Source organism: Streptomyces sp. NPDC096105 (assembly GCF_044763335.1).
Lineage (GTDB): Bacteria > Actinomycetota > Actinomycetes > Streptomycetales > Streptomycetaceae > Streptomyces.
Genome location: NZ_JBIWGC010000004.1, coordinates 412,966 through 465,369, shown reverse-complemented (window position 1 = coordinate 465,369; position 52,404 = coordinate 412,966). Strand labels below are relative to the sequence as shown.

Annotated in this window: 45 protein-coding genes (1 of these 45 only partly in view); 20 read left to right on the top strand and 25 right to left on the bottom strand. The window is 73.6% G+C overall.

The annotated features are described in order from the left end of the window. Positions 1–128: 128 nt before the first annotated feature. The 3 genes from ACIQ8B_RS09965 to ACIQ8B_RS09955 form a co-directional block, all read right to left on the bottom strand. A complete protein-coding gene (locus ACIQ8B_RS09965; RefSeq protein ID WP_290000878.1) occupies positions 129–1,493 on the bottom strand; it encodes a phosphomannomutase/phosphoglucomutase in 1,365 nt (454 codons plus the stop codon). A gap of 109 nt (positions 1,494–1,602) precedes the next feature. After that, positions 1,603–1,782 carry a hypothetical protein gene (locus tag ACIQ8B_RS09960; protein WP_403546382.1) on the bottom strand — a complete coding sequence of 60 codons (180 nt, stop codon included), beginning with the start codon at positions 1,780–1,782 and terminating at the stop codon, positions 1,603–1,605. Between the two features lie 115 nt (positions 1,783–1,897). Next, complete coding sequence (locus ACIQ8B_RS09955) at positions 1,898–2,320, bottom strand: DUF3499 domain-containing protein (RefSeq protein WP_006134663.1); 423 nt, start codon at positions 2,318–2,320, stop codon at positions 1,898–1,900. A 352-nt stretch (positions 2,321–2,672) separates the two neighbouring features. On the opposite strand from ACIQ8B_RS09955, the gene ACIQ8B_RS09950 reads away from it, so the two are divergent. Further along, positions 2,673–3,053 (top strand): metallopeptidase family protein, encoded by a 381-nt coding sequence (locus ACIQ8B_RS09950; RefSeq protein WP_006134665.1) that lies wholly within the window; start codon positions 2,673–2,675, stop codon positions 3,051–3,053. 19 nt (positions 3,054–3,072) lie between these two features. On the opposite strand, the gene ACIQ8B_RS09945 is transcribed toward ACIQ8B_RS09950, so the two are convergent. The 3 genes from ACIQ8B_RS09945 to ACIQ8B_RS09935 all read right to left on the bottom strand — a co-directional run bounded on the left by ACIQ8B_RS09945 (position 3,073) and on the right by ACIQ8B_RS09935 (position 8,828). Beyond that, on the bottom strand, positions 3,073–4,647 hold the full coding sequence (locus ACIQ8B_RS09945; protein ID WP_403546381.1) for a DUF5719 family protein: 1,575 nt from the start codon (positions 4,645–4,647) through the stop codon (positions 3,073–3,075). Beyond that, positions 4,644–8,354, bottom strand: a complete 3,711-nt coding sequence (locus ACIQ8B_RS09940) for a glycosyltransferase (RefSeq protein ID WP_403546380.1) — start codon at positions 8,352–8,354, stop codon at positions 4,644–4,646. The genes ACIQ8B_RS09945 and ACIQ8B_RS09940 overlap by 4 nt, the downstream gene beginning before the upstream one ends. Before the next feature lie 210 nt (positions 8,355–8,564). Next, complete coding sequence (locus ACIQ8B_RS09935) at positions 8,565–8,828, bottom strand: WhiB family transcriptional regulator (RefSeq protein WP_006134669.1); 264 nt, start codon at positions 8,826–8,828, stop codon at positions 8,565–8,567. A 724-nt stretch (positions 8,829–9,552) separates the two neighbouring features. Between ACIQ8B_RS09935 and ACIQ8B_RS09930 the strand changes: the two genes are divergently transcribed. The 4 genes from ACIQ8B_RS09930 to ACIQ8B_RS09915 are packed head-to-tail and all read left to right on the top strand — an operon-like array spanning position 9,553 to position 13,474. Next, complete coding sequence (locus ACIQ8B_RS09930) at positions 9,553–10,116, top strand: cysteine dioxygenase family protein (protein ID WP_290000907.1); 564 nt, start codon at positions 9,553–9,555, stop codon at positions 10,114–10,116. 41 nt (positions 10,117–10,157) lie between these two features. Further along, complete coding sequence (gene cofD / locus ACIQ8B_RS09925; RefSeq protein ID WP_403546379.1) at positions 10,158–11,117, top strand: 2-phospho-L-lactate transferase; 960 nt, start codon at positions 10,158–10,160, stop codon at positions 11,115–11,117. Beyond that, complete coding sequence (locus tag ACIQ8B_RS09920; protein WP_403546378.1) at positions 11,114–12,421, top strand: coenzyme F420-0:L-glutamate ligase; 1,308 nt, start codon at positions 11,114–11,116, stop codon at positions 12,419–12,421. Before cofD ends, ACIQ8B_RS09920 begins: the two co-directional genes overlap by 4 nt. Positions 12,422–12,472: 51 nt before the next feature. Continuing rightward, positions 12,473–13,474 (top strand): DNA-3-methyladenine glycosylase family protein, encoded by a 1,002-nt coding sequence (locus ACIQ8B_RS09915; RefSeq protein WP_403546377.1) that lies wholly within the window; start codon positions 12,473–12,475, stop codon positions 13,472–13,474. Between the two features lie 575 nt (positions 13,475–14,049). On the opposite strand, the gene ACIQ8B_RS09910 is transcribed toward ACIQ8B_RS09915, so the two are convergent. Together ACIQ8B_RS09910 and ACIQ8B_RS09905 are read right to left on the bottom strand one after the other, a co-directional pair. After that, a complete protein-coding gene (locus ACIQ8B_RS09910; protein WP_106413914.1) occupies positions 14,050–15,132 on the bottom strand; it encodes an NDP-sugar synthase in 1,083 nt (360 codons plus the stop codon). 131 nt (positions 15,133–15,263) lie between these two features. After that, positions 15,264–16,772, bottom strand: coding sequence for a peptidoglycan recognition protein (locus tag ACIQ8B_RS09905; protein ID WP_403546376.1), 1,509 nt, complete (start codon positions 16,770–16,772; stop codon positions 15,264–15,266). A gap of 140 nt (positions 16,773–16,912) precedes the next feature. On the opposite strand from ACIQ8B_RS09905, the gene ACIQ8B_RS09900 reads away from it, so the two are divergent. From ACIQ8B_RS09900 to ACIQ8B_RS09880, 5 genes are all read left to right on the top strand, one after another. Beyond that, positions 16,913–17,674, top strand: a complete 762-nt coding sequence (locus ACIQ8B_RS09900; RefSeq protein WP_290000923.1) for a TIGR03089 family protein — start codon at positions 16,913–16,915, stop codon at positions 17,672–17,674. A 235-nt stretch (positions 17,675–17,909) separates the two neighbouring features. Beyond that, positions 17,910–19,118 (top strand): LCP family protein, encoded by a 1,209-nt coding sequence (locus ACIQ8B_RS09895; RefSeq protein ID WP_403546375.1) that lies wholly within the window; start codon positions 17,910–17,912, stop codon positions 19,116–19,118. Positions 19,119–19,360: 242 nt separating this feature from the next. Then, positions 19,361–21,154, top strand: a complete 1,794-nt coding sequence (locus ACIQ8B_RS09890) for an LCP family protein (RefSeq protein ID WP_403546374.1) — start codon at positions 19,361–19,363, stop codon at positions 21,152–21,154. 219 nt (positions 21,155–21,373) lie between these two features. Further along, positions 21,374–21,628, top strand: a complete 255-nt coding sequence (locus ACIQ8B_RS09885) for a LytR C-terminal domain-containing protein (RefSeq protein WP_403546373.1) — start codon at positions 21,374–21,376, stop codon at positions 21,626–21,628. Positions 21,629–21,772: 144 nt separating this feature from the next. Then, a complete protein-coding gene (locus ACIQ8B_RS09880) occupies positions 21,773–23,347 on the top strand; it encodes an LCP family protein (RefSeq protein ID WP_403546372.1) in 1,575 nt (524 codons plus the stop codon). A 67-nt stretch (positions 23,348–23,414) separates the two neighbouring features. Here the strand turns inward: ACIQ8B_RS09880 and ACIQ8B_RS09875 are convergent, their stop codons facing one another. Beyond that, positions 23,415–24,455: a glycosyltransferase family 2 protein gene (locus ACIQ8B_RS09875; protein WP_403546371.1), complete on the bottom strand. Its 1,041-nt coding sequence runs from the start codon at positions 24,453–24,455 to the stop codon at positions 23,415–23,417. A gap of 242 nt (positions 24,456–24,697) precedes the next feature. Between ACIQ8B_RS09875 and ACIQ8B_RS09870 the strand changes: the two genes are divergently transcribed. Continuing rightward, entirely contained in the window at positions 24,698–26,059 is a 1,362-nt protein-coding gene (locus ACIQ8B_RS09870) for an LCP family protein (RefSeq protein ID WP_403546370.1), read from the top strand. A gap of 45 nt (positions 26,060–26,104) precedes the next feature. On the opposite strand, the gene ACIQ8B_RS09865 is transcribed toward ACIQ8B_RS09870, so the two are convergent. After that, positions 26,105–26,662 carry an acyl-CoA thioesterase gene (locus tag ACIQ8B_RS09865; protein ID WP_290000936.1) on the bottom strand — a complete coding sequence of 186 codons (558 nt, stop codon included), beginning with the start codon at positions 26,660–26,662 and terminating at the stop codon, positions 26,105–26,107. A gap of 118 nt (positions 26,663–26,780) precedes the next feature. On the opposite strand from ACIQ8B_RS09865, the gene ACIQ8B_RS09860 reads away from it, so the two are divergent. Further along, positions 26,781–28,040 carry an LCP family protein gene (locus ACIQ8B_RS09860; RefSeq protein ID WP_403546369.1) on the top strand — a complete coding sequence of 420 codons (1,260 nt, stop codon included), beginning with the start codon at positions 26,781–26,783 and terminating at the stop codon, positions 28,038–28,040. A 67-nt stretch (positions 28,041–28,107) separates the two neighbouring features. On the opposite strand, the gene ACIQ8B_RS09855 is transcribed toward ACIQ8B_RS09860, so the two are convergent. Next, positions 28,108–28,473, bottom strand: coding sequence for a four-helix bundle copper-binding protein (locus ACIQ8B_RS09855; RefSeq protein WP_290000941.1), 366 nt, complete (start codon positions 28,471–28,473; stop codon positions 28,108–28,110). Between the two features lie 180 nt (positions 28,474–28,653). Here ACIQ8B_RS09855 and ACIQ8B_RS09850 point away from each other — a divergent pair, with 180 nt between their 5' ends. After that, positions 28,654–29,817, top strand: coding sequence for a phosphatidylserine/phosphatidylglycerophosphate/cardiolipin synthase family protein (locus ACIQ8B_RS09850; RefSeq protein ID WP_403546368.1), 1,164 nt, complete (start codon positions 28,654–28,656; stop codon positions 29,815–29,817). Between the two features lie 65 nt (positions 29,818–29,882). Then, positions 29,883–30,527, top strand: coding sequence for a dihydrofolate reductase family protein (locus tag ACIQ8B_RS09845; RefSeq protein WP_403546367.1), 645 nt, complete (start codon positions 29,883–29,885; stop codon positions 30,525–30,527). 73 nt (positions 30,528–30,600) lie between these two features. Here the strand turns inward: ACIQ8B_RS09845 and ACIQ8B_RS09840 are convergent, their stop codons facing one another. Continuing rightward, on the bottom strand, positions 30,601–31,758 hold the full coding sequence (locus ACIQ8B_RS09840; RefSeq protein WP_403546366.1) for an acyl-CoA dehydrogenase: 1,158 nt from the start codon (positions 31,756–31,758) through the stop codon (positions 30,601–30,603). Between the two features lie 194 nt (positions 31,759–31,952). Between ACIQ8B_RS09840 and ACIQ8B_RS09835 the strand changes: the two genes are divergently transcribed. Next, positions 31,953–33,296, top strand: coding sequence for a UDP-glucose/GDP-mannose dehydrogenase family protein (locus ACIQ8B_RS09835; protein ID WP_290000951.1), 1,344 nt, complete (start codon positions 31,953–31,955; stop codon positions 33,294–33,296). 111 nt (positions 33,297–33,407) lie between these two features. On the opposite strand, the gene ACIQ8B_RS09830 is transcribed toward ACIQ8B_RS09835, so the two are convergent. Continuing rightward, entirely contained in the window at positions 33,408–33,914 is a 507-nt protein-coding gene (locus ACIQ8B_RS09830) for a CGNR zinc finger domain-containing protein (RefSeq protein ID WP_403546365.1), read from the bottom strand. A 108-nt stretch (positions 33,915–34,022) separates the two neighbouring features. On the opposite strand from ACIQ8B_RS09830, the gene ACIQ8B_RS09825 reads away from it, so the two are divergent. Beyond that, positions 34,023–34,382 carry a VOC family protein gene (locus tag ACIQ8B_RS09825; RefSeq protein ID WP_290000957.1) on the top strand — a complete coding sequence of 120 codons (360 nt, stop codon included), beginning with the start codon at positions 34,023–34,025 and terminating at the stop codon, positions 34,380–34,382. A 15-nt stretch (positions 34,383–34,397) separates the two neighbouring features. Beyond that, complete coding sequence (locus tag ACIQ8B_RS09820; RefSeq protein WP_106413895.1) at positions 34,398–34,790, top strand: VOC family protein; 393 nt, start codon at positions 34,398–34,400, stop codon at positions 34,788–34,790. Positions 34,791–34,844: 54 nt separating this feature from the next. Here the strand turns inward: ACIQ8B_RS09820 and ACIQ8B_RS09815 are convergent, their stop codons facing one another. The 4 genes from ACIQ8B_RS09815 to ACIQ8B_RS09800 form a co-directional block, all read right to left on the bottom strand. Beyond that, positions 34,845–35,972: a dipeptidase gene (locus tag ACIQ8B_RS09815; protein ID WP_290000961.1), complete on the bottom strand. Its 1,128-nt coding sequence runs from the start codon at positions 35,970–35,972 to the stop codon at positions 34,845–34,847. A 121-nt stretch (positions 35,973–36,093) separates the two neighbouring features. Then, on the bottom strand, positions 36,094–37,272 hold the full coding sequence (locus ACIQ8B_RS09810) for a dipeptidase (protein ID WP_290000963.1): 1,179 nt from the start codon (positions 37,270–37,272) through the stop codon (positions 36,094–36,096). Positions 37,273–37,277: 5 nt separating this feature from the next. Then, the gene (gene purE / locus ACIQ8B_RS09805; protein WP_290000965.1) at positions 37,278–37,778 is read right to left on the bottom strand and encodes a 5-(carboxyamino)imidazole ribonucleotide mutase; all 501 of its coding nucleotides are present in this window, start codon (positions 37,776–37,778) and stop codon (positions 37,278–37,280) included. A gap of 77 nt (positions 37,779–37,855) precedes the next feature. Then, positions 37,856–38,998 (bottom strand): 5-(carboxyamino)imidazole ribonucleotide synthase, encoded by a 1,143-nt coding sequence (locus tag ACIQ8B_RS09800; RefSeq protein WP_403546364.1) that lies wholly within the window; start codon positions 38,996–38,998, stop codon positions 37,856–37,858. Positions 38,999–39,162: 164 nt separating this feature from the next. Between ACIQ8B_RS09800 and ACIQ8B_RS09795 the strand changes: the two genes are divergently transcribed. Continuing rightward, entirely contained in the window at positions 39,163–39,654 is a 492-nt protein-coding gene (locus ACIQ8B_RS09795) for a GtrA family protein (RefSeq protein ID WP_403546398.1), read from the top strand. 34 nt (positions 39,655–39,688) lie between these two features. Here ACIQ8B_RS09795 and ACIQ8B_RS09790 read toward each other — a convergent pair whose 3' ends face one another. Together ACIQ8B_RS09790 and ACIQ8B_RS09785 are read right to left on the bottom strand one after the other, a co-directional pair. Further along, positions 39,689–40,963: an ATP-binding protein gene (locus ACIQ8B_RS09790; protein ID WP_290000972.1), complete on the bottom strand. Its 1,275-nt coding sequence runs from the start codon at positions 40,961–40,963 to the stop codon at positions 39,689–39,691. A 43-nt stretch (positions 40,964–41,006) separates the two neighbouring features. After that, positions 41,007–41,684 (bottom strand): response regulator transcription factor, encoded by a 678-nt coding sequence (locus tag ACIQ8B_RS09785; RefSeq protein WP_106413890.1) that lies wholly within the window; start codon positions 41,682–41,684, stop codon positions 41,007–41,009. 517 nt (positions 41,685–42,201) lie between these two features. Between ACIQ8B_RS09785 and ACIQ8B_RS09780 the strand changes: the two genes are divergently transcribed. Next, entirely contained in the window at positions 42,202–43,698 is a 1,497-nt protein-coding gene (locus ACIQ8B_RS09780) for an oligopeptide:H+ symporter (protein WP_290000977.1), read from the top strand. A gap of 792 nt (positions 43,699–44,490) precedes the next feature. On the opposite strand, the gene ACIQ8B_RS09775 is transcribed toward ACIQ8B_RS09780, so the two are convergent. Both ACIQ8B_RS09775 and ACIQ8B_RS09770 read right to left on the bottom strand, forming a co-directional pair. Then, positions 44,491–45,054, bottom strand: a complete 564-nt coding sequence (locus tag ACIQ8B_RS09775; protein WP_403546363.1) for an ATP-binding protein — start codon at positions 45,052–45,054, stop codon at positions 44,491–44,493. Between the two features lie 240 nt (positions 45,055–45,294). Next, positions 45,295–45,672 (bottom strand): STAS domain-containing protein, encoded by a 378-nt coding sequence (locus ACIQ8B_RS09770; protein WP_106413887.1) that lies wholly within the window; start codon positions 45,670–45,672, stop codon positions 45,295–45,297. 249 nt (positions 45,673–45,921) lie between these two features. On the opposite strand from ACIQ8B_RS09770, the gene ACIQ8B_RS09765 reads away from it, so the two are divergent. Then, on the top strand, positions 45,922–46,836 hold the full coding sequence (locus ACIQ8B_RS09765; protein ID WP_290000985.1) for an RNA polymerase sigma factor SigF: 915 nt from the start codon (positions 45,922–45,924) through the stop codon (positions 46,834–46,836). 84 nt (positions 46,837–46,920) lie between these two features. On the opposite strand, the gene hutI is transcribed toward ACIQ8B_RS09765, so the two are convergent. The 4 genes in view from hutI to hutU are tightly spaced (at most 17 nt apart) and all read right to left on the bottom strand, a layout consistent with a single transcriptional unit that may run on beyond the window. Then, complete coding sequence (hutI, locus tag ACIQ8B_RS09760; RefSeq protein WP_403546362.1) at positions 46,921–48,093, bottom strand: imidazolonepropionase; 1,173 nt, start codon at positions 48,091–48,093, stop codon at positions 46,921–46,923. A gap of 17 nt (positions 48,094–48,110) precedes the next feature. Next, the gene (locus ACIQ8B_RS09755) at positions 48,111–49,454 is read right to left on the bottom strand and encodes a formimidoylglutamate deiminase (protein ID WP_403546361.1); all 1,344 of its coding nucleotides are present in this window, start codon (positions 49,452–49,454) and stop codon (positions 48,111–48,113) included. After that, positions 49,451–50,725 (bottom strand): allantoate amidohydrolase, encoded by a 1,275-nt coding sequence (locus ACIQ8B_RS09750; RefSeq protein WP_403546360.1) that lies wholly within the window; start codon positions 50,723–50,725, stop codon positions 49,451–49,453. Before ACIQ8B_RS09750 ends, ACIQ8B_RS09755 begins: the two co-directional genes overlap by 4 nt. Then, positions 50,722–52,404, bottom strand: the 3' portion of a protein-coding gene (gene hutU / locus ACIQ8B_RS09745) for a urocanate hydratase (RefSeq protein ID WP_290000994.1). It continues 36 nt past the right edge of the window; the window shows 1,683 of its 1,719 coding nt (coding positions 37–1,719); the start codon falls outside the window, past its right edge; it ends in the stop codon at positions 50,722–50,724. The genes ACIQ8B_RS09750 and hutU overlap by 4 nt, the downstream gene beginning before the upstream one ends.

Below are 52,404 nucleotides of genomic sequence, written 5' to 3'. Positions count from 1 at the left end.
TCTCCGTGCGCTTGGGGGCCCCGTGGGGGGGTGTTGGGGGGGGCGGGGGCCCCGGGGGGGGGGGGGGGGGGGGGGGGCGGGGGCCCCCCCCCCCGCCCCCGCCGCCCCGGTCGTCGCGGCTCGCTCGGCTACGCCCTGATCAGGGCGAGGGCCTCGTCGCGGATCCGGATCATCGTGGCCTCGTCGCGGGCCTCGGCGTTCAGCCGCAGCAGCGGTTCGGTGTTGCTGGGGCGGACGTTGAACCACCAGTCGGCGCCGGAGACGGTGAGGCCGTCCAGGTCGTCGAGGGTGACGCCGTCGCGGCCCTCGTAGGCGGCCCGGACCGCGGCGAGGCGGGCGGCCTGGTCGTCGACGGTGGAGTTGATCTCGCCGGAGCCGGCGTAGCGGTCGTACTGGGCCACCAGCGCGGACAGCGTGCCCTGCTGTTCGCCGAGCGCGGCGAGGACGTGCAGGGCGGCCAGCATGCCGGTGTCGGCGTTCCAGAAGTCGCGGAAGTAGTAGTGGGCGGAGTGCTCGCCGCCGAAGATGGCGCCGGTCCTGGCCATCTCCGCCTTGATGAAGGAGTGGCCCACGCGGGTGCGCTCGGGGGTGCCGCCGTTCTCCCGGACGACCTCGGGCACCGAGCGGGAGGTGATCAGGTTGTGGATGACGGTGCCCTTGCCGCCGTTGCGGGCGAGTTCGCGGGAGGCGACCAGGGCCGTGACGGCGGAGGGGGAGACCGGTTCGCCGCGCTCGTCGACGACGAAGCAGCGGTCGGCGTCGCCGTCGAAGGCGAGGCCGAGGTCGGCGCCCTCCTCGCGGACCCGCTTCCGCAGGTCGACGAGGTTGGCCGGGTCGAGCGGGTTGGCCTCGTGGTTGGGGAAGGTGCCGTCGAGCTCGAAGTACAGGGGGACGAGGGTGAGCGGCAACCCGGCGAGGACGGTCGGGACGGTATGGCCGCCCATGCCGTTGCCCGCGTCGACGACCGCCTTCAGCGGGCGGATGCCGGTGAGGTCGACGAGCGAGCGCAGGTGGGCCGCGTAGTCGTCGAGGGTGTCGCGGCGGGTGACGGTGCCGGGGGCGGCGGCCGGTTCCGGGGCGCCCGTGGCGCTCCACTCCTCGACGAGGGCGCGGATGTCGGCGAGGCCGGTGTCCTGGCCGACGGGGGCGGCGCCCGCCCGGCACAGCTTGATGCCGTTGTACCGCGCCGGGTTGTGCGAGGCGGTGAACATCGCGCCCGGCAGGTCCAGCGCGCCCGAGGCGTAGTAGAGCTGGTCGGTGGAGCACAGGCCGATCTCGGTGACGTCGGCCCCTTGGCCGGCCGCGCCGCGGGCGAAGGCGGCGGACAGGCCGGGCGACGAGGGGCGCATGTCGTGGCCGGTGACGACGGCGGTCGCGGCGGTCACCCGGACGAAGGCGGCGCCGAAGAGCTCGGCGAGCGACTCGTCCCACTGGTCGGGGACGACCCCGCGCACGTCGTACGCCTTCACGATCTGCGAGAGATCAGCAGCCACGGCCAGCCCTTCCGGAAGTCCTGTCGGTCACCACAAACTACCCGCAGGGGGCGGCGCTCCGGTGGGGCGGCCGGGCGGAGCGCGGCCGGTCCTGCCCGGTCCTGCCCGGTCAGGGCTGCGGCCGGGCGAGCACCGCCGTGCTCTGCCCCACCACGAGGAGGCGCGTCACGAGCGGCAGGCCGAGGCTCCAGGGCGGCGCCTTGCGCGGCAGGCCGCCCGCGCGGCCCGCGAGTCCGGCGGCCGCGCAGGCGATGGCGGGGTTCCGCGGCGGGGTCGTCTTGCCGAGCACGCCGTCGGAGCCGTCGGCGGCGGCGAGCGGGCCGGACTGCTGGGCGGCGGTGACCTGGAGGGCGTCGAGGGGCGCGCGGTGAGGGGATGTGAGGGGACGGCCGGAGTGAGCGGCCTCAGTTGTCCGGGGAGCGCAGAACCCGCAGGTGCCCGCGGCGGGCGACCTCCATCGGGTCGGCGCCGCGCGCGCCGCCGCCGGCTCCGGCCGCCCGCTCCTGGGGGCGGGCCGCCTCACGCACGGCGTTGGCGAGCGCTTCCAGGTCGTCCCCGCTGGGCTGCGCCGGGGCGGATCCGTCGAGCAGGCGGACGACCTCCCAGCCGCGCGGCGCGGTGAGGCGTTCGGAGTGCTCGGCGCACAGGTCGTAGCAGTGGGGTTCGGCGTAGGTGGCGAGCGGGCCGAGGACCGCGGTCGAGTCGGCGTAGACGTACGTGAGCGTCGCGACGGCGGGACGGCCGCAGGCGGTGCGCGAACAGCGACGTACAGGGCTCACGACGTTGGACGGTACCGCACTCTTGAGCGGGCCGCGACGACTCTCCACCAGGTCACTCCCCCGTGTCGGGGTGTGAAACGCCCCACATACCCCAGGAAACACACCTCTGTGACCAGGCGGGACGCCCGACCGGCGGCTTTCGGCCGGTTCTGGCTCCGGTCACCAGTCGGCATAAACACCGTCAAATGCCTTGAGCACATCGGTCCGGGAGAGATGCAGAATCGAGTCCAACCTTGGCTGGAATGGTCAGGTTGTGACATGACGTGCGGGTCGGCCGGAAGCCGCGTGGGCGTACGGCGGCGCGACGGCACGACGACTACCCTTCGCAGTGATGGACAGCCCCGTGACCCCTCGCTCCGCAGGCCCCGGGCCCCGCCACCGTGACCGCCACGGCCGGGGCATGCGCGGCCCGATCGCACCACCCCAGGTGCCGCTGGCCGCCAGCCGCGCGGAGACGTTCGCGGATCTGGTGCAGGACTCGGTGGAGCGGCTGGAGCGGCGCTGGCCGCAGCTCGCCGACATCGATTTCCTGGTGCAGGACGTCCCCCGGCTGGACGGCGCGGCGGGATCCGGCTGGGACGAGACGGTCCCGCTGGGCGGGACGGTGACGGCACGCGACGGACGCCCCGCGCGCGTGGTGATCTACCGGCGCCCGGTCGAGATCCGCTCCAAGGGCCGCGACGAGCGCGCGGCGCTGGTCCACGAGGTCGTGGTCGAACAGGTCGCCGACCTGCTGGGACTGACGCCGGAGACGGTCGACCCCCGGTACGGCGAGGACTGAGGCACCGGGGGTCGTACGGCTACCGCTGCAGGACCGACAGGTCCTCGCCGACGTCCGGCACCGCCACCATGCCCCGGTCGTCCGGGAGCGGCTGGACCGTGAAGAACGGCACGCCGCCCTCCGTCGCGGCAAGGGTGCGCGAGGCGTGGACGGGGCCGCCCGTCCGCAGCTCGACCGTCAGCGCGTAACTGCCCTTCAGACCCGTCGGCACGGGCGCATCGACGTCCTGCGTCGTCCCCCGCTTGATGCTGTACGTCTTCGTCCGGGGCGTGCCGCCCTTGGTGCCCGCCGACGCCGTCACCCGGATCTCGGCGTCGCCCTCGGGCGCGGTCACCGAGAGGGTGGTGCCCTCGGCGGTGTTGTCCAGCACCGTCGCGCGCGTCTCCACCGGCCGGGCCGCCGGGATGAACGCCGACTCCTGCTTGCCCTCCTTGCCGCGCAGCACCCGCACGGCCGCCACCACCGGCACGGAGCGGTCCGGCGCGGTCAGCACCAGGGAGCCCGCCTCGCCGCGCGTGAGGTCGCCCAGGTCGAAGGCCGCGGTCATGCCGCCCTTGACGTGCAGCGTCTCGTTGCCGGCCGGGGTGATCAGGCCGGACGGGGAGGCCAGCTGCACCTTCAGGTCGACGTCGGCGTCCCCGGGCGTGAACGCGACCAGGCGGACGGCGGTGGCGTCCTTCGGGATGCCGGGCAGGACCAGGCTGCCCGACGGGTCGGCCGACGCGGACAGCCAGTCGCCGCCCAGCTCGTCGTCCAGCGCCTGCACGGCCGCGCCGACCCTGCCGCTGCGCACCACCACGTGCACGGTGACGTCGGTCTGCTTCTCCGCGGTGAGCGTGGACAGCAGCACCGGCTCGGCGGAGCGCGGCTTGACCGTGATGCCCTCCCCCACGGTGGTCTCGAGCTCGCCGTCCTTGCCGTAGAGCTCGATGTCCACCACGGCCGCGGCGTCGTCCGGGTTGGTCAGGTGGAGGTAGTCGGTGCGGCTGTCGTCGGTGCTGGCGCCGGGGAACCAGAACTGCGTGTCGGCGGTGGAGCAGGCGACGCCCTGGAGCCCGCGGCCGGTCCCCGCGGTGACCTCGGTGGTCTGCTGCGCGGTCCAGCCGGACGCGAAGCGGCCCTCGGCGATGCCGACGAGGGCGGGGGCGCCGGCCCCGTCGGCCTCGGCGGCCACCGGCCTGCCGGGCTCCCGGAGCTGGAGGACGGGCTTGCCGGCCCCGCTGTCCTTCTCCGCGCCCTTCTCGTCCTTCTCTTCCTTGTCGCCGGACTCGCCGGACTCGCCGTCCTCGGCGGCCTTCTCGTCCTCGCCGTTGTCGTCCTCGTCCGGGGCCGACTGCCGCGCGGCCGCCCGGAGCACGGCCGTGCCCTTGTCGTCCGCGCCCTCCGTGACGGGGGTGAACGAGGTGTACGTCGTCTCGGCCAGGTCGGAGGCGCTGGGCTGCGGGCACAGCAGCCCGGTGCGCTCCACGGGGAGGGTGGCCGCCCCGGTCCGCTGCTCGGCGGGCCCGGTGTCCGGCGTCGAGACCGCGGCGAAACCGGTGACGGCGGCGAGCGCGGTGGCGCCCGCGATCAGGGACAGGGTGGTGCGGTTCACTGCTGGCTCCCGTCGGGACGCTCGTTGCCCGTGCCGTGGGGGTCGTACGGAGTGTCGTAGCCCTGCGTGTAGGTCGTCTGGTCGTAGCCCTGGGGGTACGTCTGGTCGTAACCCTGCTGCGGGGCGCCGTAGCCGTACGGGTCGTACGCGCCGTCCTGCGGCGGGTAGCCGCCCGCCGGGTACTGCCGGCCGCCGTAGCCGTCGGCCGGGTACTGCTGGTACGGGGCGGCCGCGTAGGCGTTCTCGTCGTAGCCGGTGTCCCGGTACTGCCCCTGGTCCCAGTCGCCGTGGCCGGCCTGGTGCGGGACGGGCGCCGGGGGGTGCTCCGGCGGGGCGGGCGCGTCGGCCTCCGCGTCCGCACCGGCCGCGTCCGTGCCGTCCGGGTCGCCGCCGTCCGGGGCGTGGGCGGCCGCCGCGGCGGCCTCCGCCTCGGCCTGGGCGCGCAGCCGGCGGGCGCGGCGGCCCTCGCCGGCCTCCGCCTCGGCCGGGACGGGCGCCTCCTCCGGCAGGTCGTCGTCGACGTCGCGGCGGCGGCCGGGCAGCGCCATGACGACCAGGACCACGGCGAGCAGGCCCTGCGCCCACATCCACAGGGTGTGGGTGAACGGCTTGTCGTAGGTGACGTCCAGGGCGCCGCCGGACGCGGGCAGTTCGAAGCCCTGGGCCCAGCCGTCGACCGTGGTGGGGGTGAGCGGCTTGCCGTCGAGGGTGGCTCTCCAGCCCTCCGCGGCGGAGTCGGCCAGGCGCAGGACGCGGCCCTCCGCGCCGTCCTCGATCTCGGTGTGGATCTCGACCGGTCCCGCGGCCACGGGCTCCGGCTCGCCGCCCTTGCCCTCGGCGGGCACGACGGTGGCGCGGGCGACCTGGCGGTCCACCCGCCACAGCGCGCCGCCCGCCTGCTGGCTGAGCCGGCTCAGGCCGGGCGTGGCGTCCAGCACCCGGGTGACCTCGCGCGGGGCGCCCTGGTGCACCAGGACGTAGCGGACGGCGAAGCCGCCGAGCTGATCGGCCTGGTCGGCGCCGGAGCCGGCGACGAGGTTGGCGACGACCTGGTCGAGCAGCTCGTTCTCGCCGTCCTGGGCGGCGATCTCCGCGTCGCCCATGCGGGCCCCGGATCCGCGCACCAGGACGTAGTCGACGCGGTCGGCGGAGTCGGTGTCGAGGACCAGGGTGCGGGCCTGGTCGCGGGTGGCGCTCTCCTCGGCGACGAACGCCGGCACCTGCACCGGGTCGCGCCGCTCGACGGGTCCGCCGGCGCCGCGGATCATCCAGTTGGCGGCGAGGACCAGCGGGCCGACGGCGCAGGCGAGGGCGATCAGCACGGCGACCGGCTGGCGCCAGCCGAAGCTCTGCTCGGCGACCCGCGAGCGGGCCCCGTCGGCGCCCAGCGTGCCGGCGGCCAGGAGGGCGATGCCGTAGACGAGGGTGGCGGGTCCCGCCCAGGCGGAGCTGTTGGAGAGGACCGCGAAGACCAGGCCCACCAGGGCGGCCGTCCACGCGGTGAGGATGGCCGTGCGGCGCTCGGCGCGCAGCAGGGCGGCCAGCGCGGCGAGGACCAGGCCGATCAGCAGCAGCCCTCCGGTCGTGCCGGGACCGCCGGGGCTCGCGCCGAGCAGGTCGAGCGCGGAGGCGGCCGACGGTCCGTACGGCAGTCCGGCCTCCTGGAAGAAGCCGGACGGCAGCAGGGACAGCGACCAGGGGGCGAGCACCAGCAGCGGGCTGCCGAGCTGCGCCAGGAAGCGCGGGCCGTACGCCGTGAGGTCGGACCGGCGCAGGGCCAGCACGCCGACGCCGAGGACCAGCGCCATCGGCCACACGATCGGGGTGAAGGCGGTGGTGACGGTGAGCAGCAGCGCGTACGCCCAGGTGGCGCGCCAGCTGCCGCGGCCGTCCGGGGCGGTGAGGCCGCTCGCGGCGATGCCGGCGCGGGCGAGAAGGGGCAGCAGCACGGCGAGCACGGCCGTGCCGATACGGCCCGAGGCCAGGGCGCCGGTGACGGCGGGCAGCAGGGCGTAGGCGACGGCCGCCCACGCGCGCAGCAGCCGGGACTCGACCAGCGGGCGGGAGGCGAAGTACGCGGTGAAGCCGGCCAGCGGCACCGAGCAGACCAGCAGGACGGTGACGGCGAGGCCGGTGGAGCCGAGCAGCAGGGTCGCGAGCGCCGCGACGATCGCCAGGTAGGGCGGTGCGGTGCCGGTGCCGCCGGCGCCGACCGCGTGCCAGGCGTCGGTGTAGCGGGCCCACAGGTCGCCCGCGGCGGCGGGCGCGGGCAGCAGGGCGCCCCCGGCCAGTGCGCCGCCGCCGAGGAGCTGACGGCACGCCACCAGCGAGACCAGCAGCAGCATCAGGAAGAGCACCGGTCCCGGACGGCGGGCGATGCGCTTGAGGCGGGCGAACTGCTCGACCTCGATGAAGTCGGCGTCGTCGCCGCCGGGTCCGGACTCCAGGGCGCTGCCGTGCCGTCCGGCACCGGAGACGGCCTCGGGGTCGGAGCGGCCGACGAGGTTGCCCGCGACCTGCTCCACGGTGACGCGGACGGTCGCACCGGGCGGCGGGAACAGCGGCCGCAGCTCGCCCTTGTCGACCTGGGGACTGCCGCGGTCGCGGCGTCCGGCGAGGATGCGCTCGGGGCGCAGCAGGACGCCCATGAGACCGCGGATCTCGTCGACGGCCTGTCCGGGGGCCTTGCCGACCAGGTAGGCGAAGGTGCGCAGCAGCGTGCCGAGGACGACCCGCAGGAGCACCCAGGGCAGGGCTGCGGTGCGGGTGTTGACGAGGAGGGTGTGGACGGCGCCGGCCTTGTCCACCTTGTGCGGGGAGGCGGCGGTGCGGCCCACGCAGTCGACGGTGCGGCGCTCGCGGGAGGCCGCCTCGGCGTGCCGGACGACCGCCTCGGGCGCGACGAGGACCCGGTAGCCGGCCGCGTTGAGCCGCCAGCACAGGTCGACGTCGTCGCGCATGAGGGGCAGATGCCGGTCGAACCCGCCGAGCTGCTCGAAGAGGTCGCGGCGGACGAGCATGCCCGCGGTGGACACGCTCAGCACGGGCCGGACGTGGTCGTGCTGGCCCTGGTCCTGCTCGCGGCGGTCCAGGCCGGTCCAGCGGCGGCCGGAGTTGGCGATGGAGACGCCGACCTCCAGCAGTTGCTTGCGGTCGTACCAGCCGCGGAGCTTGGGGCCGACGACGGCGACGTCCTCACGGCCGAGCTCGTGCTCGTTCTCCACGACGCGCAGCAGCTCGGCCAGCGCGCCGGGCTCGGGGGCGCAGTCGTCGTGCAGCAGCCACAGCCACTCGACCGGCTCGCCGTACGGCAGTTCGGGAAGGTCGTAGGCGTCGTCCCGCCAGCTTCGGGTGACCGGGTCCCAGCCGCTCGGCCGCTTCAGGTAGGGCAGGTCGTCCGGGGTGAGGTGCGGGGCGCCGCGGTGGCACTCCTCGACCGCCTGGCCGAAGCCGGTGCGCCGGGCGAGGTGCAGGACGCGGTCGTCACCGAGGGCCTCGGTGACCAGCCGGGCGGAGTCGTCCGCGCTGCCGGTGTCGGCGGCCATGGCGAACTGGACGGGGCGCTCCTGGCCGAGCAGGCCGGCGAGCGCGTCCGGCAGCCAGCGGGCGCCGTCGTGGGAGACGAGGACCGCGGTCACCACGTGACGCGGGAACTCAGGTGCGGCAGCGGGATCCTGACGGGCTGCCGAGTGGCTGTGCACGGACATCGAGGTACGGGCCCCGGTTCGGTGGACTGTGGGGACGCCCGTGCCCGATGGGGGCGGCGGGGCGTCTCGGACGAGCGACCACACTATCGGCTGCACGACAAGGGAGCCCGCCGCCTGTGGACAACCACCGGCGACGGGCCTTAAGTGATGTTTGTACGAAGAAGCGCGCGTTGCCAGGGAGTGCGGCGGGCGGCGCCGGGGCGACGCGCGTCAGACGGCGGCCTTCTTGAGGCGGCGGCGCTCACGCTCGGACAGGCCGCCCCAGATGCCGAAGCGCTCGTCGTGGGCGAGGGCGTACTCGAGGCACTCGGAGCGGACCTCGCAGGCGAGGCAGACCTTCTTGGCCTCCCGGGTGGAGCCGCCCTTCTCGGGGAAGAAGGACTCGGGGTCGGTCTGGGCGCACAGCGCGCGCTCCTGCCAGCCGAGTTCCTCGTCCGCGTCGTCGACCAGCAGTTGCTGCACCAGCTCGGTCATGTACGCCCCTCGTCCGTCTTTCGCGTCCCCGTGATGTAGCCGTTACCGATTCCGGCTGAACGACACGAGTGAAATTACAAGTGTGCTGCTCCGGGCGAGTCAAGCCGAGATCTGCTATTGAGCCCCTTATTCACTCTGCGGAACCAAGGCCGAGCGGAAAGTGTTCAAATCACCCTAAACCTTGACACAGGTGCGGGACCCGCGAGGGCGTCCGGCCCCGCACAGTGCCTCACGAGGGAGGACGCCCGCAGGATCGATCTCGTTCCGACACCCCTGCCGCGGCGAACCGGATCACAGTCGGATCACGGGATCGCAACGGCGCACGGGGCGCCCGGTCGTGCGCACCTTGTGTCCCGGGAACCGGCTGAGCAAACCTTTCACCTGCCAGATGCACCGGATGAGGTGAACCGGGTCCCACATACCGGGCGTCGAGTTGACTTCAGAGGTGTGAACCGCTCTTCTTGTGGGCATGCTCGCGAATCCGGCACTCACCTCGACCCGCTCCGCCGGGTTCCCCGGTGCTGCCCACGTTCGCTGCAGCTGTCGCTGTACCTGCTGTTGAGCCACCATGCTCCGGCCTCCGCCGCGTCCCTCCAGGACCCGGCCTCCCCCCGCTGAACCCGCCCTCACCCGGGCTCCCCCCCGCCGCCCGCCCGCGACCCGGGCCCACGCGGCGCGACATCCCCACCGTCCCTCCCTCTCCGCGCCGAGGACCTCCGTACCCATGAACAGCGACAGCGACCTCCAGATCGCCGGCGACCTCCTCGAAGTCCCGCACCTGCTCCAGCCCGAGCGTGAACACCCCTCCACGGTGGCCGAGTTCGCCGGCCTGGCCCGCTCCATCGCCGCCGACCGCGCCCAGTGGGAACCCCTCGTGCGCTACGACGCCGCCAGCCGCTGGTACCACCGGCTGCGCACCGGACCCGGCTACGAGGTGTGGCTGCTGTCCTGGGTGCCCGGCCAGGGCAGCGGACCGCACGACCACGGCCGCTCCTCCGGCATGTTCACCGTCCTGGACGGCGCGCTGACCGAGCACACCGACCACGGCACGCGCGTGCTGACCGCCGGCGCCGTGGGGGTCCCCCCGCTCGAGCGGGGGAGGAGCCGGGAGTGGGGAAGGGTCTTCGCGCCCGGCTACACGCACGACGTCGTCAACGACACCCTGGAACCCGCGGTCAGCCTGCACATCTACCACCCGGGCCTGACCGAGATGCCGATGCGCCCCGCGTCCCGGCTCCGCCCGGCCGCCGCCCCGCACTGCGAGGCGCGCCCGGCGCCGCTCCGGTGACTGGCTGACGCGATGTCGTGGCGGCCTGCGAGGATGGCCCCATGCGCATTGTGGTTCTGGCAGGCGGCATCGGCGGTGCCCGGTTCCTGCGCGGTCTGAAGCGGGCCGTGCCGGACGCGGACATCACGGTCATCGGCAACACCGGGGACGACATCCACCTCTTCGGGCTGAAGGTCTGCCCGGACCTCGACACGGTGATGTACACGCTCGGCGGCGGCATCGACGAGGAGCGGGGCTGGGGGCGGAGCGACGAGACCTTCCACCTCAAGGAGGAGCTCGCGGCCTACGGCGTCGGCCCGGAGTGGTTCGGGCTCGGCGACCGCGACTTCGCGACGCACATCGTGCGCACCCAGATGCTCGGCGCCGGTTTTCCGCTCAGCGCGGTCACCGAGGCGCTGTGCGACCGCTGGAAGCCCGGCGTGCGCCTCATCCCCATGACCGACGACCGCGTGGAGACGCACGTGGCGGTCGAACTGGACGGCGAGCGCAAGGCGATCCACTTCCAGGAGTACTGGGTGCGGCTGCGGGCCTCGGTGCCCGCGCAGGCGGTCGTGCCGGTCGGCGCGGAGCAGGCCAAGCCCGCCCCCGGCGTCCTGGAGGCGATCGGCGAGGCCGACGTCATCCTGTTCCCGCCGTCCAACCCCGTGGTGTCCGTCGGCACCATCCTCGCGGTGCCGGGCATCCGCGAGGCCATCGCCGACGCGGGCGTGCCGGTGGTCGGCCTGTCACCGATCGTCGGGGACGCCCCGGTGCGCGGCATGGCCGACAAGGTGCTCGCCGCCGTCGGCGTGGAGTCCACGGCGGCCGCGGTCGCCGAGCACTACGGCTCCGGGCTGCTCGACGGCTGGCTGGTCGACACCGTGGACGCGGCCTGCGTGGAGCGGGTCGAGGCGGCGGGCGTCCGCTGCCGGGCCGTGCCGCTGATGATGACCGACGTGGACGCGGCCGCCGGGATGGCCCGGGAGGCGCTGGCCCTGGCCGAGGAGGTCCGTACGGCATGAGCGAGGCGCACCCGTCCTACCGGGTCTGGGCCGTCCCCGGCCTGCCCGAGGTCCGCCCCGGCGACGACCTGGCCAAGCTGATCGCGGCCACCGCACCCGACCTCGCCGACGGCGACGTCCTGCTGGTCACCTCGAAGATCGTCTCCAAGGCGGAGGGCCGGATCGTCGAGGCCGCCGACCGGGAGGCCGCGATCGACGCGGAGACCGTACGGGTGGTGGCCCGGCGCGGCCCCCTGCGCATCGTCGAGAACCGGCAGGGCCTGGTCATGGCCGCCGCCGGGGTCGACGCCTCCAACACGGCCCCCGGCACGGTCCTCCTGCTGCCCGAGGACCCGGACGCCTCCGCCCGCACGATCCGGGACGGCATCCGCGACGCGCTCGGCGTCGAGGTCGGCGTGATCGTCACCGACACCTTCGGCCGCCCCTGGCGGACGGGCCTGACCGACGTGGCGATCGGCGCGGCGGGCGTGCGCGTGCTGGACGACCTGCGCGGCGGCACCGACGCGCACGGCAACCCGCTCGCCGCCACGGTCGTCGCCACCGCCGACGAGCTGGCCTCCGCCGGCGACCTGGTCAAGGGCAAGGCCGCGGGCCTCCCGGTGGCCGTCGTCCGCGGGCTGGACCGCACGACGGCGTCCGACGACGGAGAAGGCGCCCGCGCCCTGGTCCGCGACGCACGCGACGACATGTTCCGCCTCGGCACGTCCGAGGCGGTGCGCGAGGCGGTCACCCGGCGCCGTACGGTACGGGCCTTCACCGACGAGCCGGTCGACCCCGGGGCGGTGCGCCGCGCGGTGGCCGCCGCCGTCACGGCCCCCGCACCCCACCACACGACCCCCTGGCGCTTCGTCCTCCTCGAGTCCCCCGAGAGCCGCATCCGCCTGCTCGACGCCATGCGCGACGCCTGGATCGCGGACCTGCGCCGGGACGGCAGGTCGGAGGAGTCCATCGCCAAGCGCGTCCGCCGCGGCGACGTCCTGCGCAACGCGCCGTACCTGGTCGTGCCCTGCCTGGTGACGGACGGCTCGCACCACTACGGCGACGCCCGCAGGGACGGCGCGGAGCGGGAGATGTTCGTCGTCGCCGCGGGCGCGGGCGTGCAGAACTTCCTGGTGGCCCTCGCGGGCGAGCGGCTCGGCTCGGCGTGGGTGTCGTCGACGATGTTCTGCCGTGACGTGGTCCGCCAGGTCCTCGGCCTGCCCGCCGACTGGGACCCGATGGGCGCGGTCGCGGTGGGCCACCCGGCCGAGGAACCGCGCCCCCGTCCCGAGCGCGACGCCACCCGGTTCATCGAGGTGCGGTGAGCGGGGGCCTACCCTCGTAGGAACCCTTCACTCTCACCCCGGGGGACTCTCGTGGCCGGACGCTTCGCCCCCCGCCCGACACGGACCAGCGTGCGCGGCGGGCAGGCCGCCGTGCCCGCGCGGGTCCCGCGCCAGGCGCCGGACGCGCCCCGGGTACGGACCTACGTGCCGGACGGCCCCCTGGACCTCGGCCTCGTCCTCGGCCCGCTGCGCCGCGGCGTCGGCGACCCCACGTTCCGTACGACCCCGGACGGCGCCGCGTGGCGGTGCAGCCTGACGCCCGTGGGGCCCGGGACGCTCCGGGTGACCCGGTCGGACGACGGCGTCCGGGGCGAGGCCTGGGGCCCCGGCGCGGACTGGCTCCTCGACCGCCTCCCCGAACTGCTCGGCGCCGCCGACGACCCGTCCGCCTTCGTCCCCCGGCACCGGCTGCTGGCGTTCACCCGTCACCGCCTGCCGGGACTGCGGCTGCTGCGCACCGGGCTGGTGCTGGAGTCGCTGATCCCGTCGATCCTGGAGCAGAAGGTCACGACCGGGGAGGCGTACCGGGCGTGGCGGCTGCTGGTCCGCACGTACGGCATGCCGGCGCCCGGGCCCGCGCCCGAACGGATGGCGGTGATGCCGGCGCCGCGCACCTGGGCGCTGATCCCCTCCTGGGAGTGGCATCGCGCCGGCGTCGACGACAAGCGGGCGTCCACCGTGCTGCGCGCGGTGCGGGTCGCCGCGCGGCTGGAGGAGGCGGCGGGGATGCCTCCCGAGGAGGCGCGGGCGCGGCTGGAACTGGTGTCCGGGATCGGTCCGTGGACGTCGGCGGAGACGGTGCAGCGGAGTCACGGGGCGGCGGACTCGGTGACGACGGGGGATCTGCATCTGCCGGGGATCGTGGGGTGGGCGTTGGCGGGGGACCGGGATGCGGACGACTCCGTCATGCTGTCGTTGCTGGAGCCTTATGCGGGACAGCGGCACCGTGCGGTGCGGTTGATCCTGCTGAGCGGGAGGACGCCTGCGCGGCGGGCGCCCCGTATGCCGCACGGCGACATCGCCCGCCTCTGAGACTCCGCGCGTTGCGGCACCCTGCGTTGTGCTGCGCACCCCTTCTTCTCCGTCACCCGGCGTGGGTACGGGCCGGGGGGTGTCCGCGCAACCCGGCGCCGGCGGGGTGCCTGCCCCCAGCGCCCATCTGTGCCGCCCTGGGGGCACCTTCCAGGTCTTTAAGGCACTGGGGGGCACCACTGCCCGCAGTGGGCGGGGGGCGCGCCCCGAACGGCCGGGCGGTAGCCGCGTACGGCGAGGCGGCTCGCCCACCATGGGCGGGACGCGGCCGCCCGCGGCGGGGAGGGGACGGGGCGGGGGCGGGCGCCCGCAGCGGCCGGCGCGTCCGCGCCCTTCACTCACCGAGACGCACTCTCGCGCCGGACCGAGGACGACCGCCCCTGCCGCGGCCCCGCACCACTCACCGCCCGTGGGCGCTACGCCCGCCCCCACGGGCAGCGGCCTTGCGCCGCAGGCGTCACACCTCACCCCCCACCGCACGGAACGCCGCACCACAGGTGCTGGACCCACCCCCACCGGCAGAACCCCGCACCGCAGGCGTCACACCCCACCCCCCACCAGCGGAACCCAGCCCCCTACTGGTCCGAGGAGAAACGCACCGCCCCCGCCGGGATGCGCGCGTCGCACCACACCCGCACGCCCTCCCGCAGTTCGTTGTGTGCCCCGACGACCGCGCCGTCTCCTATGACCGTGCCGGTCAGCACCGACCGTTCCCCCACCCGCGCCCGCGTCCCGATCAGCGAGTCCGTCACGACCGCCCCCGGCTCGATCACCGCGCCCGGCAGGATCGTGGACCCGAACACCCGCGCGCCCTCCGCGACGAACGCCCCCTCGCCCACCACGGTCCCGCCCGCCAGCTTCGCGTCCGGCGCCACCGTCGCCGTGGGCAGCACCAGCCGGTCCCCGCACCGCCCCGGCACGGCAGGCGACGGCGCCTTGCCGAGCACCAGATCGGCCGACCCCCGCACGAACGCCGCCGGCGTCCCGAGGTCCAGCCAGTACGTCGAGTCGACCATGCCCTGAAGGTGCGCCCCCGCGGCCAGCAGCCCCGGGAACGTCTCCCGCTCGACCGACACCACCCGCCCCGCGGGGATCGTGTCGATGACCGAGCGCCGGAACACGTACGCCCCCGCGTTGATCTGGTCGGTGACGATCTCCTCCGGCGTCTGCGGCTTCTCCAGGAACGCCAGCACCCGCCCCGTCCCGTCCGTCGGCACCAGCCCGTACGCACGCGGGTCGGTCACCCGCGTCAGGTGCAGCGAGACATCCGCGCCCGACGTCTCGTGCGTCCGCACCAGCGCCCGGATGTCCAGGCCCGTGAGGATGTCCCCGTTGAACACCAGCACCGGCTCGTCCGGCCCCGAGTGCAGCCGCGAGGCGACGTTGCGGATGGCGCCGCCCGTGCCGAGCGGCTCCTCCTCCGTGACGTACTCGATGTGCAGCCCCAGCGCCGACCCGTCACCGAAGTGCGGCTCGAACACTTCGGCCAGGTACGACGTGGCGAGGACGATGTGCTCCACGCCCGCCGCGCGCGCCCGCGCGAGCTGGTGCGTGAGGAACGGCACCCCGGCCGCCGGGACCATCGGCTTGGGTGTGTGCACCGTGAGCGGGCGCAGCCGCGTGCCCTTGCCGCCGACCAGGAGGATCGCTTCTGTCACCTGTCGTCTCTGCTTCCTGCCGGGTCCGGCCGAACTGTCTTTCGGCCGGCCAGTGTATGCAGAGGGCCCCGGCAGGATCGGAGCGGCCGGCTCCCCGGCCGGCGCTGTGACCGGTCCTGTGACCGGCCCCCTCAGCGGCCCTGGTACCCGGCCGCCTCGGAGCGCACGCTGCTCAGCTCCTCGTACAGCTTCCCCCCGGGGCAGGAGGTGTTGACCCCGTCCCGGTGACCGGAGATCACCTTCATCTTCACCTTCTTGCCTTTCGCGTACAGGTTGCCCCCGGCGGACGTCAGGGATGTCTTCGCCTGCGGGTTCATGCCGTGCAGCCCCAGCTTCCAGGCGGTGAGCCGGGCGACGGCCTTCACCGCCTTGGACGGCGGATTCTTGGAGCCGTAGGAGCCGATGACGGCGATGCCGGTGGTCCTGGAGTTGAACCCGAGGGTGTGGGCGCCCTTGACCGGTTCGGCCACGCCGCCGGCCCGGCCCTCGTAGATGCGGCCGCACTTGTCGACGAGGAAGTTGTAGCCGATGTCCCGCCAGCCCAGGCTCTTCGTGTGGTAGCGGTAGAAGCCGCGGATCAGGGAGGGCGCCTCCGAGCAGGAGTAGCCGTTGCCGGAGGCGGTGTGGTGCACGAAGGCCGCCTTCACCTCGCTGGTGTAGGCGAACTTCTTCTCCCGCAGGCTCTCGTCCGCCCCCCAGCCGTGCCGGGTGACGATGGCGGGGCGCGGCCCGATGTACGGCGTGCCCTGCTGCTGTTCGGTCAGTTCGGTGCCGCGCAGGGTGACGAGCTCCTCGCGCGTCTCCTCGGCGGTCAGCGCGGGGATCTCGGTGGCGCCGAGCGGCGCGAGGGCGGAGTTGGCGGCGGAGGCGGCCTTCGCCCCGGCGGTCATGGCGCCCGTACGGGGCGCCTCGGCGCCGCCGGCGGGCTCGGCCTCCCCCGGATCGACCAGGTCGAGCCGCAGCCCGGCCGGCAGGGCGGACACCCCGTCCGTCTCACCCGCCCCTTCCCCGCCTGACGCCCCCTCCCCGCCTGACGCCCCCTCCCCGCCTGACTGCTCCTCCCCGCCTGACTGCCCCTCACCCGACCCGGTGCCGACGGGACCGACGTCCCCCGGACGGCCTTCCGGCTCGCCGGACTCCGGCAGCACCCGCACCTCCACCCCGTCCGACTCCCCCACCCACAGCGGCGCCGTGGCCCCCCGCACCTGCCCGGAGGCGGCCTCCGCGGTGTCCGGGTCCGCCCCGTGCTCGGTGTAGTGGGTCTCGACGTCCTGCCAGCCGGACCACTCCCCCGTGCCGGCCGCACGGGTGCGGACCTGCACGCGGCCGTGCAGGGCGGCGGAGGGGTCGTCCCAGACGACGCCGAGGAGGGAGAACGCGGGCACTGTCCGGGGTGTCAGGCCGAGGACGGCGCCGGAGGCACGGTCGTGGGTGAGGGGGCGCAGGGGCAGCGACCGGGTGCTGCCGGGGACATCGGCCGGGACTTCGGCCGTCCCCGCGGTACGCGTGGCCGCGTCCGTCACCGCCACCGGCACCGGCGTCCCGGCGGACGCGACGGACGCTGCCGCGGGCGGGGCGGACGGAAGGGCGAGGGCCGCGGCGCAGGTGACGCCGATTGAGGAAGCAAGGATTCCACGCATGCCCCTGAGCTTGGACACAGCCAGACAAATCTGTCCATCGCTCAGATGACGGCCCGTCGGCCGCCGTTCCCCCGAACCGGTGGCCCGCGCCCGGCCCGCGCGGAGGGTGCGCGCGGCCGGGGCCGCGTACCCTTGCGCGGGTGAACGCCACCGACCGCACCCCTGCCGACCTGCTGGGTTCCGCGCTCGCCGCGGACCCGGGACGCCCCCTGGTGACCTTCTACGACGACGCCACGGGCGAGCGGGTCGAATTGTCCGTGGCCACCTTCGCCAATTGGGTGGCCAAGACCGCCAACCTGCTCCAGGACGAGCTGTCCGTCGAACCGGGCGACCGGGTGACCCTGCTGCTGCCCGCGCACTGGCAGACCGCGGTGTGGCTGCTGGCGTGCGCGTCCGTCGGCGTGGTCGCGGACGTCGGCGGCGACCCGGCCGCGGCGGACGTGGTGGTGAGCGGCCCGGAGCCGGAGTCGCTGGCGGCCGCCCGCGCCTGCTCGGGCCCCCGCGTCGCGCTGGCGCTGCGGCCGCTCGGCGGGCGTTTCCCGCAGCCGCCGGAGGGTTTCGCCGACTACGCCGTGGAGGTGCCGGGCCAGGGCGACCGGTTCGTGCCGTACGCGCCCGTCGACCCGGAGGAGCCGGCGCTGATCGTGGCGGGCCGGGAGTTCTCCGGCGCGGAGGTCGTCGAGCGGGCCCGCGCGGAGGCGCCGGACCTGGGGCTGACCGGCCCCGGCTCGCGCGTCCTCTCGGGGCTGCCGTACGACACGTGGGAGGGCCTCGGCGCCGGGTTGTACGCGCCGCTGGCGACCGGCGGCTCCGTGGTGCTGTGCCGCAACCTCGACCGGCTGGCCCCCGAGGCCCTCGACCAGCGCGTGGAGAGCGAACGGGTCACGGTCATCGCCCGCTGACCCGCCCTCGGCGCCCCGGCCGCCGCAGAGCAGCCCCGGAGCCCCGCCTCACCCGTTCGGCGCACCACCACCCCCCGCCCCTCCCTCGCCCGGGCCACAGTCGTAGGAAGCGGCACGCGCCCGAGGGCACGCACCTGCGCGGGGCGCACCCTCGCGGGGCGCACCCGCGCGGCACGCACAGCAGGCCGCGCCCGTACGCCGTCCCGGCCCGGACGCAGGGAGGGGTGGAACCGGCATGAGCGACACCGCAGGCGCGGCCCCCGAGGGGCAGGGGGCGGCGGGGCGCCCCCTCGGCCCGGGCGCCGGCTCCTCGCCGAGCGGGTGCGGCCGCGGCCGCCGGCGCCGCCGGCGCTGGGGGTGGGGCGTCGGCGTCGGGATGTCCCTCGCGCTGGTGGGCGCCGCGGCCGCCGGGTGGGCGGTGTACATGAAGCTGGAGGGGAACATCACCCCGGACGAGGCGGCGGCGGCCGAACTCGCCCGGTTCGAGAAGGACCGGCCCACCGCACTGGTGAAGGACGCCCTCAACGTCCTGCTGATCGGGTCGGACTCGCGCGCGGGCGCGGAGAACCGCCGCTACGGGCGCGACCCGGGCACCGAACGCTCGGACACGGTGATCCTGCTGCACCTGTCGGCGGGCCGGCACAGCGCCACCGCGGTGTCGATACCGCGCGACCTGATGGTGGACGTGCCCGGCTGCCGCCGCCCGGACGGGTCGCGTTCGGCGCCGATGTTCGCGCAGTTCAACTCCGCCTTCGAGGTGGGCGGTTCGGCCTGCACCGTCCGCACCGTCGAGAACCTCACCGACATCCGCGTCGACCACCATGTCGTCGTCGACTTCGAGGGGTTCAAGGACATGGTCGACGCGGTGGACGGCGTCGAGGTGTGCCTGAGCGAGCCCGTCGACGACGAGGACGCCCGCCTGCGCCTGCCGGCGGGGCGGGTGACCCTCGACGGCGAACAGGCGCTCGGCTACGTCCGGGTGCGCAAGACCCTCGGGGACGGCAGCGACACCGGCCGCATCGAGCGGCAGCAGCGGTTCCTCGGCGCGCTGGTGAACAAGGTCCGCAGCAACGGGATCCTGCTGAATCCGGTGAAGCTGTATCCCGTCCTGGACGCGGCCACCTCGTCCCTCACCACCGACCCCGAACTCGCCAGCCTGCGCGGTTTGTACGAACTCGTACGCGGTCTGCGCGACATCCCCGCGGAAGGTGTGCAATTCCTCACCGTCCCCAGGGAGTCCTACGCCGGGGACGTGAACCGGGATCAGCTCGCCCAGCCCGCCGCCGGGAAACTGTTCGAGCGGCTGCGCAAGGACGAACCGGTACGCGTGGATACGCACGGTGAGCGAAAGGCCACGGAAAAGGGAACAGCGGCGCCGGCGGACAGCGCGTCCCCGGCTCCGACGTTCTCCGGGAACACCGCCGCCGAGGACACCTGCGCGTAAAGGAAACTCACAGGCAACTCCCGGATTGCGAACTCCTGTCCACAGAAATGGGCGGATTGCCCCTTGTGAAGGCGTGGAATTCGTCACCGGCGTCGCCGGGGACCGATCCGGGCCGTTAGTGTGAGCCATCCGGTGCGTCCGTTCCTTCAGGTCCGTCCTGAGATCCCGCACTGTGTGACCGAGACCCGAGCGCCTGGGAGGGGAAAGGCGCCGCGTGGCCCCGACGGAGGATTCGAGCGACCGTGGACGCGCAAGGCCGTGGGCGGGGGGAGAACATCGATCCCGCAGATCAGTGGGTACTCAATCCGAACACCGGCGAATACGAACTGCGACTGAGCCCTTCCGCACCGCAGTCATCCATTCCGGCTCCGCGCGGGCCGCGGAAGCCGGGTGCGGGACAGCGGAAGCCGGGTGCGGGTCAGCCGCGTGCCCGGTCGGCGTCGCCCGACGAGGCGCCCGAGCGCCCCGGCCGTGCCTCCCCCGAGCGTGAGACGTCCGGGCGGGAGGTGCCGCCGCAGCGCCGGCGCCGGGGCGCACCGGAGGAGCCGCCGGCGGGCCGTCGCGGCCGCCGGCCGGCGAAGAAGAACAAGAAGGCGAAGAAGGCGCTGCTGTGGGGCAGCGGCACCCTGGCCTTCCTGGTGCTCGGCACGGGCGTGGCCGGCTACCTGTACCTGGAGCACCTCAACGACAACATCACGACCGTGTCGGACGACGGCGCGAGCACCGGTGGCTTCAAGAAGGACCAGGCCATCAACATCCTGCTGATCGGCACCGACAAGCGCACCGGCGCGGGCAACGAGGGCTACGGCGACACGGGCAGCGCGGGCCACGCCGACACCACGATCCTGCTGCACGTCTCCAAGGACCGTACGAACGCGACCGCGCTGAGCATCCCGCGCGACCTGATAGTCGACATTCCGGACTGCCCGACCGAGCAGGAGGACGGCAGCGAGAAGGTCATCCCCGGCTCCACCGGCGTCCGCTTCAACACCAGCCTCGGCCAGAACGGCCGTACGCCGAGCTGCACCATGCGGACCGTGACCGAGCTGACCGGCATCAAGCCGGACAACTTCATGGTGGCGGACTTCAACGCGGTGAAGACGCTGACCACGGCGGTCGGCGGCGTCGAGGTGTGCCTGGCCAAGGACATCGACGACCCGGACTCGCACCTGAAGCTGCCCAAGGGCACGCACACCATCGAGGGCGAGGAGGCCCTGGCGTTCGTGCGCACCCGTCACTCGGTGGGGCTGGGCGGCGACCTGAGCCGGATCGGGCTGCAGCAGCAGTTCCTCAGCGCGCTGATGCGCAAGCTGAAGTCGAACGACACGCTCACCAGCCCGACGAAGATGATCAAACTGGCCGAGGCGGGCACCGAGGCGCTCACCGTCGACTCCCAGCTGAGCAGCATCAACAAGCTCAAGGACCTCGGCCTGGAGCTGGGCAAACTGAACGTCAAGAACCTGACGTTCGCGACCGTGCCGGTGGTCGACAACCCAGCGGAGACGGTGAAGGCGACGGTCGTCCTCAACGAGGCCAAGGCCGCCGAGGTCTTCGACCTGATCCGCAACGACGTGTCGTTCACCGAGGTCAAGCAGCAGCAGAAGAAGGAGAAGGCCGCCGTCGCCGCCCGCCTGAAGGGCGAGAAGGCCCCGGCGTCCGAGGTGCGGGTGCGCGTCCTCAACGGTGGCGCGCCCGCCGGAAGCGCCCAGTCGACCCTGAGCTGGCTCCAGGTCCAACAGGGCGTCAACAAGTCGGAGAACGGGGGCAACGCGCCCGCGGAGCTGGCGAAGACCACCCTCGAGTACGCCCCCGAGCAGGCGGACGAGGCGCGTCGGCTGGCCGCCATCATGGGTCTGTCCGGGGCGGCGTTGAAGCCCGGCGAGAGCGTCACCAACTCCCAGGGCCTGCCCGCGATGACGCTGACCCTCGGCAAGGACTTCAAGGGCGCGGGCGTGTCGCTCACGCCCCCGGACAAGGCGCCCGACGACATCAAGAGGTCCACGTCCACGGCGGACAAGGTCGTGTGCGCCGAATAGGCGCCTGACCGGGCCCGTCTCGCGTTCCACGGGGCGCGGACGGGCCCGTCCCGTGTCCAGGGGTGGGGGAGCGGCACCGCACGACGACGCGAAGCGACGCGTACGGAAAGGGGGCACGGCCGGACAGCGCCCCGCGCCGGTCCGGCCCGCCGGAGGAAGGCCGTCCCGAGGGGCGCCGCGCCCGACACCTCCGCCGCCGGCGCCGAGGAGCGGACCGTCGTGCGCTACCCGGCCGCCGGTCTGCGGGGGGACGCCCGGCGGGTCGCCGAGTCCCTGGGCGTCCCGGCGGGTTCGGTCCGCCGGTCGGCCGACGTCACGGACGTCACCGTGGTGGTCGGCGCGGACTGGCGGGAGGGCGGGACGTACCCGGAGCCGGAGCCGCCGAAGGCGGGGGACCTGCCGGACCACGCCGACGCACTGAGCGCGGCGGAGAAGGGCGCCTGCATGGACGTGTACGCGCCGTACCGCTGGTAGCGACCGCGGCCGGGCCCCCGCCGTCCCTCGGGGAAATCGAGGGATGACCGGGGGCAACTGACGGGCCCGTCGTGCGTCTAACAGGACGCAGGGCGGGCCTGCGCGCCGGAGCGAGGTGTTTCCAGGGGTGGGAAGGACAGGGCAGTGACACAGAACGCCACGCGGGAGAGGGCCCGCGACGAGGAGCTCGCGCCGGCTCCCGACGACGAGCCGCCCGCCGACGGCACGGGCCCCCGCCCCCGGCGCGGCCGCCGGATACTCACGTGGTCGGCCGCGGTGCTCGCGCTGCTCGTCCTCGCGGCCGGCGGGGCGGGTTTCCTGTACTACCGGCAGCTCAACGACAACATCAAGAAGGACCCGCTGAACCTCGGCGACGGCAAGGTCGCCGCGCCGACGCCCAACGCGGCCGGCCAGACCCCGCTGAACATCCTGCTCATCGGCAGCGACGCGCGGGACAGCGAGGCGAACCAGGAACTCGGCGGCGCCCGCGAGACGTTCGGCTCCACGCCGCTGGCGGACGTGCAGATGCTGGTGCACCTGTCCGCCGACCGCAGCAACATGTCCGTGATCAGCATGCCGCGCGACACCCTGCTGCACATCCCCAAGTGCACCGACCCCGACGACGGCACGGTGTACCCGGCGAGCGAGGGCCGCGTGATGGCCAACCAGAGCCTCGGGCACGGCGGTCCGGGCTGCACGGTGGCCACCTGGCAGGAGCTCACCGGCATCCACATCGACCACTTCGTCATGGTGGACTTCGCGGGCGTGGTGGCCATGGCGGACGCGATCGGCGGCGTCCCCGTCTGCGTCGACGCCAACATCCACTCGCGCGACAGCCAGGGGCACGGCTCCGGGCTGAAGCTGCCGAAGGGCACCCACCCCGTCAAGGGCGAGCAGGCCCTGCAGTGGCTGCGCACCCGGTACGGCTTCGAGGACGGCAGCGACCTGGCGCGCGCCAGGGCTCAGCACATGTACATGAACTCGCTGGCCCGGCAGCTGCGCGAGAACGCCACCCTCAGCAGCCCCAACAACCTGCGCCGGCTGGCCGAGGAGGCCACCCGCGCGCTCACCGTCGACCCCGGCCTCGACACGGTGAAGAAGCTGTACGACCTGAGCACCGAGCTGCGGAAGGTGCCGCCGGAGCGCATCACCATGACCACGATGCCCAACCGGTACGCGGGCGCCCGCGTGGAGCCCACCGAGGACGCCGAGAAGCTGTTCCGGCTGGTGCGCGAGGACATCGCCCTGGACGGCAGGGACGCCGGGCCGAAGCCCCTCGTGGAGAAGCCGCCCGCCGAACCGTCCGCCGAGGACGCCGACATCGCCGTGCAGGTCCGCAACGGCACCCGTACCGACACCCTCGCGCCCGCCCCGGACCGGGCCGGCGCCATCGCCGGGGAGCTCCGGGAGAAGGGCTTCACGAGCGCCACCGCCGACACCGACGGCGCCTCCGCCGAGGAGCGCACGGTGGTGCGCTACCCGAGCGCCGACCTGGAGGGCGACGCCCGCCGTGTCGCCGCGGTCCTCGGCGTCCCGGCCGACGCGGTGAAGCGGTCCACCGACGTGTCCGGCGTGACGCTCGTCGTGGGCGCCGACTGGCGCGAGGGCACGCGGTACGAGGCGCCCGAGGAGGACGACGCCATGCCCGAGTCGGCGCAGGCGCTCAACGGCGCGGACGACAAGGCCTGCATGCGCGTGGACCCCGCCTTCACCTGGTGAGCGCGAAGGCCCCTTCCCGGCGCGGGAAGGGGCCTTCGGCTCTCGGCGTGAAGGGCGGACGGGGCCGTCAGGCCGCCTTGGCGTCCTCCGCCCGGACGGCGGGGCGCCGGGAGGCGATGACCTTCTTCGCCAGCGAGCGCGGGCTGGTCAGGAAGCCCCAGCCCCACGACATGTGCATGGTGGCCAGGGCCACCGGGATCCGCAGCCGCGCCTTCAGCGGCAGCCCCTTGCCTGCGGGTACGGAGCCCGCCACGATCGCCGCGAGGTAGCCGCCGGGAACCACGAAGCCCCACGGGGTGAGCGCCGCGCCCACCACGAGGCCGGCCGCGATCGCGCACACCGCGGTCGGCGGGGCGAGGTAGCGCAGGTTGATGGAGCCGGCGTGGTAGCGGGCCACCACGTGGCGCCAACGGCCGTAGTCCTTGTACTGCTTGGCGAGCGCCCGCACGGACGGGCGGGGCCGGTACGACACCCTCAGCTCGGGCGAGAACCAGATGAGCCCGCCCGCCTCGCGGATGCGGAAGTTCAGCTCCCAGTCCTGGGCGCGGATGAACTCCACGTTGTAGCCGCCCTGCCGCTCCAGCGCCTCGCGCCGGAACACGCCCAGGTACACGGTCTCGGCGGGGCCCGCCTCTCCGCCGGTGTGGAAGGCGGCGTTGCCCACGCCGATCTTCGAGGTCATCGCGGCGGCGACGGCGCGCTCCCAGTCGTTCTCGCCCTCGGCGTGCATGACGCCGCCGACGTTCTGCGCGCCGGTCTCCTCCAGGAGGCGTACGGCGGTGGCGATGTAGTTCGGGGAGAGCATCCCGTGGCCGTCGACGCGGACCACGATCGGATGGCGCGAGGCCTCGATCGCCGCGTTGAGGGCGGCCGGGGTGCGGCCGGTCGGATTGGGCACGGTGTGCACCCGCGGGTCCTCGGCGACGAGTTCGGCGGCGATCTCGTCCGTGCGGTCCGTGGACGGACCGAGGGCGATCACGACCTCCATCTCACCGGCGTACTCCTGGGCGAGGATCGCGCGGACCGCGCCGCGCAGATGCCGCTCCTCGTTGAGGACGGGCATGATCACGGAAACGGCCGGGGGCCGCACGTCGGGATTGGCGTTCATAGGAGCCTCACGTTACCGCGAACGGGGGACACGGTTGCGCGTGCCGGGGTGCTGTGCGCGGGGCCGCAGATCGCATCGGCCTACGGTGCTCACGATTCCACGCTCGGCCGTCGTCCGGAGGTGCCCCCTTGCCCACCCCGCCGCGCTCCCCACGGCCCCGGACCCCCGGGCGGCGCCCGGCGCGGCCGTCCCGCCCGGCCCCGCACCCGCCCGCGCCCCCGCGCCGCCGGCCGCGCTGGGTCATGCGCACGGTCACCGCGCTGTCGGTCGTGGTGCTCGCGTCCGCCGGGATCGGGCACGCGGTGCTCAGCGGGCTCGACGACGACATCGCACGGGTCGACCCGTTCCGCGACATGAAGAACCGGCCGCGGGCCGGGCACGGCATGAACATCCTGCTGGTCGGCACGGACGGGCGGGACAGCGTCGGCGAGGAGGAGCGGGAGAAGTACCGGCTCGGCGGGGCGCCCTGCCACTGCACGGACACGATCATGATCGTGCACATCTCGGAGGACCGGGACCGCGCCAGCGTCGTCAGCCTGCCCCGCGACTCCTACGCCGAGACGCCCCCGCACACCGACCGGGTCAGCGGGCAGCGGCACAAGGGACATCCGCTGAGGCTGAACGCGGCCTACGCGGAGGGCGGGCCGCAGCTCACCGTGCGGACGGTGGAGAAGATGACCCGGGTGAAGATCGACCATTACCTGGAGGTCGACTTCGCCAGCTTCATGAAGACCGTCGACGTCGTCGGCGGTGTGGAGATCTGCACCGACCAGCGGCTGAGGGACAGCCGCAGCGGGCTCGACCTGCCCGCGGGCCGGCACACCCTCAAGGGCGGCGAGGCCCTGCAGTACGTCCGCGCCCGGCACGTCGACGGGGGGTCCGACCTCAGCCGGATGAGGCGGCAGCAGCACTTCCTCGCGGCGCTGGTGGAGCGGGCCACCTCGTCCGGGATCCTGCTGAACCCGATGAGGTTCCGGGACGTCACCCGCGCGGTGCTCGGCTCGGTCCGCGCGGACGAGGGGTTCGGCGCCGGTGAGCTGCTCGACCTGGGGCGGGCGATGCGGAACTTCTCGCCGTCGTCGTCGGAGTTCACCACCGTGCCCGTGGTGACGCCGGGCCACGTGGTGAAGGGCATCGGCTCGACGCTGAAGTGGGACCCGGAGAAGTCCGAGCGCATCTTCGACGCGCTCCGCCGCGACCAGCCGCTGTCCGCGCGGTCCTCGTCCGGCGCGGCCCTGCGAGTGCCGGTCGACCCGAAGCAGATCCGCGTGCAGGTCGAGAACGGCACCCGCACGTCCGGTCTCGGCCGGCGCGTGGACGCGGCCCTGGCGGCGACCGGCTTCGACACCACCAAGGCCCCCGTCAACGCCGCCCGCCAGGACCACACGCGCACGGTCGTCGCCTACGACCCCCGCTGGGACCGCTCGGCGAAGTCCCTCGCGGCGGCGCTCCCCGGCAGCGAACTCCGCCCGGTCGAGGGCCAGGGCCCCACCCTGAAGGTCATCGCGGGCACCGACTTCGAGAAGGTCCGCAAGGTACGCCCCCGGGACCCGGGCCAGGGAGAGTTCGGAGTGGTCCGCGGCGACGAGGTCAACTGCGGCTGAGCCGCGCCCGGGCGGGCTGCCGCGTGCGGGCTCCGGGCGGGCGCGTCAGTCCTCGAAGCCCTCCGCCGCGCGCTTCTCGCGGAGGTCCAGGATCGCCCGGCGGCGGGCCAGGCGGTGGGTGCGGCGGATCTGGGCCTCCTGGTAGCGGCGGCGGTCCTGTTCGGTCTCCGGGACGACCGGCGGCACCCGGCGCGGCTTGCCGTCGGCGTCGACGGCGGCGAACACGAGGTAGGCGGAGCCGACGTGCGTGGCCGGCGTCGACTCGTTCCAGCGCTCGGCCAGGACCCGCACCCCGACCTCCATCGAGCTCCGGCCGGTCCAGTTGACCTGGGCCTTGACGTGAACAAGATCACCCACGCGGACCGGCTCGAGGAACGCCATCTCGTCCATGGAGGCCGTCACGGCCGGTCCTCCGGAGTGGCGGCCGGCGACGGCGCCCGCCGCGTCGTCGACCAGTTTCATGATCACCCCACCGTGCACGGTGCCCAGGAGATTGGTGTCGCTGTGGGTCATGATGTGGCTGAGGGTGGTGCGGGACGCCGAGACGGGCTTGCCCGGGATCTCCGGACTGCCCGTCTGCGCGGCAGGGGCCTGGTCTGTCATGGCATCCACCTTATGCCGAGGTGACGACCAGCGATTTTGTGTCAGCTTCGCAACAGCGCGGTCCTGATTTCCGACGACCCGTGTATGGCCGCCCGTCCGGACCTGCACACTGTCTGCCATGAATGATTGGCCCGAGGCATGGTCCGACGACAACCGCGGCCGCCGCTACGGACGCGGGAGCGCGAGCGCACAGCCCGAGAGCGCCCGTGTCATGCGGCAGGTCCGGCGCGGACAGCCCACCCCTCCCGGGCAGGGCGCCCACGGCTCGGTTCCGCAGCAGCCCGGCTACGTCGACGGCCAGGGCCACGGAGGCGGCTACGACAGCGGCTACAACACCGGCCAGGTGTACGGCGCGGGCGGACGCGGCGGCGGTGACGGCCACGGCCCGCAGCGTCCCGCGCCGGACTGGCGGCGCCGTATCAAGTGGACGGCGATCACCCTGGTGACCATGGTGTTCGTCACCACCGTCGCCACCTACTTCTGGGCCGACTCCAAGCTCAACCGCGAGGTCGACCTGTCGAAGGTGATCGAGCGGCCCGAGAAGGGCGAGGGCACCAACTACCTCATCGTCGGCTCCGACAGCCGCGAGGGCCTGTCCGCCGAGGACAAGAAGCGGCTGCGCACCGGCTCCTCCGAGGGCAAGCGCACGGACTCGATGATGATCCTGCACACCGGGGACAACGGTTCGACCCTCATATCGCTCCCCCGTGACTCCAACGTGGAGATCCCCACCTTCAAGGGCTCCGAGTCCGGGAAGGTCTACCAGGGCACCGGCCGCCAGGTGAAGCTGAACGCCGCGTACGCCGAGGACGGCCCCGAACTGCTGGTCCGCACCGTCGAGTTCAACACCGGCCTGTACATCGACCACTACGTGGAGATCGGCTTCGCCGGCTTCGCGAACATCGTGGACGCGCTCGGCGGCGTGGAGATCGACATCCCGCAGGACATCAAGGACACCAAGTCCGGCGCCGACCTCAAGAAGGGCAAGCAGACCCTGAACGGCGAGGAGGCGCTCGCCTTCGTCCGCACCCGCTACGCGCTCGCCGGCTCCGACCTGGACCGCACCAAGAACCAGCAGAAGTTCCTGTCCGCCCTGGCCGACCAGGCGGCCACCCCCAGCACCGTGCTCAACCCGTTCAGGCTGTACCCGACCCTGGGCGCGGGCATGGACTCCCTGATCGTCGACAAGGACATGGGCCTGTTCGACCTGGCCGACATGTTCTGGTCGATGAAGGGCGTCAGCGGCGGCGAGGGCACGTCGATGAACATGCCGGTCTCCGGGTCCAGCGGCGGCAACCTGCTGTGGGACAAGGAGAAGGTGAAGCAGCTGGTCGACCAGCTGAACAACGACGAGAAGGTCACCGTCAAGGGCGACTGACGCCTCCGCCGGTCACCTGACGAGGGCACCCCCGCGGGGGTGCCCTCGCGCGTGTCCAGCACGTCCGTCACATCGGGGCGCCCGCCATCGCACGGCACATCTCGGAGCAGCGGCGGCAGGACTCGGCGCACCGCGTCATCCGCTCGTCGTCCGGCATCGACATGCACGCCTCGGCGCACAGGTCGCAGGCCTGCGCGCACATCATGCACATCTCGTTCGCCAGCGGCGAGCGGCGCATCATCATGTCCGCGCACATGCGGGTCATCTCCGAACAGTCCAGGAGCGCCCGCATGATCCGCGTGTGGGCCTCGCCGCCCGTCTGCAGACACGCGCTCATGGTCTCCTCGCACACGCCGTGGCAGGCCATGCACGCCTGGACGCAGTCCTGCATCTCCTTGCTCAGCGGTTCCGTGGCCGGCTGCTGCTGGGTCATGGTTCCTCCCGGGGGACGGCGGGGACCGCCGTTCGGCCCTCGCACCTCCCGTCCTACGCCCCTGTGTCCATGACCACCACAGGACGCCGCTTGGCCGGGCCGGGAACGGCAAGAAGGGGGGATGGCGCCCCTGACCACGGCGCCGAGGGGGCGGTCGGCAGACACACAGGGGAGAGGGACGTGACACCACAGACGGAGCGGAAGCGGCTGCGCAGACGGCTGGAACGGCTCATCGGCATCGCGGCGACCGAGGGCAACGAACTCGTGCCGCTGCGCAACGGCGACGAGATCTTCCCCGCGATGCTGGAGGCGGTCCGCGCCGCGGAGCACACGGTCGACATGATGACGTTCGTCTACTGGCGGGGCGACATCGCGCGGGAGTTCGCCGAGGCGCTGGCCGACCGGGCCCGCGCGGGCGTCCGCGTGCGCCTGCTGCTGGACGGCTTCGGCGCCAAGGAGATAGAGCCGGAGCTGCTGAAGGCGATGGAGGACGCCGGCGTCCACGTGGCGTGGTTCCGCAAGCCCACCCGGCTGTCCCCGATGCGGCAGAACCACCGCTGCCACCGCAAGGTCCTGGTCACCGACGAGCACACCGCCTTCACCGGCGGGGTCGGCATCGCGCAGGAGTGGTGCGGCGACGCCCGCAACCCCGGCGAGTGGCGCGACACCCACGTCCGGGTCCGCGGACCGGCCGTGGACGGCATCGCGGCGGCCTTCGCGCAGAACTGGGCCGAGTGCCACGACGAGCTGTACGACGCGTGCGACCGCTTCACCTCGCAGGAGCAGCCCGGCAACGCCACGGTCCAGGTGGTGCGGGGCTCGGCCAGCTTCGGCTGGCAGGACATGCAGACCCTGCTGCGCGTGGTGATCACCTCGGCGCGGGAGCGGTTCCGGCTGTCCACGGCGTACTTCGCGCCCGACGCCTACTTCGTCGACCTGCTGGCGGCCGCCGCCCGCCGGGGCGTCGCGGTGGAGATCCTGCTGCCCGGGCCGCACACCGACCAGCGCGCCTGCCTGCTCGCCGGGCGGCAGCACTACCAGACGCTGGTGGACGCGGGTGTGGAGGTGCGGGAGTACCAGCCGACCATGCTCCACACGAAGATCATCACGGTGGACGGCGTCTGCTCCCTGATCGGCTCCACCAACTTCAACCGCCGCTCCCTGGAGCACGACGAGGAGGTCATGCTGGCCGTCCTCGACGAGGACTTCACCGCCCGGCTCGACGCCGACTTCGACGCCGACCGCAAGCAGAGCGAGCCGATCGACCCGGCCCGCTGGAGGCGACGCCCCCTGCGCGCCCGCCTCGCGGAGACCGCGGTCACCCCGATCCGGCGTTTCCTGTGAGCCGGCGCCGATGAGTTCTCCCCGCCCGGGGAGTCCACTTCCTGTCACCGATGTCAGGAGGAACAGTGCCTCAGCTGCTGCGCGTGCAGAATTTCAACGTCTCGGCCGACGGGATCGGCGCGGGCGAGGACCAGAGCCTGGAGCGCCCCTTCGGCCACGTGAACCCCGGGGAGCTGTTCGCCTGGGCGGGAGCGACCGCGAGCTGGCCGAACCGCACCGCGCCCGGCGGGACCCGGGGCCTCGACGACTACTTCACCCGTGACTTCGCCCACAACATCGGCGCGGAGATCATGGGCCGCAACAAGTTCGGGCCCCAGCGCGGGCCCTGGCACGACCACGAGTGGCGGGGCTGGTGGGGGGACGAGCCGCCGTTCCGCACGCCGGTGTTCGTGCTGACCCACCACCCGCGTCCGTCGTTCACGCTGTCCGACACCACGTTCCACTTCGTCGAGGGCGACCCGGAGCGGGTGCTGGACCTGGCGCGGGAGGCGGCGAACGGCAAGGACGTGCGGCTCGGCGGCGGGGTCACGACCGTGCGCCAGTTCCTCGACGCCGGACTCGTGGACACCCTGCACGTGGCGGTGTCGCCGGTGAAGCTGGGCTCCGGCCTGCGGCTGTGGGACTCCCCCGAGGACCTGCTCGACCGGTACCACCTGGAGATCGTGCCCAGCCCGAGCGGGGTGGCGCACCACCTGTTCTGGCGCAGGTGACCGCGCCCGGGCCGGACAGCCCGGAGGGCGCCCGGGGGATCCCGGACGCCCTCTCGCGGTCACGCCTGTCGCTCTACGGCAGGTTGCGCGCCATCACGATCCGCTGGACCTGGTTGGTGCCTTCGTAGATCTGCGTGATCTTCGCGTCGCGCATCATCCGCTCGACCGGGTAGTCGCGGGTGTAGCCGTAGCCGCCGAGGAGCTGGACGGCGTCCGTGGTGACCTCCATGGCCACGTCGGAGGCGAAGCACTTGGCGGCGGCGCCCTGGAAGGTCAGGTCGCTGTCGCCCCGCTCGGACTTGGCCGCGGCGGCGTAGGTGAGCTGGCGGGCGGCCTCGATCTTCATGGCCATGTCGGCGAGCATGAACTGCACGCCCTGGAAGTCGGCGATCGGCTTGCCGAACTGCTTGCGCTCCTTGACGTAGCCCTTGGCGTAGTCGAGGGCGCCCTGGGCGATGCCGAGGGCCTGGGCGGCGATGGTGATGCGGGTGTGGTCCAGGGTCCGCATCGCGGTGGCGAAGCCGGTGCCCTCCTCGCCGATCATGCGGTCGGCGGGGATGCGGACGTCGTCCAGGTAGACCTCGCGGGTGGGCGAGCCCTTGATGCCGAGCTTCTTCTCCGGCGCGCCGAAGGAGACGCCCTCGTCGGACTTCTCCACGACGAAGGCGGAGATGCCCTTGGAGCGCTTCTCCGGGTCGGTGACGGCCATCACCGTGTAGAACTCGGACTCGCCGGCGTTGGTGATCCAGCGCTTCACGCCGTTGAGCACCCAGAAGTCGCCGTCGCGGACGGCGCGGGTCTTCATGCCGGCGGCGTCGGAACCGGCGTCCGGCTCGGACAGGCAGTACGAGAACATCGCCTCGCCCTTGGCGAGCGGGGCCATGTACTTCTTCTTCAGCGCCTCGGAGCCGGAGAGGATGACCGGCAGCGAGCCCAGCTTGTTCACGGCGGGGATGAGGGAGGAGGACGCGCAGACGCGGGCCACCTCCTCGATCACGATGACCGTGGCGAGGGCGTCCGCGCCGGCGCCGCCGTACTCCTCGGGGACGTGGACGGCGTGCAGGTCGTTGGCGACGAGCGCGTCGAGGGCCTCGCGGGGGAAGCGGGCCTCCTCGTCCACCGCGGCGGCGTGCGGCGCGATCTTCGCCTCGGCCAGCGAGCGGACGGCGTCGCGGAGCATGTCGTGCTCCTCGGACGGGCGGTACAGGTCGAAGTCAGCCGATCCGGCCAAGGTCTCTCACGCTCCAAAACGCTGCGATGCTGATCACGCTAACTACCGTTAAGTAACTCAAATGTTAGCCCTCCCCCGGGGCCGTGAACAGGTGAGCTGGGCGACAGCCGGGCGGCCGCCGGTCAGGGCGGACGCGGGCGCCCCGGATATGCTCGGGCGCGCACGTGCCTGCCGCAGACCCCTGGAGCACCCCCATGGCCCTCAAGATCACCGTGATCGGCACCGGTTATCTCGGCGCGACCCACGCGGCGGCCATGGCGGAGCTGGGCTTCGAGGTGCTGGGCCTCGACGTGGTCCCGGAGAAGATCGACAAGCTGCGCCGGGGCGAGGTCCCGATGTACGAGCCGGGGCTCGAGGAGCTGCTGCGCCGGCACGTGGCCGGGGTCGAGGGCTCGACCGGCCGGCTGCGGTTCACCATGGACTGGGCCGAGCTGGGCGAGTTCGGCGACGTCCACTTCGTCTGCGTGAACACCCCGCAGCGGCACGGCGAGTACGCCTGCGACATGTCGTACGTCGACGCGGCGATCGCCTCGCTCGCCCCGCACCTGAAGGGTCCCGCGCTGGTCGTGGGCAAGTCGACGGTGCCCGTCGGGTCGGCCGACCGGCTGGCCGCCTACCTCGCCGAGCACGCGCCGGCCGGGGCGGACGCGGAGCTGGCCTGGAACCCGGAGTTCCTGCGCGAGGGCTTCGCGGTGCAGGACACGCTGCACCCGGACCGGATCGTGGTGGGCGTGCGCAGCGAGCGGTCGGAGAAGCTGCTGCGCGAGGTGTACGCCACGCCGGTCGAGGAGGGCACGCCGTTCGTGGTGACGGACTTCCCGACGGCGGAGCTGGTGAAGACGTCCGCGAACTCCTTCCTGGCCACCAAGATCTCGTTCATCAACGCGATGGCGGAGCTGTGCGAGGCCACCGGCGGGGACGTCGCCAAGCTGGCGGAGGCGATCGGGTACGACGACCGGATCGGCCGGAAGTTCCTGCGGGCCGGCATCGGCTTCGGCGGCGGGTGTCTGCCGAAGGACATCCGGGCGTTCATGGCGCGCGCCGGTGAGCTGGGCGCGGACCAGGCGCTGACGTTCCTGCGCGAGATCGACTCGATCAACATGCGCCAGCGCGGCCGGATGGTGGAGCTGACCCGGCAGGAGCTGGGGGGCGGGCCGTTCCTCGGCAAGCGGGTGGCGGTGCTGGGCGCGACCTTCAAGCCGGACTCGGATGACGTCCGTGACTCGCCGGCGCTGAACGTGGCGGGGCAGATCCACCTCCAGGGCGGCCAGGTGACGGTCTACGACCCGAAGGGCATGGACAACGCCCGCCGTCTGTTCCCGACGCTCGGGTACGCCGGCTCGGCGCTGGAGGCGGTGCGCGGCGCCCATGTCGTGCTGCACCTGACGGAGTGGCGGGAGTTCCGCGAGCTGGACCCGGCGGAGCTGGGCGAGGCGGCGGCCGAGCGGGTGGTGCTGGACGGGCGCAACGCGCTCGACGCGGAGGTGTGGCGGCGGGCCGGCTGGCGCTTCCGGGCGATGGGACGTCCCGGGGCCTGACGCACCCGCCCGGGGTCCGACGGACACAGGCGACGCCGGTTCGGCCGAGGCTCAGTCGGCCGAACCGGCGTCGTGTCGCATTCTGCCCCAACGGGCGCGGGCGTGGCGGGGCTACCCCTGCTTCGCCCGGTACCGGCGCATCTTCGCGCGGGCCCCGCACACCTGCATGGAGCACCAGCGGCCGCGCCCGCCGGGGCTGCGGTCGTAGTAGGCCCAGTGGCAGTCGGGGGACTCGCATGCCTTGAGGCGCTGCCAGGTGCCGGCCGTGAGCGCCTCGGCGACGGCGGCGGCGACCCGGCCGAGCAGCGGCCCCTCGTCGGCCGGCGCGAGGGCGGCCGAGCCGTCGGCGGGGTCGACCGTGACCACCAGGGGCGCGCGGGCGAGCAGGTCGCCGAGCGGGACGACCGGGCGGTGGGCGGGGTGGCCGGCGTGCGCGAGCAGGGTGGCCCGCAGCGACTCGCGCAGGACGCGGGCGTCGTCGACGGCGTCCTCGGTGAGCCCGAAGGACGCGCGGCCCCCGGGGGTGTCCAGCGCGTCGTCCCCGGTGGCGAGGTCCACCGTGTTGACCAGGGCCTGGATCAGGGCCAGCCGCCCGGGCGGGGCCGCTCTCTCGCTCATGACGCGACGGTACCTCTCTCGATCCCCTTGCGACGTTACCGGTTATGAGGGAGCATGCGGTAACGGTTACCTGTAGACCGCTTCAGGCGGTAACTCGAGGAGGCAGTCATGTCCGTAGCGAAGGTGGGCGCCGTCGTCCTGGACTGTCCGGACCCGCGCGCGCTGGCCGGTTTCTACGCCGGTGTCGTGGGCGGCACGGTGGACGGGGAGGGCGACTGGGTGGACGTGGAGGTGCCCGGCGGTCCGACGCTGTCCTTCCAGCGGGCCGAGGGACACGTGCCGCCGCGGTGGCCGGCCGCGGACCGCTCCCAGCAGTTCCACCTCGACCTGACCGTCGAGGACCTGGACGCGGCCGAGAAGGAGGTCCTGGCGCTGGGCGCGGAGCCGCTGGACACGGAGGACCGTTCGCGCGGCTTCCGGGTTTACGCGGACCCGGCCGGGCACCCGTTCTGCCTGTCCGCCTGCTGAGACCAGGAGGGATACATGGCCCCCGTGGCACGACTGCGCAATGTCGTCCTGGACTGCCCCGACCCGGGTGAACTGGCCGTCTTCTACGCGGCCGTCGCCGGCGGCACGCCCGTGGCGGAGGACGAGGACTGGGTGGTCCTCCACATCCCCTCGGGCCCGCGGCTCGCCTTCCAGCGGGCCCCCGGGTTCACCCCGCCGGCCTGGCCGAGCGCCGACCACGACTCCCAGCAGTTCCACCTCGACTTCGACGCGGGCGGCACCTGGGAGGAGGTCGACGCGGCCGAGGAGAAGGTGCTGGCCCTCGGGGCGCGCGTCCTGGACCGCGAGGACGACACGTCCAAGGACTTCCGCGTCTACGCCGACCCGGCGGGCCACCCCTTCTGCCTGTGCCGCATCGAACAGCCGTAGGGCACGGGCCCGCGGGGGCGCCGAGAAGCCGGGCTCGGTCCGGACCGGCGCCGCTCAGCCGTCGAGGGCGGTGATCGTCGCCGTCGACGGCTTGCGGCGCTGCTGGGCGGTGTGCGCGGCGAAGGCCGCCGCGCGGAGGACGCGTTGGACGTTGCCCCAGGTCAGGAGGGCGACGTCGGACTCGTCCCAGCCGCGCCGGAGCAGCTCGGCGACGAGGCGCGGGTAGCAGGACGGGTCGCGCAGCTCCTGGGGGTGGGCGGTGCCGGTGTCGTAGGCGCCGGAGAGGCCGACGCAGTCCGGGCCGGCGAGGGTGCGGACGTGGTCGAGGTGGTCGGCGACGTCGCGGACCGTCGGCCCGGCCTGCTCGGCGGTGAGCGGCACCAGGCACAGCCCCTTCGCCTCGCCCACCGCGACGAGCAGGTCGTCGGGCAGGTTGGCCGGGTGCGGGCGCAGGTCGCGGGCGCCGGACCGGCTGAACAGCACCGGCGCCTTGGACACGGTCAGGGCGCGGCGGACGGTCGGGGCGGAGGCGTGGGAGAGGTCGGCGACCACGCCGAGCCGGTTCATCTCGCGCACGACCTCCTCGCCGAAGCGGGTGAGCCCGGCGGGCCCCGCCCAGGAGGTGCCGGTGAGGGTGAGCACCCGCACGCCGAGGGCGTGCAGCGCGCGCAGGACGCTCAGGGAGTCGCCGAGCGCGGGCGCGCCGGCCGGCCCGAACAGCACGGCGATCCGGCCGCGGTTGCGGGCGTCGACGACCTCCCCCGCGGTGCGGGCGGGGCGCAGTCCCTCGTCGTGGGCGGCGACGACCGCCTGCGCCAGGTCGAGCTGTTCCAGGGTCGCGGTGAGCGCCCGGTCCCCGTCGTGGCCCTCGGGCAGGTGCAGCGACCAGAACACGGCGCCGACCTGCCCCTTGCGCAGCCGGGGCAGGTCCGCGTCGACGGCGCTCTCCCCCAGGTCGAGGTCGTACCAGGGCAGTCCGCGCAGCGTCCACGGCAGTGCGCTGTAGCCGTCGCAGACGGGGTGGGCGGTGAGGACGGCCCGGGCGCGGTCGAGGGGGGCGTCGTCCGGGTCGGAGACGGGCCGGTACTCCTCCGGCCCGACGACCACCGCCTCCTGCGGGTACGGCTCGTCGACACGGCCGACCTCGGCGGCGGTGTGCAGGTCGTCCTGGAGATCGGCCATCACGGGGCTCCGTACGTCGTGACCTCGGCGGTACGGTCACGGTCGCACGGAGCCCTCTCCGGCTTCCTGGTGAACGCGGCGTTCGGGGTAAACCCGAGGGGCCCCGCGCCGCGTGGGCCGGTCAGCCGTCCAGCGCCTCGATGGTGGCGTTGGACGGCGCGCGCGTCGCGCGCAGGCCGCGGGCCACGTCCTCGGCGGCGCCCAGCACGCGGACCGCGTTCTGCCAGGTCAGCTTGGCCAGGTCGGCGCGGGACCAGCCGCGGTCCAGCAGCTCCGCGATCAGCCGGGGGTAGCCGGAGACGTCGTCCAGGCCGTCGGGGGTGAAGGCCGTGCCGTCGTAGTCGCCGCCGATGCCGAGGTGGTCGATGCCGGCGACCTCGCGCATGTGGTCGAGGTGGTCGGCGACCGTGGCCACCGTGGCGACGGGGCGCGGGTGGGTCTCCTCGAAGGCGCGGTGCACCTTCATCGCCTCGGCGGTGGTGTCGAGGTGGTGGAAGCCGTGCGCGCGCATGTTCTCGTCGGCGGCCGCCGTCCAGTCGACGGCGGCCTGGAGCACGAACTTCGGCACGAACGTCACCATCGCGATGCCGCCGTTGGCGGGCAGCCGCTCCAGCACGTCGTCGGGGATGTTCCGCGGGTGGTCGCAGACCGCGCGGGCCGAGGAGTGGGAGAAGATCACCGGCGCCGTGCTGGTGTCCAGCGCGTCCCGCATGGTGGTGGCGGCGACGTGGGAGAGGTCGACCAGCATGCCGAGCCGGTTCATCTCCCGCACCACCTCACGGCCGAACGCCGACAGTCCGCCCACGCCGGGCTCGTCGGTCGCCGAGTCCGCCCACGCCACGTTGAAGTTGTGGGTGAGGGTCAGGTAGCGCACCCCGAGGCCGTACAACCCGCGCAGCGTGCCGAGGGAGCCGGCGATGGAGTGGCCGCCCTCCGCCCCCATGAGGGAGGCGATACGGCCCTCGCGGCGCGCGGCCTCCATGTCGGCGGCGGTCAGCGCGGGCGCCAGGTCCTTCGGGTACCGATCCAGCAACTGCCGTACGCAGTCGATCTGTTCGAGCGTGGCCGGCACCGGGTCGGGGGCGTCGGCGCGGACGTACACCGACCAGAACTGCGCGCCGACGCCGCCGGCCCGCAGCCGGGGGAGGTCGGTGTGCAGGTGGGCCGACTGGTCGCCGGCGATGTCGCGGGCGTCGAGGTCGTAGGTGACCTGTTCGCGCAGCGCCCAGGGCAGGTCGTTGTGCCCGTCGACGACGGGGAACTCGGCGAGCAGCGCGCGGGCGTCGTCCAGGGAGGTCACGGGGCTCACTTCCCGAAGCCGAAGCCGTTCGCGGACCCCTCGGCCCTGGCCCGCAGCCGCTTGCCCTTCTCGGTCGCCTGGTCGTTCAGCTCCTGCTGGAACTCCCGCATGCGGCCGAGCAGTTCCTCGTCGTGGGCGGCGAGGACACGGACCGCGAGCAGGCCCGCGTTGCGCGCGCCGGCCACGGAGACGGTGGCGACCGGCACCCCGGCCGGCATCTGCACGATGGAGAGCAGCGAGTCCATGCCGTCGAGGTGCTTCAGCGGCACCGGCACACCGATGACGGGCAGCGGGGTCACGGAGGCGAGCATGCCGGGCAGATGGGCGGCGCCGCCCGCGCCGGCGATGATCACCTTGAGCCCGCGGTCCGCGGCCTGCTCGCCGTACGCGATCATCTCGCGCGGCATGCGGTGCGCGGAGACGACGTCGGCCTCGTAGGCGATCTCGAACTCGTCGAGGGCCTTGGCCGCCGCCTCCATGACGGGCCAGTCGGAGTCGGACCCCATGACGATGCCCACCGAAGGGAAGGGGCGCGCGTCAGCGCTCGTTGAGGGGCGGTGGCCGGGCGACGGGTGGGCGGGACTCATTCGGTGATCGTGCCTCTCAGGTAGCCGGCTGCGTGACGGGCGCGCTCCAGCACGTCGTCCAGGTCGTCGCCGTAGGTGTTCACGTGACCGACCTTGCGGCCGGGCTTCACGTCCTTGCCGTACATGTGGATCTTCAGCCGGGGGTCGCGCGCCATGCAGTGCAGGTACGCGGAGTACATGTCCGGGTAGTCGCCGCCGAGGACGTTGGCCATGACCGTCCACTTCGCGCGCGGGCGGGGGTCGCCGAGCGGGAGGTCGAGGACGGCGCGGACGTGGTTGGCGAACTGCGAGGTGATCGCGCCGTCCATGGACCAGTGGCCGGAGTTGTGCGGGCGCATGGCGAGTTCGTTGACGAGGATGCGGCCGTCGCGGGTCTGGAACAGCTCCACCGCGAGGTGGCCGACCACGCCGAGTTCCCGGGCGATGGTCAGCGCCATCTCCTCGGCCTTCAGCGCGAGGCTCTCGTCGAGGTCCGGTGCGGGCGCGATGACGGTGTCGCAGACGCCGTTCACCTGCCGGGACTCCACGACCGGGTAGGCGACGGCCTGTCCGTGCGGGGAGCGCACGACGTTGGCGGCCAGCTCGCGCACGAAGTCGACCTTCTCCTCGGCGAGCACGGGCACGCCGGCCCTGAACGGCTCGGCGGCCTCCTCCACGGAGTCCACGACCCACACGCCCTTGCCGTCGTAGCCGCCGCGGACGGTCTTGAGGACAACGGGGAAGCCTCCCCCGCCCTCCGCCGCGAACGCGGCCACGTCGGCCGGGTCGTCGACGATGCGGTGGCGCGGGCAGGGCACGCCGATCGCCTCCAGCCTCGCGCGCATCACGCCCTTGTCCTGGGCGTGCACCAGCGCGTCGGGGCCGGGGCGGACGGGGATGCCGTCGGCCTCCAGGGCCCTGAGGTGCTCGGTGGGCACGTGCTCGTGGTCGAAGGTGATCACGTCGCAGCCGCGCGCGAAGTCGCGCAGTGTGTCCAGGTCGCGGTGGTCGCCGACGACGACGTCGCCCACCACCTGGGCCGCGGAATCCTGCGGGGTGTCACTGAGGAGCTTGAACCTGATGCCGAGCGGGATGCCCGCCTCGTGTGTCATACGAGCGAGCTGACCGCCGCCGACCATGCCGACTACCGGGAACGTCACGCCCCCAGGGTATCCGCCCGCGCCAGGGTGGCCGATTCCCGCCCGTCGGGCGGGACGGAAGGGACGCGCGGGGCGCGGGCGACGCGGCGTCCGCAGGAAGATCGCGCGTGCGGGTGGTTAGCATGGCGGAGTTGACGCACTCGACCGACGGGAGCCTGTGGGCGATGGGACAAGGTTCCTCGGGGCTTCGACGGCTCTTCCGTGAAGCGGCCAAGTTCGGCGCGGTGGGGGGAGCCGGGGTCCTGGTCAACCTCGGGGTGTTCAACCTGGTCCGGCAGGCGACCGACCTCCAGGTGGTGCGCGCGAGCGTCATCGCCACCGTGGTCGCGATCATCTTCAACTACGTCGGCTTCCGGTACTTCACCTACCGGGACCGCGACAAGTCCCGGCGCACCCGCGAGATGTCGCTGTTCCTGCTGTTCAGCGTCATCGGCCTGGTGATCGAGAACGGCGTGCTCTACACGGCGACGTACGGCTTCGGCTGGGACAGCCCGCTGCAGAGCAACATCTTCAAGTTCCTCGGCATCGGCGTCGCGACGCTGTTCCGCTTCTGGTCCTACCGCACCTGGGTGTTCCGCGCCCTGCCGGTGCGGGAGGAGCCCGTGGCGGGCGGGGCCCCGGTCGCCGGGGGGCGGCCCAGGCAGCGCGTGCCGTAACCGCCGCGCGTGCCGCTCGGCGGACCGTTCCGTCTCAGCGGACCGTCCTGCGGGTCTCCTCGTCGGGGTCCTTCCGCGGGGGCGTGCGGGACAGGAACAGGCCGAAGACGGCCGGGCTGGCCTGCAGCATCTCCAGACGGCCGCCGTCCGCCTCCGCCAGGTCCCGGGCGACCGCCAGGCCGATCCCGGTGGAGTTGCGGCCGCTGATCGCCCGCTCGAAGATCCGCGCGCCCAGCTCGGCGGGCACGCCCGGCCCCTCGTCGGTGACCTCCACGACGACCTGGTTGCCGGTGACCCGGGTGCGCAGGGCGACCGTGCCGCCGCCGTGCATCAGCGAGTTCTCGATCAGCGCGGCCAGCACCTGGGCGACCGCGCCCGGGGTGCCCACGGCCCGCAGGTTCCGCTTGCCGGAGGCGACGATGGCCCGGCCGGCGCTGCGGTAGGCGGGGCGCCACTCGGCGAGCTGCTGCGTGATCACCTCGTCGAGTTCGAAGGTGACGGCGGAGCCGGTGCGCGGGTCCCGGGAGTTGGTCAGCAGCCGCTCCACCACGTCCGTCAGCCGCTCCACCTGCGTGAGCGCGATCGTCGCCTCCTCCTTCACCGTCTCCGGGTCGTCGGTGAGGGTGATCTCCTCCAGCCGCATGGACAGCGCGGTGAGCGGGGTGCGCAGCTGGTGGGAGGCGTCGGCGGCGAGCCGCCGCTCGGCGGTCAGCATGCGGGCGATGCGTTCGGCGGAGGCGTCCAGCACGTCGGCGACCCGGTCCAGCTCGGGGACGCCGTAGCGGCGGTGGCGGGGGCGCGGGTCGCCGGAGCCGAGCCGCTCGGCGGTCTCGGCGAGGTCGGTCAGCGGGGAGGCGAGGCGGTTGGCCTGCCGGATCGCCAGCAGCACCGCCGCGATCACCGCGAGCAGCGCGACCAGGCCGATGATCAGCAGGGTGCGGCCGACCTCCTCGGTCACCGAGGAGCGCGACTCCTGGACGGTGACCGTCTCGCCCTCCTCGCCGGGCGCCGTGGCGCTGATGACGTCGCCGTCCGGCTTGGAACCGACCTCGATGGGCGGCTTGCCGGGGAGCCGGACGACGGCGTACCGGTCGTCGGGCATCTGGTCGTCGAGGACCTCGGCGGTGACCTTGTCCTCGACCAGCAGCCGGCTGTCGACGATGCTGGCCAGCCGCACCGCCTCGGACTCCACGCGCTCCTTGGCGGTCTCGGTGATGGTGCGGGTCTCGACGATCACCAGGGAGACGCCGAAGACGGCGATCACGACGAGGACCACGGCGAGCGTGGACTGGATCAGACGGCGGCGCATGTTCTCCCACCCGGCGGCGGAACCCCGGCGGGGTCCAGCTCTCTCAGCTCTTCTCGAAGCGGAAGCCCACGCCGCGCACGGTGGCGATGTAACGGGGGTTGGCCGCGTCGTCGCCGAGCTTCTTGCGCAGCCAGGAGATGTGCATGTCGAGGGTCTTGGTGGAGGACCACCAGGTGGTGTCCCAGACCTCGCGCATCAGCTGGTCGCGGGTGACGACCCGGCCCGCGTCGCGCACCAGCACCCGCAGCAGGTCGAACTCCTTGGCGGTGAGCTGGAGCTCCTCGTCGCCCATCCACGCCCGGTGCGACTCGACGTCGATGCGCACGCCGTGGGTGGCGGGCGGCTGCTGCGGCTCGGCCGCGCCGCGCCGCAGCAGGGCCCGGACCCTGGCCAGCAGCTCGGCGAGCCGGAACGGCTTGGTGACGTAGTCGTCGGCGCCCGCGTCCAGGCCGACGACCGTGTCCACCTCGTCGGCGCGCGCGGTGAGGATCAGCAGGGGGACCGTGTGCCCCTCGGCGCGGAGCCGGCGGGCGACCTCCAGGCCGTCCATCCCGGGCAGCCCGAGGTCCAGCACGACCAGGTCGACGCCGCCCTGCATGCCGGCCTCCAGGGCGCCGGGTCCGTCCTCACGCACCTCGACGTCGTAACCCTCCCGGCGCAGGGCGCGGGCCAGCGGCTCCGAGATGGACGCGTCGTCCTCGGCGAGCAGTACACGGGTCATGCCGATGATGGTAGACCCGCGGCCCGAGCCGCAGGGGCGTGATCGGCGGGCTCGGTCCCCACCGGCGTCCCGCCCGGTCCTCCTCTCCCGCACCCTTGGCACGGACCTGCGGGTGCGAGGTGCGATGCTGGGCAGACCTTCGAATGGGCGATCCCGGTTCCTTTGAAACCTGTGATTCACGTCTCAAGTCCTTCCATATCCGGCACTGTCCTGCCGTATGGTGAACCAACGCCTGTTGCACCGCGGGGACCTTTGGCGGCAGTTGACGCCGAGGGTCTCTTTTGTGTGCGGGCCGGCACGCTCTGCCGGTCCCTGAAGCAATGACCTGTGGCCGGGCCTTCACCGCGCGTCGACGCGCGGCGGGGGCGTGGATCCCGGTGGTCGCCGTCCGCCGCTCCGTGATCCGGGGCGGCACCCCCCGGGCGTGGGGCGGACGGTACGGCCCGCCGGTGCCGGCCAGCCCCCCACCGGGCGCGTACCCGTCTCGCGCGACGCGTCCCGACAGCAAGGAACGACCATGGCGTCCAGCCTGACGAAGGACTCGGCCTCCCCGGGCACCCCCGGATCCGAGAAGACCTTCTTCGGCCACCCCCGCGGACTGGCCACACTCTTCATGACCGAGATGTGGGAGCGTTTCTCCTACTACGGCATGAGGGCCCTGCTCCCGCTGTACCTCGTCGCGCCGGGCGGACTCGGTCTGAGCGCGGGCACCGCCACCGCCATCTACTCGGTGTACCTCTCGCTGGTGTACCTGCTCGCCATGCCCGGCGGCTGGTTCGGCGACCGGGTCTGGGGCCCCCGCAGGACCGTCGCCGTCGCCGGCGGCATCATCATGCTGGGCCACCTGACGCTGGCCCTGCCCTACTCGGGCACCTTCTACGGCGGCCTCGGCCTCGTCGCGATCGGCTCCGGCCTGCTGAAGGCCAACATCTCCACGATGGTCGGCCAGCTCTACCAGGGCCCGGACGACCCGCGCCGGGACGGCGGCTTCACCGTCTTCTACATGGGCATCAACCTCGGTGCCTTCGCCGCGCCGCTGATCATCGGCACCGTCGGTGAGAGCGTCAACTGGCACCTGGGCTTCGCGCTCGCCGCGCTCGGCATGGGTCTCGGCGTGACGCAGTTCCTGCTGGGCAGCCGCCACCTGGACGCGCAGTCCAGCGTCGTCCCGAAGCCGCTGTCGGCCGAGGAGAAGGCCTCCACGCTGCGCAAGTCCGCGCTGTGGGCGGGCATCGCCGTCGTGGCGTACGCGATCGTCGGGTTCTCCGGCCACTACACCCTGAACTGGATCCTGGTCCCGCTGACCCTGCTCGGCGTGATCATCCCGGTGACGGTGCTGGTCCGCATCAAGCGCGACAAGGACCTCGACCGCACCGAGCAGTCGAAGATGTCCGCGTACATCTGGTTCTTCGTCGCCGCCGCGATCTTCTGGATGATCTACGACCAGGGCGGCTCGACCCTGTCGATCTTCGCCGACTCGTCGGCCGAGAACAGCGTCCTCGGCTGGGACTTCCCGGTCTCCTGGTACCAGTCGGTCAACCCGGTCCTGATCATGGCCCTGGCCCCGGTCTTCGCCTGGATCTGGCTCGCGCTGAACCGGCGCGGCAAGGAGCCGAGCACGATCGTGAAGTTCGCCTCCGGTCTGATGCTGGTCGGCGTCTCGTTCTTCCTGTTCCTCGCCCCGCTGTCGATCGCCGAGGGCGGTCACAAGGCGGCCGCGCTGTGGCTGGTGGCGGTCTACTTCGTCCAGACCGTCGGCGAGCTGCTGCTCTCCCCGGTCGGCCTGTCGGTCACCACGAAGATGGCGCCCGCGAAGTACGCCTCGCAGATGATGGGCGTCTGGTTCCTCGCCGTCACCGCCGGCGACGCCACGACCGGCCTGCTGTCCATCGCCGGCGTCGACCTCAACAAGACGGGCATCGTCGCCCTGGAGGCGACCCTCGCGGTCCTGGCCGGCGCGGCGGTCTGGATGTACCGCAACAAGGTCAAGGCCCTGATGGGCGACGTCCGCTGAGACGGCACTGACCGCACCCCGCACGGGAGAAGGGCCCCGCAGCCGACACGGCTGCGGGGCCCTTCGGGTGTGAGGGGGTGCGGTCGGCGCCGGGTGCGGTCGGCGCCGGGTGCGGGGCGGTGCGGGGCGGGTGCGCGCAGGCACGCGGGGCGAGGCGGCCGGGGTGCGTGCCCCCGGCACGGCTGGGGGCTCCCCGGGCGCTGGGGGCGCCGGGCGCGGACGTGCCGACGCGTGCGCCAGGCGGGAGGCGGGACGGCGCGGGCCCCGACGTGGTGAGGGAGGCGGGTCCGGTACCCGGGCGAGGCGGGAAGCCCGCCCTTCGGCGCGGTGGGAGAGACCGCCCGCGCCGCGCGGTGCGAGGGGGCGCTCGCGCGGGGCGGCCGCGGCGGGCATCGGGGCGCTGTGGCCCGGCTTCCACCGAGGAGGGGGCCTGGGAGTCGCTCAGAGGGCTCCGAGGCGGCCTGAGGGCACGGACGGGCCCCCTGGGGCGGTGAGCTCGTGCCGCAGCGGCTCAGGGGCGTCCAGCGGCTTCCGCTGCCGGGCGGGGCGCTCGCACAAGGACTGCGAGGCGGTGGCGCCCCCCGACCGGCACTCCGCGTCCTGGAGCGGACGGCGGGCGGCACCCCGTGACGCCGGCGCCGGACGGCAGCGCACGGAGCGGCCTGCGCAGAAGCGCCCCGCGCGGGAGCCCCCGAGGCCGGCGCGGCCGCACGGGACGCGCGTCTCGGGCGGCGCCGCATGCTCGCGGGGCGGCGCGGGACAGCGCGCCGGGTGTCGGAAGGGGGCCCGGCGTCACGAGGGGGTGCCCAGTTCGGCCCAGACCGTCTTGCCCGCGATGTCGGGGGCGCGGAGCACGCCCCAGTCCAGGCACAGGCGCTGGACGATGAACATGCCGTGGCCTCCCGGCCGGCCCGCGCGGTGAGGCGTGCGCGGGGACGGCTGGCCGGTGCCCCGGTCGGTGACCTCGAGCCGGATCACCTTGCGGTCGCAGGTGATGGTCAGCAGATCCGGCCCCTCGGCGTGCAGGCACGCGTTGGTGACCAGCTCGGACACCACGAGCAGGACGTCCTCGGCGGCGGCCCGCCGGTCCGCCGTGGCGGTCGGCAGCCAGCCCCAGTCGTACAGCGCCTGCCGCGTGAAGTCCCGCGCGAGCGGCACGACCCCGCTCTGGTCCTCGAAGCTCAGCCGGCGCGCCTGGGTGCCGCCGGACGGACCCGGTGGCGACGCCGGTGCGGCCGGCACGGCCACGCCGCCGTCCGGGACGGCCGCGGCCGGTGCAGCGCCCCCGGGCGTCCCGGAAGCGCCGCTGGGCTCCGGACCGCGGTCGCCCGGCGGGTAGGGCCGGGTGGTGCTCATCAGCGCCTCACCTCACCGTGTCACCAGTTCACCATCGAAATATTCCGTACTCGGTCAGTCACGCGCGGACGGCCCGAACGGTTCTCGGCGCCCTCCCGGCCACCGCGTCCGGGACGTTCAGGGTGTCTCCTGCCCGAGCCGTCCGCCGGGACACCCCCGTATTCGCACGAAAAGACGCGCCGGGGGTCCCCGTCGCCGGCGGGTGCGGCGCGAGCACCCCGCCGGGCCTGCCCGCGCGCGTCACGCCGAATCGTCGGCCAGGGCCGCCTCGAGCGTGTCGTGAACGGCGAACACCGCGTCCGCCCCCGTGATCTCGAACACGCGCGCGACAACGGGCTGCATCCCCACGAGGTGCACCCCGCCTCCGCCCGCCTCGGCCTTCAGCCGGGCGCCGAGCAGCACGTTCAGCCCCGTGGAGTCACAGAACTCCAGCCGGGAGCAGTCGATGACAAGCCGCTTGAAACCCTTGGCGAGGCAGTCCTCCAGTGGCTCCCGCAACAGATCGGCGGTGTGGTGGTCCAACTCACCCGCCGGGGTCACGACGGCACTGGGGCCCTCTTCTCGCACCTCGACCAGAAGCCGGCCCGACTGTGCGCTGCCGACCGTCCCGCGGTCCATGCCGTCTCTCTCTCCCGAGGTCGTGGCTGTTCCTGACGCCCTCGAACATTACGCCTTCCGGCTACGCATCGACACTCTAACAATCGCGCACAAACGGACATAACCGAACAGAACGCACTTGCACCGGGCTTCGAGCAGCCGGTAGGGCTAGTAAGACACGTACCCGACACGGCCGGCTTTGGAGGCGCCGCACACCGCAGTGCACGTATCGGCTTCGGCAGCCATATGCCGAGAACGATGGAGGACATCATGTCACCCCGGCTCGACGCATCGCCTACCCGAGAAGCGACGTCGACACCACCTCCGGAACATCTGGATCCCATCGAGCAGGGCGACCTGGGAGTCGACCCGGACGGCCTCCTCGCCGGACTTCCGGAGATCCCCCCGTACGACGAGGTGGGCCCGGTGGACGCACGGGCCCTGTCCAAGACCCTGTTCGAGCGCCTGGAGTCGCTCGACGAAGGCAGTCCCGAGTACTCGTACGTACGCACCACGCTCGTCGAACTGAACCTCGCCCTGGTCAAGTTCGCCGCCTCCCGGTTCCGCTCGCGCAGCGAGCCCATGGAGGACATCATCCAGGTCGGCACCATCGGCCTGATCAAGGCGATCGACCGCTTCGAACACACGCGGGGTGTGGAGTTCCCCACCTTCGCGATGCCGACCATCATCGGCGAGATCAAGCGCTTCTTCCGCGACACCTCGTGGTCCGTGCGCGTGCCGCGCCGCCTGCAGGAACTGCGGCTGGACCTGGCCAAGGCCGGTGACGAACTGGCCCAGCAGCTCGACCGCGCGCCGACGGTGGCCGAGCTGGCGGACCGGCTGGGCATCACACCCGACGAGGTCGTCGAGGGCATGGCCGCGTCGAACGCGTACACCGCCTCCTCGCTGGACGCCCAGCCCGAGGAGGACGACACCGAGGGCGCGCTGGCCGACCGGATCGGCTACGAGGACCACGGGCTCGAAGGCATCGAGTACATCGAGTCGTTGAAGCCGCTGATCGCCGAACTGCCGTCGCGGGACCGGAAGATCCTGTCGCTGCGGTTCGTCGCCGGCATGACCCAGTCGGAGATCGGCGAGGAGCTCGGCATCTCCCAGATGCACGTCTCCCGGCTGCTGTCCCGGACGCTGGTGAAGCTGCGCAAGGGCCTCACGGTCGAGGAGTGATTCCCGCCACATGACGTCCGTCCCCCGGAGGGCGGCCCGGGTCCGGGCCGCCCTCCGGGGGTCCGGGGGCCGTTCAGCGGCCTCTCAGACCCGCCGTACGCCCCTGCGCCACACGCCCGTGACCAGCGGGACGCCCGGCCGGTAGGCCAGGTGGACATGGCTGGGGGCGTCGAGCAGCACCAGGTCCGCGTACGCGCCCGGGACGAGCCGGCCGACGTCGGTGCGCCGCAGTGCCGCCGCGCCGCCCGCCGTGGCCGCCCAGACGGCCTCGTCGGGCGTCATCCCCATGTCCCGTACGGCGAGCGCGACGCAGAACGGCACCGACGAGGTGAAGGACGAGCCGGGGTTGCAGTCGGTGGACAGCGCCACCGTCGCTCCCGCGTCCAGCAGCCGCCGGGCGTCCGGCCACGCGGCGCGGGTGGAGAATTCCGCGCCGGGCAGCAGCGTGGCGACGGTCGCGCTGTGCGCCAGCGCGTCCACGTCGGCGTCGGTGAGGTGGGTGCAGTGGTCGGCGCTGGCCGCGTCCAGCTCCACGGCCAGCCGCACGCCGGGGCCGTACGAGAGCTGGTTGGCGTGGACCCGCGGGTGCAGGCCCTTCGCGCGGCCGGCGGTGAGGATCGCGCGTGCCTGGTCGCCGTCGAAGGCGCCCTCCTCGCAGAACACGTCGATCCAGCGGGCGTGCGGCGCGCAGGCGTCCAGCATCTCGCCGGTGACCAGGGCGACGTAGCCGGCCGGGTCGTCGGCGTACTCGGGGGCGACGACGTGGGCGCCGAGATAGGTGACCTCGTCGGTGTGGCGGGCGGCGAGGCGCAGGGCGCGCGCCTCGTCCTCGACCGTCAGGCCGTAGCCGGACTTGGTCTCGAAGGTCGTGGTGCCCTGGCGCAGCGCCTCCGCCAGGTGGCGGGTGAGATTCGTCTCCAGTTCCGCCTCGGTCGCGGCGCGGGTCGCGGCGACGGTGGTGCGGATGCCGCCCGCGCTGTACGGGCGGCCCGACATGCGGGCGTTGAACTCCTCGGTGCGGTCCCCGGCGAACACCAGGTGGGAGTGGGAGTCGACGAAGCCCGGCAGGACCGCGCGGCCGCCCGCGTCGACCCGGTGGTCGGTGGCGGGTGCTCTGCTTGCGGGACCGGTCCACACGACGCGGTCGTCCTCCATGACGACGGCCGCGTCCCGGACCAGGCCGAGGGGGTCCGTGTCGCGGAGGGAGGGGTCGTTGGTGACCAGTGTGGCGATGTTGGTGATGACGGTGGCGCTCATGGTGTCCTCATGGGTCGTCAGGCGCGCAAGTCCTGGATCGCCTGCGCGAGGGCTCCGGGCACGTCGGGGACCAGCGTGTGCGCCCCGTCGCGCACCACGTGCCGGCCTGCCACGACCGTGTGCCGCACGTCGGCGGCCGTCGCGGCGAACACGGCTGTCTCCGCGCCCAGCCGGGGCGGCGGTCCCGCCGTCCTGACCGAGTCGAGCGCGACGGTGGTGAGGTCGGCGCGCGCCCCGGCCCCGATGACGCCGGTGTCGTCCCAGCCGAGCGCCGCGTGCCCGTCGACGGTCGCCGCGCGCAGCAGGGCCGCGGCCGTCCAGTGGCCCCGGGTGCGGGTGCGCAGCCGCTCGTTCAGCTCCATCGCGCGCGCCTCCTCGAAGAGGTCGACGACGGCGTGGCTGTCGGAGCCGAGGCTGAGCGGGGAGCCCTCGTTCTGCAGGGCCGCGGCGGGTCCGATGCCGTCCGCGAGGTCGCGTTCGGTGGTGGGGCACATGCAGGTGCCGGTGCCGCTGCCGCCGATCAGCGAGACGTCCTCGGGGGTGAGGTGGGTGTGGTGCACGCCGGTGGTGCGCGGACCGAGCACGCCGTGCAGGGCGAGCAGCTGGGCGGGGGTGCAGCCGTGTGCCTCCCGGCAGGCGTCGTTCTCGGCGGTCTGCTCGGACAGGTGCACGTGCAGCGGGGCCCGCCGCTCCTCGGCCCAGCGCGCCACGGTCGACAACTGCTCGGCGGGCACGGCCCGTACGGAGTGCACGGCCGCGCCGATCCGCGCGTGGTCCCGGTCCCTGAGGAGTGAGGAGCGTGCGGCCCAGGCGTCCGCGTCGCCGTCGGAGAAGCGGAGCTGGTGGGCGGTGGGCGGCCGGCCGAAGCCGGAGGAGAGGTAGGCGGTGTCGAGGAGGGTGATCCGGATGCCGGCCTCGGCGGCGGCCGCGAGGAGCGCCTCCCCCATGGCGTTGGGATCGGCGTAGGGCGTGCCGCCGGGCGCGTGGTGCACGTAGTGGAACTCGCCGACCGTCGTGATCCCGGCCAGCGCCATCTCGGCGTACACGGCGCGGGCGAGGGCGTGGTAGCGGTCCGGGGTGAGCCGCTCGGCGGTGGCGTACATGACCTCGCGCCAGGTCCAGAAGGTGCCGGAGCCGACCTGGACGGTGGAGCGCAGGGCGCGGTGGAAGGCGTGGCTGTGGGCGTTCGCCAGTCCGGGGAGGGTCAGTCCGCGCAGGATCTCGGCGCCGGGCGGGGGCGCGGGGGCGCCGGTGCGGACGGCGGCGATGCGCCCGTCCGCCACGTCGAGGGCGACGCCCGGCTCGACGTGCGTGCCGAGCCAGGCGTGCTCCAGCCAGTACGTCCGCGGGGTGGCGGTCACGGGGCGGCCAGTCCTTCCAGTACGTCGGCGAGGGCGAGGACCCCGGCCACGCAGTCGTCCTCGGCGGCGAACTCGGCCGGGGAGTGCGAGACGCCGGTGGGGTTGCGTACGAACAGCATGGCGGTCGGGACGCGTCCCGCGAGGATGCCGGCGTCGTGTCCGGCGCCGGTGCCGAGGACGGGCACCTTCAGGCCGGTGTCCGCGCCCAGGATGCGGGCGAGCCGGTCGCGCAGGGCGTGGTCGAACTCGACGACGGGGGTGAAGGACTCGCGCTCCACGTCCAGGTGGACGCCGTGGGCGGCGGCGTACGCGCGGGCGGCCCGCTCCACCCCGCCGACCACCGCGTCCAGTCGCTCCTGGTCGGCGGCCCGGGAGTCGAGCCAGCCGCGCACCAGGGAGGGCACGGCGTTGACGCCGTTGGGCTCGACGGACAGCTTGCCGAACGTGGCGACCGCGTCCGCGTGTTCGGCCTCGCGGCGGGCGGCGAGGACGGTCTCGGCGTACGGCAGCATCGGGTCGTGCCGGTCGGCGAGCCGGGTGGTGCCGGCGTGGTTGGCCTCGCCGCGGAAGTCGAACCGCCAGCGGCCGTGCGGCCAGATCGCGGACGCGACGCCGATCCGGTCGCCGGTGAGGTCCAGCGCCCGGCCCTGCTCGACGTGCAGTTCGACGAACGCGCCGATGCGGCCGAGGCGTACGGGGTCGGGGCCGATGGCGTCCGGGTCGTGGCCGGCGGTCTCCATGGCCTGCGGGAGGGTGATGCCGTCGGCGTCGGTGAGCCGGTGGGCCTGTTCGACGGTGAGGGCGCCCGCGGTGAGCCGGGAGCCGACGCAGGCGAGCCCGAAGCGGGCGCCCTCCTCGTCGCCGAAGTTGACGATGCCGAGCGGCTTCGTCGGACGGACGCCCCGGTGGCGCAGTTCGTCGAGGGCGGCGAAGGCGGAGACGACGCCGAGGGGGCCGTCGAAGGCCCCGCCGTCGGGCACGGAGTCCAGGTGCGACCCGGTGACCACGGCGTCCCCCTCGGCGGGATCGCCGAGCCAGGCCCACTGGTTGCCGTTGCGGTCCACCTCGTAGGTGAGGCCGCGGCGGCGGGCCTGTCCGCGGAACCAGTCCCGGCAGTCGGCGTCGGCGCCGGTCCAGGCGAACCGGCGGTAGCCGCCGCTCGTGGAGTTCCGTCCGACGGGCAGCAGTTGCCGCCACATCTCGTGGAAGGAGTCCTGCTCGGCCGCGGGCCGGACGGAGGGCACCGGGGCGGCGGGGGTGGGGCGGGTCATGCCTGCTCGCCCTCGCGCATGGGGATGCGCACGCCCCGCTCGTCCGCGACCGACTCGGCGATGTCGTACCCGGCGTCGACATGCCGGACGACGCCCATGCCGGGGTCGTTGGTGAGCACCCGCCGGATCTTCTCGCCGGCCAGGGCGGTGCCGTCGGCGACGGTGACCTGCCCGGCGTGGATCGAGCGGCCCATGCCGACGCCCCCGCCGTGGTGGAGGGACACCCAGGAGGCCCCGGAGGCGACGTTCACCATGGCGTTGAGCAGCGGCCAGTCGGCGATGGCGTCGGAGCCGTCGAGCATCGCCTCGGTCTCCCGGTAGGGGGAGGCCACGGACCCGCAGTCGAGGTGGTCGCGGCCGATGACGACCGGTGCGGACAGTTCGCCGCTCGCGACCATGTCGTTGAAGCGCTCGCCGGCCCTGTCGCGTTCGCCGTAGCCGAGCCAGCAGATGCGGGCGGGCAGGCCCTGGAAGCGGACCCGCTCCCCGGCCATCCTGATCCAGCGGGCGAGGGACTCGTTCTCCGGGAACAGGTCGAGGACCGCCCGGTCGGTCCTCGCGATGTCGGCGGGGTCGCCGGAGAGGGCGGCCCAGCGGAAGGGGCCCTTGCCCTCGCAGAACAACGGGCGGATGTAGGCGGGGACGAAGCCGGGGAAGGCGAACGCCCGCTCGTACCCGGCGAGCTGGGCCTCGCCGCGGATCGAGTTGCCGTAGTCGAAGACCTCGGCGCCCGCGTCCTGGAAGCCGACCATCGCCTCGACGTGCCGGGCCATGGACTCGCGGGCGCGCGTGGTGAAGCCGGCCGGGTCCTTGGCGGCCGCGTCGGCCATGTCCTCGAAGGCCGTGCCGAGGGGCAGGTAGGCCAGGGGGTCGTGGGCGGAGGTCTGGTCGGTGACGATGTCGACCGGGGCGCCCATGGCGAGGAGCTGCGGGACGGTCTCGGCCGCGTTGCCGAGCACGCCGATGGACAAGGGCCTGCGGCGGTCGCGGGCCTCGGTGGCGAGCCGCAGCGCGTGGTCGAGGGAGTCGGCGCGGACGTCGAGGTAGCGGTGCTCGATGCGGCGTTCGATGGCGCGCGGGTCGCAGTCGACGCAGATCGCCACGCCGTCGTTCATGGTTACGGCGAGCGGCTGGGCGCCGCCCATGCCGCCGAGTCCGGCGGTGAGGGTGATCGTGCCGGCGAGCGAGCCGCCGAAGCGCTTGGCGGCGACGGCGGCGAAGGTCTCGTAGGTGCCCTGGAGGATGCCCTGGGTGCCGATGTAGATCCAGGAGCCGGCGGTCATCTGCCCGTACATGGTCAGGCCGAGCTGCTCCAGGCGGCGGAACTCCTCCCAGTTCGCCCAGTCGCCGACCAGGTTGGAGTTGGCGATGAGGACGCGCGGCGCCCACTCGTGGGTCCGCATGACGCCGACGGGGCGGCCGGACTGGACGAGCATCGTCTCGTCCTGCTTGAGGGTCTTCAGCGTGCGGACCATGGCGTCGAAGGAGCGCCAGTCGCGGGCCGCCTTGCCGGTGCCGCCGTAGACGACGAGCTTGTCGGGGTGCTCGGCGACCTCCGGGTCGAGGTTGTTCTGCAGCATCCGCAGGGCGGCCTCCTGCTGCCATCCGAGAGCGCTCAGCTCGCTGCCGCGCGGCGCTCGGACAGGACCGGGGGGCGGCCCGTAGGGGCTCGGCCGAGG

What these genes read in the sequence shown, in the direction of transcription:
- ACIQ8B_RS09950 (WP_006134665.1), top strand. Translation starts at nt 2,673, where the DNA reads ATGCGCGGCCCGATCGCACCACCCCAGGTGCCGCTGGCCGCCAGCCGC.
- ACIQ8B_RS09940 (WP_403546380.1), bottom strand. Translation starts at nt 8,354, where the DNA reads ATGTCCGTGCACAGCCACTCGGCAGCCCGTCAGGATCCCGCTGCCGCA.
- ACIQ8B_RS09935 (WP_006134669.1), bottom strand. Translation starts at nt 8,828, where the DNA reads ATGACCGAGCTGGTGCAGCAACTGCTGGTCGACGACGCGGACGAGGAA.
- ACIQ8B_RS09930 (WP_290000907.1), top strand. Translation starts at nt 9,553, where the DNA reads ATGAACAGCGACAGCGACCTCCAGATCGCCGGCGACCTCCTCGAAGTC.
- cofD (WP_403546379.1), top strand. Translation starts at nt 10,158, where the DNA reads ATGCGCATTGTGGTTCTGGCAGGCGGCATCGGCGGTGCCCGGTTCCTG.
- ACIQ8B_RS09920 (WP_403546378.1), top strand. Translation starts at nt 11,114, where the DNA reads ATGAGCGAGGCGCACCCGTCCTACCGGGTCTGGGCCGTCCCCGGCCTG.
- ACIQ8B_RS09905 (WP_403546376.1), bottom strand. Translation starts at nt 16,772, where the DNA reads ATGCGTGGAATCCTTGCTTCCTCAATCGGCGTCACCTGCGCCGCGGCC.
- ACIQ8B_RS09895 (WP_403546375.1), top strand. Translation starts at nt 17,910, where the DNA reads ATGAGCGACACCGCAGGCGCGGCCCCCGAGGGGCAGGGGGCGGCGGGG.
- ACIQ8B_RS09875 (WP_403546371.1), bottom strand. Translation starts at nt 24,455, where the DNA reads ATGAACGCCAATCCCGACGTGCGGCCCCCGGCCGTTTCCGTGATCATG.
- ACIQ8B_RS09870 (WP_403546370.1), top strand. Translation starts at nt 24,698, where the DNA reads ATGCGCACGGTCACCGCGCTGTCGGTCGTGGTGCTCGCGTCCGCCGGG.
- ACIQ8B_RS09865 (WP_290000936.1), bottom strand. Translation starts at nt 26,662, where the DNA reads ATGACAGACCAGGCCCCTGCCGCGCAGACGGGCAGTCCGGAGATCCCG.
- ACIQ8B_RS09860 (WP_403546369.1), top strand. Translation starts at nt 26,781, where the DNA reads ATGAATGATTGGCCCGAGGCATGGTCCGACGACAACCGCGGCCGCCGC.
- ACIQ8B_RS09855 (WP_290000941.1), bottom strand. Translation starts at nt 28,473, where the DNA reads ATGACCCAGCAGCAGCCGGCCACGGAACCGCTGAGCAAGGAGATGCAG.
- ACIQ8B_RS09835 (WP_290000951.1), top strand. Translation starts at nt 31,953, where the DNA reads ATGGCCCTCAAGATCACCGTGATCGGCACCGGTTATCTCGGCGCGACC.
- ACIQ8B_RS09830 (WP_403546365.1), bottom strand. Translation starts at nt 33,914, where the DNA reads ATGAGCGAGAGAGCGGCCCCGCCCGGGCGGCTGGCCCTGATCCAGGCC.
- ACIQ8B_RS09825 (WP_290000957.1), top strand. Translation starts at nt 34,023, where the DNA reads ATGTCCGTAGCGAAGGTGGGCGCCGTCGTCCTGGACTGTCCGGACCCG.
- ACIQ8B_RS09820 (WP_106413895.1), top strand. Translation starts at nt 34,398, where the DNA reads ATGGCCCCCGTGGCACGACTGCGCAATGTCGTCCTGGACTGCCCCGAC.
- ACIQ8B_RS09815 (WP_290000961.1), bottom strand. Translation starts at nt 35,972, where the DNA reads ATGGCCGATCTCCAGGACGACCTGCACACCGCCGCCGAGGTCGGCCGT.
- purE (WP_290000965.1), bottom strand. Translation starts at nt 37,778, where the DNA reads ATGGGGTCCGACTCCGACTGGCCCGTCATGGAGGCGGCGGCCAAGGCC.
- ACIQ8B_RS09795 (WP_403546398.1), top strand. Translation starts at nt 39,163, where the DNA reads ATGGGACAAGGTTCCTCGGGGCTTCGACGGCTCTTCCGTGAAGCGGCC.
- ACIQ8B_RS09790 (WP_290000972.1), bottom strand. Translation starts at nt 40,963, where the DNA reads ATGCGCCGCCGTCTGATCCAGTCCACGCTCGCCGTGGTCCTCGTCGTG.
- ACIQ8B_RS09785 (WP_106413890.1), bottom strand. Translation starts at nt 41,684, where the DNA reads ATGACCCGTGTACTGCTCGCCGAGGACGACGCGTCCATCTCGGAGCCG.
- ACIQ8B_RS09780 (WP_290000977.1), top strand. Translation starts at nt 42,202, where the DNA reads ATGGCGTCCAGCCTGACGAAGGACTCGGCCTCCCCGGGCACCCCCGGA.
- ACIQ8B_RS09775 (WP_403546363.1), bottom strand. Translation starts at nt 45,054, where the DNA reads ATGAGCACCACCCGGCCCTACCCGCCGGGCGACCGCGGTCCGGAGCCC.
- ACIQ8B_RS09770 (WP_106413887.1), bottom strand. Translation starts at nt 45,672, where the DNA reads ATGGACCGCGGGACGGTCGGCAGCGCACAGTCGGGCCGGCTTCTGGTC.
- ACIQ8B_RS09765 (WP_290000985.1), top strand. Translation starts at nt 45,922, where the DNA reads ATGTCACCCCGGCTCGACGCATCGCCTACCCGAGAAGCGACGTCGACA.
- hutI (WP_403546362.1), bottom strand. Translation starts at nt 48,093, where the DNA reads ATGAGCGCCACCGTCATCACCAACATCGCCACACTGGTCACCAACGAC.
- ACIQ8B_RS09750 (WP_403546360.1), bottom strand. Translation starts at nt 50,725, where the DNA reads ATGACCCGCCCCACCCCCGCCGCCCCGGTGCCCTCCGTCCGGCCCGCG.